This window comes from Arthrobacter sp. YAF17, from assembly GCF_052113365.1.
Lineage (GTDB): Bacteria > Actinomycetota > Actinomycetes > Actinomycetales > Micrococcaceae > Arthrobacter.
Genome location: NZ_JBFRDB010000011.1, coordinates 113,563 through 171,233, shown reverse-complemented (window position 1 = coordinate 171,233; position 57,671 = coordinate 113,563). Strand labels below are relative to the sequence as shown.

The window sequence follows — 57,671 nt, the reverse complement described above, 5'->3', positions numbered from 1 at the left end:
CGACCGGCTGGCCCCGTACCAGGAACTGCCCGCCCTGAGCACCGCCGAGCTGGTCGATGTGGGCAAGCGCCCCGGCCACCACAAGGTCAGCCAGGCCGGGATCGAGGATCTTATGGTGGAGGCTGCCCTGGCCGGGAAGAACGTGGTGCGGCTCAAGGGCGGCGACCCGTACGTGTTCGGCCGCGGCGGCGAGGAAGTGGCCTCGTGTGTGCAGGCAGGCGTTCCCGTGCGTGTGATCTCCGGTGTTACCAGTGCCATCTCCGTCCCGGCGGCAGCCGGGATCCCGGTCACGCACCGCGAGGTCAGCCACATGTTCACCGTGGTCTCGGGCCACGCCCCGCTGACCGAGAAGGAACACATGCACCTCGCGGGGCTGGGCGGGACCATCGTGGTGCTGATGGGCATCGGCACCCTGCACCAGCTCGCCGCCGGCCTGCGCCGGGCGGGGATGCGCGCGGACATGCCGATGGCCGTCGTGGAGCGCGGCTACCGCCCCGGCCAGCGGACCACCATCGCCGACCTGGGCACCATCACCACGGCTGCCGCGGACTGCAGCAACCCGGCTGTGCTGGTGATCGGCGACGTCGTCCGCGTGGCCGAGGCCAACCGGGGCTGCGCGGAGGCGGAAGCCGAACTCGACCGCCTGGCCGCTTCCCTGATGGGGGCGTGAGGACCGTGAGCGCGCTCAACGCCATCGCCCCGGCCGGGACGCCAGGCACCGGCACCACGCCGGAAACAGCGCCGGAACCCGTGACGGAGACTCTCCCGGAGACCGCGGAGCTGCCGCTGGAGGGCTTCCGGATCGGCGTGACCTCACACCGCCGCTCCCAGGACCTGATCGAAGCCCTGGAACGGCGCGGCGCCGAGGTGCTGCATGCGCCGGCACTGAAGATCGCCCCGGTGCAGGAGGACCTGAGCCTGATCGAGGACACCCGCGCCATCATCGAGGCCCGGCCGGATCTCTGCATCGCCACCACCGCCTACGGCATGCGGCGCTGGTGCGAGGCCGCGGACACCTTCGGGATCGGCGAGCAGCTGCTGGAAACCCTCGGTGCCACCCGGATGTTCGTCCGCGGGCCCAAGGCCCGCGGCGCCGTCCGTGCGGCGGGACTGGCCGACGTCGGGATCAGCAGCGACGAAACCACCGCCACGCTGGTGGACATGCTCCTTGCCGAGGGCGTGCGCGGCAAGACCGTCGCGGTGCAGCTGCACGGCTACACCGACGTCCGCCAGCTCGAACGGCTCCGGATGTCCGGGGCCACGGTCCTGACCGTCACCCCGTACCGCTGGGTCAAGCCCGACGGCGCGGACCGGCTGCCGCGGCTGATCGAGGCCGCCTGCAGCGGCAACCTGGATGTGCTGACGTTCACCAGCGCCCCTGCCGTGGACGCGATGTGGAGCACCGCGCACGAGATGGGCCTGTACAAGCAGCTGGTGGAGAGCCTCAGGACCACCGTGGCCACCGCCGTCGTCGGCCCCATCACGGCGCAGCCGCTCATCGATGCCGGCCTGCAGCCGCTGGTCCCGGACCGGTTCCGGATGGGCGCCCTGATCCGGCTCGTCGTGGAGCACCTCGCCCTGAACCACGTCCGCCGCCTGGACACGGCCTCCGGCCGTGTGGAACTCCGTGGCCGTTCGCTGCGGATCGACGGCGAGGCCGTGGAACTGGCTCCCGCCCCGTTGCTGCTGCTGCGGGCGCTGCTGGGCGCCGGCGGCGCCGTGCTGTCCCGAGAGTCGCTGTCCGAACTGCTGGAACTCCGCGGTTCCGTCCATGCCCTGGACATGACCGTCAGCCGGCTCCGCTCCGCCCTGCCGGACGGCCGGCTGGTGGAAACCGTCGTGAAGCGCGGCTACCGGATCCGGGTGTGATCCACACCATTACTGGCGGGTAAACATTGGCGAACGGGCTGCGAAAATCCTGCAACACCGGGGAAACACGCCGGAAAGATCGCCCGCCTACGCTGGGGTCATCAAGCAGTCAGGCCACACCACCGGCCACCAGCGAAAGGGCCCCACCATGTCCGCCACCTCCACCGTTTCCGCCGATTCCGCCGATTCCGCCGATTCCCAGGCCCGGCCCCGGATTGTCATCGCCGGGGCCGGACCGGCAGCGCAGGCCCTGGTCCGCCAGCTCACGCTGACCCCGTTCGCCGGCGCCATCACGGTGCTCAGCAATCGGGATGACGCGTCCGACGAACTCCTGGAGCTAGCCGCCCTGGAGCAGGTCTCAGTCCGCTTCGGCCAGCCTGCCAGCTACGTCGACCCGGACAGCCGCTACGTCACCACGGCCGACGGCCTGGAGTTCAGCTACGACCAGCTGGTCATCGCCACCGGCTCCTCCCCCGCGGCCGCGCCGCTCGCAGGGGAAGGCCGATGCCTGAACTACGCGACTATCGACGACGCCGCCAGGCTCGGCGAGGCCGTCAAGGATGTCACCCGCGTCCTTGGCCGGCGTCCGGTGGGCATCCTCGTCGGAACCGGAACGTCCGCCGGCCAGGCCGAGGCCGTGCTGCGCGCCCGGGGGGTCCGTCCCGTCCGCACGACGCAACGGCCGGCCGCCGTCGTGCCCACGCTCGCAGGCTCCCCGCTCCCCACCGCCGGAGTCGTCTTCGAGGACGGTTCCAGCATGGCTGCGGACCTGGTGGTCCTGGCCGAGGAACCGATTGCCCGGGACGCCCTTGCTGTCAGTGCGGGACTGAAGACGGCGCGCCAGGGCGGAATCGTCATCGACCGGAACTTCCGCACCTCGGTCCCGGGAATCTGGGCCGTCGGGGATGCCGCCGTCTTTGACGGCGTCCGCCTGGGACTTCTGGTGGCCGCCTCTTCCGCCGCGTCCGTCTGCGCTTCCCAGCTGCTCCAGGCCGGCCTGGCCGAAAGCCTCGCGGAAGCCGCCTGAACCCTGGCCCGAGCCCTCCGGCGGGAGGCCTGTTATGGCAAGATGGACACCTGAGAAGCCACGAAGCATGCGGTGTCTGCAGGCCCACAAGGCCTCCCAGAGGGACAACTCAGGGGACAACCCCGTCCCAGACCCGCCAGGAAAGGGACCACCATGAGCAACGAAGCCGCCGCGACCGACCGTAGCGCCTCCTCCGAAAACACCGGCGATATTGCCTCGTACATCGACCACACCCTGCTCAAGCCGGAGGCCAGCGAGGCCGAGATCCTCAAGGTATGTGCCGAGGCCGCCGAGTACCGGTTCAAGTCCGTGTGCGTGAACCCGATCTGGGTCAAGACGGTCAAGAAGGCCCTGAAGGGCTCCGGAGTGCTGACGTGCTCCGTCGTCGGCTTCCCGCTGGGTGCCACTCCGAGCGACGTCAAGGCTTTTGAGGCCCGCGGCGCCGTGCTCGACGGCGCCGAAGAGGTCGACATGGTGATCAACATCGCCGCAGCCCGCGCCAACGACAAGGGCGCCCTGGTCGATGACATCACGGCTGTCGCCGACGCCGTGCACGAAGGCGGGGCCATCCTGAAAGTCATCATCGAAACGGCGCTGCTGGATGACGCCCAGAAGGTACTGGCCTGCGAGGCCGCGGTGGAGGCCGGCGCCGATTTCGTGAAGACCTCCACGGGCTTCAACGGCGGCGGCGCAACGGCCGACGACGTCGCGCTGATGCGCCGCACCGTGGGCCCGGACCTCGGTGTCAAGGCCTCGGGCGGGGTGCGTTCGCTCGCCGACGCACAGGCTATGATTGCTGCAGGTGCAACACGTATTGGCGCCAGCTCCGGCATCGCGATCGTCAAGGGTGAACAGGGTTCCTCCGCGTACTGATCAGATCCGGCAGCAGCCACAGTTTTGAGCCCCACGGGGCCGAGGAGGAACGAATGTCCAGCAAGACCACCACCGCCACGACCCCGCAGAACGAGAACAGCCTCGGCTCCAGCATCATGATGTTCGTCCTGATGATGGTCCTCTTCCTGGCTTCCATCTACTCGCTGGGCTTCCTGACCCTGGGCAACCCGTGGCCGATGGCGGTCTGCCTCGTCCTGTTCGCCCTGGCCTTCTGGATTCCGCAGACCATCACCGGCCGCTCGGATTCCGCCGGCGAAAGCTAAAGCACCACCTGCCTTAAAGAACTGAAGCCCCGGATTTCCGGGGCTTCAGTCGTTTAACCGGGCCCTCGCCGTGCCCTGGCTTCRCCCGTCGCAGCCGGTCCGGGGACACATTGACACGGACACGCCGCCAACACCGGACCCAAGGGCAGGAATCGCGTTCAAAGGCGCCCCGGACGGCGAACGGCGCCGGCCGGAGCCGCTATGCGGCGGCAACCAGCCCGAACAGGCTTCGGACCAGCCCGGTCCCCAGTGCGACGGCGGCCGGCCAGTGCACTTCAGCCAGCGCCAGCGCCGCGCCGAACATGCCGATCATGGCATAGGCGCTGACCGGGATCAGCACGAACCATTCCCGCCGTGACCCTGCCCGGCCCAGCAGCGGAATCGAGAACGCCCCGTTGGCCTTCCAGACGCTCTTGAGCAACGGCAGTTTCCGCAGCAGCTTCGGCGGTTTGATCACGACCGGCCAGAGCAGCGGCACTCCCCCGGTGGTGATCATGTCCCCGACGATGTGGACCAGCACACCGGTCAGCATCGAGACGGGCAGCCACGTCCACTGGTGCGGCGCGAACCAGGTCACCAGCCCTGCCATGGTGAGGGCGAAGACCCAGTTGCTGATCCAGCCGTACTTCGGGAAGAGTTTCAGGGCCTTGGCTGCGATGTTGATCATGAACATGCAGAGCAGCCCCGCGCCGACCGACAGCAGCCCCCACTCTGTCTGCAGCTGGAACTGCCCTGCCAGCGCCGCGAGCAGCACAAAGAACGCAGCACCCAGCAGGGAATGGGTCCCCTGCCGGTGCCCGCCGGAGACGTTTTCGATCCCGACGGCGATCACGTTCGACAGCGGCGGCAGCGAGTGCGCCACTGTGCTGGAGCGGTGGTCCCAGTCGCAGACCAGGGCTGTGCCCGCCGTCGCCATCCCGCCGATCACAATCCCGGTGGCGTCCAGCGGGTACCAGCCCAGCGCGTAGGGCCCGGTCGAGGCAACGGCTACCCACGCCGCGGCTCCCGACGCGGCGTGGTGTCCTCCCATCATTCTTTTACTTCACCGGCTCTTTGGCAGATACGGCGGAGTCGGCGAAGATGTTGCGGATGACTCCGTTGGCCCATTCGAGGATCTCGGCGTCCTGCAGGTCGCGGCCGCCGATCCGGGCGGTCTTGGGCTTAGGGATGAGCACCGCGTCCAGGGCGGGCTTGGACTGCGCGCCGGGGTACATCCGGGTGAGCCGCATGAGCTTGGACTCCGGCAGCTGGGCCGGGGAGAACTTGATGAAGTTGCCCTGCAGGGCGACGTCGCTGAGCCCGGCCTCGCGGGCGCCCACCCGGAAGCGGGCGACGTCGATCAGGTTCTTCGCGGGCAGCGGCAGTTCGCCGTAGCGGTCCACGAGTTCGGCGAGCACTTCATCGATGGCCTCATAGGTGATGGACGCGGCGAGCTTGCGGTAGGCCTCCAGGCGCAGCCGCTCGCCGGGCACGTAGTCGTGCGGCAGGTGCGCGTTGACCGGCAGCTCGATCTTCATCTCGGCGGCCTTCTCTTCTGCCTCGCCCCGGAAATCGGCCACGGCCTCGCCGACCAGGCGGATGTAGAGGTCGAAGCCGACGCCCTGGATGTGGCCGGACTGCTCCCCGCCGAGCAGGTTTCCGGCGCCGCGGATCTCGAGGTCCTTCATGGCCAGCTGCATGCCGGCGCCGAGCTCGTTGTGCGTCGCGACGGCCTTGAGCCGTTCCAGTGCCACTTCGCCCAGCGGTTTTTCGGAGGGGTACAGGAAGTAGGCGTAGGCGCGTTCGCGGCCGCGGCCCACCCGTCCGCGCAGCTGGTGCAGCTGGGAGAGCCCGTACTTGTCCGCGCCGTCCACGATCAGGGTGTTGGCGTTGGAGATGTCCAGGCCGGTCTCGATGATGGTGGTGCAGACGAGGACGTCGAAGCGCTTTTCCCAGAAGTCAACGATGATCTGTTCGAGCCGGCTCTCGGACATCTGCCCGTGGGCCACTTCCACCCGGGCCTCCGGGACGAGCTCGCGGATCTTGGCGGCGGTGCGGTCGATGGTGGAGACCCGGTTGTGCACGAAGAATACCTGGCCTTCGCGCATGAGTTCACGGCGGATCGCGGCGGAGGTCTGCTTGTCCGTGTACGGGCCGACGTAGGTCAGCACCGGATGCCGTTCCTCCGGCGGGGTGGCCAGGGTGGAGGTCTCGCGGATACCCGTGAGCGACATTTCCAGGGTCCGGGGAATCGGGGTGGCGCTCATGGCGAGCACGTCGACGTTGGTGCGCATCTTCTTGAGCGCTTCCTTGTGTTCCACGCCGAAGCGCTGCTCCTCGTCCACGATCACGAGGCCGAGGTCCTTGAACGCGAAGTCCTTGGACAGCAGCCGGTGGGTGCCGATCACGACGTCCACGGAACCGGTTTTGACGCCTTCGGCTGTCTCCTTGGCTTCCTTGGCGGCTTGGAAGCGGGACAGCGGCTTGACCACCATCGGGAAGCCGGAGAACCGTTCGGTGAAGGTTTCGTAGTGCTGTTGGGCGAGCAGCGTGGTGGGCACCAGCACGGCGACCTGCTTGCCGTCCTGGACGGCTTTGAAGGCCGCCCGGACCGCGATTTCGGTCTTGCCGTAGCCGACGTCCCCGGAGATCAGCCGGTCCATCGGGATCTCCCGCTCCATGTCCGCCTTGACCTCGTTGATGGTGGTCAGCTGGTCGGGCGTCTCCACGTACGGGAACGCCTCCTCAAGCTCGCGCTGCCACGGGGTGTCCGGGCCGAACGCGTAGCCGCGGGACGCCATCCGGGCCGAGTAGAGCCGGATCAGTTCGCCGGCGATTTCCTTGACCGCCTTGCGGGCCTTGGACTTGGTGCTGGCCCAGTCCGCGCCGCCCATCTTGCTCAGCGCCGGGGTGTCCCCGCCCACGTAGCGGGTGACCTGGTCCAGCTGGTCGGTGGGGACAAAGAGCCGGTCGCCGGGGGCGCCGCGCTTGGACGGGGCGTACTCGAGCACGAGGTATTCGCGAACCCCGTCCCCACCGCCGGCCACCTTGCGCTGGATGAGTTCCACGAACCGGCCGATGCCGTGCTGTTCGTGCACCACGGAGTCGCCAGAGACGAGCTGCAGCGGGTCGACGGCGTTCCGCCGCTTGGACGGCATCCGGCGCATGTCCTTCGTGGACCCTGCGGAGGTGCGGCCCAGCAGGTCAGCCTCGGTGAGCAGGGCAAGTTTGAGCGGCTCCAGGACGAAACCGCGTCCGACGGCGGCCGTGGTCACCTCGATCAGCCCGGCCTGGGGTTCGTCGTCGAGGGAGTCGACCCTGGCGCACGGGATGTCGTTGTCGTGGAAGAGTTCGGCGAGGCGCTGGGCCGGGCCGGGACCTTCGGTCACGACGACGATCCGCCACTGTTCGCGGACGTGGGAGCCGATGAAGTCCATCATTTCGGCGACGTCGCCCTGGTAGCCGCGGGGTTCGCGGGCGTGCAGGTTGAGGACGTCGACGTCGGGCAGCAGTTCCTCGTCGGTGGCCAGCGACGTGATGGACCACCAGGAGACCTCATGCTCCAGGGCCGCGGAGCGGGTTTCGGTGAGCGAGCGGAAGCTGGCGGAGTGCAGGGCAGCCGACGCCGCCGAGCTCAAATCAAGGGGTGCGGTCCCGCCGTCGGACGCCGTCGACCAGGCGGCCTCAAGGAATTCCTCGTTGGTGGCGGCAAGGTCGTGGGCGCGGGTCCGGACCTTTTCAGGTTCGATCACGACCGCCATCGAGCCGGCCGGGAACTGGTCCAGGAACGGCACCATGGCGTCCACCAGCACGGGGGCCAGGGACTCCATGCCCTCGACGGTGATTCCCCCGGCGATCTTCTCCAGCATGTCCGCGGCAGCCGGCAGCTGTGATTTCAGCGTCGCGGCACGGGACATCACGGAGGGTGTGATCAGGATTTCGCGGCACGGCGGGGCGTGCAGTTCGGTGGGGTGGTGCACCCCGGGCGCGGTCAGCGAGCGCTGGTCCGCGACGGCGAACCAGCGCATCTGGTCCACCTCGTCACCAAAGAATTCGACCCGGATGGGGTGGTCCTCGGTGGGCGGGAAGACATCCAGCATCCCGCCGCGGACGGCGAACTCACCGCGCCGGGTGACCATGTCCACGCGGGCGTAGGCGGCGTCRGCGAGGCTTCTGACGACGCTGCTGAACGGGGCGTCCTGGCCGACCTTCAGCGTGACCGGAACCAGCTCGCCGAGGCCGGCGACGATCGGCTGCACGACGGCCCGGACGGGCGCCACGACGACACGCAGGGCGCCGGCGGCGGACGTTTCGGGGTGAGCGAGGCGGCGCAGGACGGACAGCCGCCTGCCCACAGTGTCAGAGCGCGGTGAAAGCCGTTCGTGCGGGAGGGTTTCCCAGCTGGGGAACTCGGCAACGGCGTCGGACGGCAGGAAAGCGCGCAGTGCTTCCGTCAGGTCCTCGGCTTCACGGCCGGTGGCGGTGATGGCCAGGACCACCGGCGCCAGGCGGTTGCCGCCGTCGTCCGCTGCGTCTTTTGCGGTACTTGCCGCTGTGTTTTCCCCTGTGTTCTCCGCTGTATCCTCCGCTAGCGCGGCCAGGCCGTCCGCCATCTCCGCGAGCAGCGCCGAGCGCAGCCCGGCGGGCGCGCTGATCTGATAGTCCTCGCTGCGGGCGGCGAAACCGCGGGATGCTTCGGCACGGACGCGGGCGTAGTTCCGGTCTTCGGCGAGGACACGGCGCAGACCGGTGAGAGAGGGGCCGTTGAGGCTCATAGCTGTTGCTCCTGAAGGGATCACGGAAACGCAGGCAACACGAATAGCCGAAATTCGTGAGAATCCCGGGCACCTCAAGCCTACCGCTCCCTGGCCGGAGGCCTTCCACTCAACAGCCGGAGACAGGAACAGACCCCGGGACAACCCGGGGTCTGTTCCTGTCTCAGTTGCAACGGCGGCTAAATTGCTCCGGTGTTCTTCCACCGGTACAGGAAGGCCGCCATCGCGTCACGCTGGATGGCCTGCCCCGGCCGATAGGTGAAGGTAAGGTTCGCCTCCTGCCAGCCGGTGGAGATTTCCTGGTCAGCGAGCCATGCCATTTCCTTGTAGAACTGCTGCCCGGAGGAAACATCCGCGAACGGGGATACCGCCGGCGCCGTGAAGGCAGGTTCACCCGCCGCCCGGTACAGGAAAGCCGCCATCGCGTCACGCTCGATGGCCTGCCCCGGCCGGTAGGTGAATGTCCCGTCTCCTTCGTCCCAGCCGGTGGAGATTTTCTGGTCAGCGAGCCATGCCATTTCCTTGTAGAACTGCTGCCCGGGGGAAACATCCGCGAACGGGGATACCGCCGGCGCCGTGAAGGCAGGTTCACCCGCCGCCCGGTACAGGAATGCCGCCATCGCGTCACGATGGATCGACAGCCCCGGCCGGTAGGTGAATACGCCGTCTCCTTCGTCCCAGCCGGTGGAGATTTTCCGGTCAGCGAGCCATGCCATCTCCTTGTAGAACTGCTGCCCGGGGGAAACATCCGCGAACGGGGATACAGCCGGCGGAACGAATACCGGAGGAACCACCGGAGCCGCCGGCGTTACGACGTTCGATGCCGCTGACCGCTCGCTGGTGCCGCCTGCGTTGACTGCCTCAACCTGGAAGTTGTAGGCGGTCCCGTTGGTCAGGCCGACCACTACAAGGCTCGTTTCCGTGGAAGCGATGCCTTCAATCGTCTTGAACACCGTATTACCGGTACGGACCACGATGTTGAGCGTCTCGGCACCCGTGGGTGCCGCGAAGCTCACCGTTGCGGTCGTGTTGCCGCCAACTGCGGTGGGCGCAGCCGGTGCGGCAGGTGCCACGACCGGGTCCGGGACAACATTGATGGTCTGGTCGGAGAACCGCAGCCTTTCGACGTTGGTGATCCGGTCGGTGCCATCTTCTGCCCTGCCGCCGACGTGCGTCACGGTGGTGACGCCGTCGACGGTGCTGATGTCGTACTCGTCCATGGCCCCGGAGAACGCGGCCGTGTCGACGTCGTTTGCTCCCGGGCTGGAGAGGATTTCCCGGACGATCTTCACATTTCCGGGATCGATCTTGCCCGCCATGATGTCAGCCTGGAGCTCGGTCAGGGTCGTGACGGTCCTGACCTCGACACCCGCAGCGTTGACAACACTGAGCCTTACGTTGAGCCACTTGTCGCCGTCGATGATGTCATCGGCGCCGTTGCCCCAGATCTCGTCACTGCCGGAGCCGCCGATGATGATGTTGCCGGCCCCGAACTCGGTGGTGCCTGGCGGCAGGAGATCCGCGAGGCCCCTGATCCGGGCAATACCTTCGGCATTCAGCACATTGGTCAGGCCTTCGACGTTGACTTCGGTGTTGGGAACCGAAGGCACCTCGTCGTCGCCGCGGAGCACGTCGTCCTTGTCCCAGCCCGACAGGGCCTCAACCAGGAGGAAGCGGTCCTTGAGGGCGTTGGGCCCGTCGACGATGATCTGGCGCATATCGGAATCGGCCGGCTCGATCGAGCGGGCGTGCGTGACCCAGTCGAAGCCGAAGACACCGTGGTTGCGTTCGATGCCGGGGCCGGCGACCATAACGTCGTCGCCGCCTTCGGCGTCGTAATCGTCTTCGCCGGAATCACCGATCAGGACGTCATGGCCCGGAGCGTTGATGTCGTCGAAGAACGGTGCGCCGCTGTCGCCCTGCAGGAGGTCGTTGGAGTTTCCGCCTTCCTGCCAGTCGTCGCCGCCGCCGCCGAAGACCGTGTCAGGGCCGTCGCCGGCGAGGACCAGGTCGTTGCCTTCGCCAGCGAACGTTTCGTTGCCGTTGAGGCCGCCGTTGGAGAAGTCGTCGCCCTCACCCGACATGATGATGTCCAAGCCGGGTCCGGCGTCGATCGCGTCGTTGCCGGGTCCGCCCTTGATGACGTCGTCGCCGTGGGAGTCAGTCACCCGGTCGTTTCCTTCACCGCCGAGGACGACGTCGGCACCATCACTGCCTTCGATGATGTCGTCACCGCCGTTGCCCCAGATGGTGTCGTTGTCGATGCCGCCCCAGATCCTGTCCCCCGCCAGTGCGGGATCCTGCAGCGGGTCTTTATCGTCCCGCCCGTTGAATGTGGACTGGGCATTGAGCCCGGCACGGTCGACGCTGTTGCTGACCCGGTACCGGATCGTACCGTCCGCCATCCGCATCAGGAGCGCGGACTCGTCGCAGGACGAGGCCGGGTCGTCGGCCACCGAGTTTCCGGTGGTTGCCGTAATGTTCTTCATCTCGAACTCGCAGTCCGCGACGCCGAACACGTCGGCCTTGAGGGCCGCGGCGTCGGTGTTGCGCATGATGAGCTCGGAGAGGGAGTTGCCTTCCAGCTGGGTCCGCAGGTTCAGGCCCGAGGTGCGGGAAAGGTAGTACATGCGGTCCCCGTCCTGGAGATCCGTCATCTGGCGTTCAAAGATGTAGTTGAACGTCGAGCCCAGCAGCCCGCCGAAGAGGTTCTGGTACTCGGCGAGCCCGCCGACCCAGAGGTCGACGTTGTTCAGGCCGGTGGGCTTCACGACCGTGGCGGTCGGGGCCCAGGCGCCCGTGCTATTGACGAACTCGAAAGAGTCCGCCGGAGTCAGGGTATCCGTCGTGTTCATGTCGAACAGCCGCTGGGCGGCCGCCCGCTTGTCAACGATCGACGTCGCGGCGGTGATTGTGTCGTGGGTGCCGTAGGCAGCCATGAAGTTCACCACGGAATCCGGGTGCTTGAGGTTCTGACCAAAATCCACCCAGCTGGTGTACGGCTTCAGCGACGACTCGCCGGTGCTCGCGTACAGCTGGGAGCGGAAGTTGTTCAGGGACGGGATGCCGGTGTCCCGGCCACGGGCCAGGTTCAGCGAGGCAAGGTCCAGGGGCAGGCCCAGGACATTGTTCCGCAGGGTGTCGGTCACGAACTCGTCGAGTTCAGCGCCGACCTGGTCCGTCATGCCCATGGCGATGGCCCCCGCGGCCTGCTTCGGGGTCAGGGGATCTCCCGCGGAGTTGGAGTAGTAGGCCGTGGGATTGAGGAACGCGTCCAGCAGCGGCATACCGATGTCGGTGCCGTTGTTGGTCTTCCGGTCAATCGTCTCGGTCAGCATCGAGTGCCCGAACCGGTACGTGGCGTGCGCGAACTCTGCCTTGATCGCAGGGTCGATTGCGGTGTCCGACTGGGTGAACGGGTTGAAGCCGTTGATACCCGGCTGGATCTTGCGGGCGAAGTCCTCGAAGACGATGTGCTGGTATTCCATCTCCGTGACGTAGCGTGCCGCCTGGAACAGGCGTTCACCGTTCCAGTCGCCGTTCGCGAGCTTCCACTCGCTCACGTCGATGTTCTGCGTCGTGACGAGGTCCTGCATGTAGGCGACCAGCCGGTTGTGCTCCGAGTGGAACACCTGGTGGATCGCCGTGAGCCCGATGTTCTCGTTGACGCGTCCGTCGCCGGCGACGAAGTGCGCCGCCAGCTGCTCGTCGTCGTAGGTTCCCGGCGCGACCGGCGCGCTGACCGGGTTGGGATCCGTGTCGCCGTCGGCAGCCAGCGGAGCACCGGTCTGCGAGTTGAACGGTGCCGCGTTGTGCGCGATGTCGTCCAGGAAGGCGATGCCGATGCGCTTGACATTTGCCGGCGGGGCCACCGGCGAGGTCAGGTTGCCTTCAACCCGGCCCGTGGCGGTCTCGTACTGCGGGAGGCCGTTGGGTCCGCGCAGGAAGCGGCCGTACTGGTCGGTGGCGATCTTCGGAATGTCGGCGACGTCGTAATCCGACAGCTGCAGGCCGAGCAGGTCGCGGGCCTGATCCTTGATGTGCTGCCAGGTGGCCATGCCCCCCGGTTCGCCCTCGATGAGTTCGCCGTTGGCAACTGGCTTGTTCCCGACCAGCACGTATTCACGCAGGAACACCTGGTGGGAGGGGTGGGAGGCGTAGGTCTGGCTCTGGTCCACCCACGGCGAATCAGTGTTGGTGGCGTCCTGGATATCGTCGGCGTTCCCCAGAATCCCGTCGGGACCGGCCTGGTTCTCAGCCCGGCTCAGCAGCATGAAGTTCGTGTGCCCGCCCGGAACATAGAGCGGGTCGTCCGTGGCCAGCGGCATCATGACGTAGTTCTTGGTCTTCTTGGTGAAATCCACGCCGTGGTCGAAGAACTGTCCGAACAACGCGAACATGCCGTTATACGGCGGCGAGAGCCCGAAGTCGGTCGTGACGTTCGGGATGTCAAGGGTCGCGCCCTCCGGCACACAGTTTTCCGGCAAGCCCGCGCCATCGCAGGGCACCGCCGTGGGGCTGTCGTTGACGGTGCGGTGTGCCTGGCCGGAAGCGGCGACGGCGGCCGGGTTGGTGGCCGTCTGGTCCACGATCACGTTGCTGATGAAGCGCGGAGTGCCGTCGGTGATGTTCTCATTCACCGACTTGTAGCCCGGGCCGGAGGCCGGCGTCCGCCACTCAGGATCAGAGAGTCGGGGGAACACCCGGCTAGCGGACCCGAAATCTTTCTGGCCCGCCACCAGGTTGTTCTCCGTGCCGTCAACTGTCCGGAGACCGTACGGCAGCAGCGGGTTGGCAATCTGGTTGGGTCCGGAACCCAGGAGAGGCTGGCCCGGCACATCGTTGCCGGCGGCGTCCTCCTTGGTGGCGTGATTTTCAGCGATTTTGATCTGCTTCAGAATGAACCGCATATCGCCTGCATTGAGCGTGAATCCCTGGCCGGTCGGCGCCGCGGAAACTGCGGGCGCCAGCACGGACGGGACAACCCCGGCGCTGAGCAGAAGGGCGAGGGCGCCGGCCGCGACTTTGCGACTGACCCCCGGTGCCTTCCCTCGCAGCGGGAGGTTGCCTTCCCTCCCTCGAATCTTGCGATGTTTCCCCATTTTGTAACCTCCATCGAGTCGCACCGGCTTCCCCCTCAATGTGGTCGCTCGGTTCACTGGATGGCCACAGCCTTGTCGTGAGGCCTTTGGAAATTCTTGGGACCCGTGAGTCAGCGGGGACCTAAGGGTGGAGGAGAGAGATTTGTTAGTCCGTGTGCATGGTGGGACTTGGGCGCGCAGAGGGGCGCAGGAGGCGGCCCGCCCCGGCGGTTGGGGCCCCGCTCATGACGATTGCTAAGCTTGCTGTCCAAGGCTGTTCACCCACCGAGGAGACTCCATGAGCGACAATCCACGAACGGTGCTCGTCACCGGTGCGACCGGCTACATCGGAGGACGGCTGGTCCCCCGGCTGCTGGAGGCCGGACACACCGTCAAGGTCCTGGTCCGGACCCCCGCCAAGATCGCCGGCGTGCCGTGGCTCGACGACGTCGAAGTTGTCCAGAGCAGTCTCGACGACGGCGACGCACTGCGCGCGGCCCTGGACGGCGTCGATGTACTTTACTATCTGGTCCATTCCATGGCAGCGGGGGCAGGATTCGAAGCCACGGAAAAGGCGATGGCCGGGACCGCGGCGCGGGCCGCAGCCGACGCCGGTGTGGGCAGGATCGTCTACCTGGGCGGCCTGCACCCATCCACCGCCAGACTTTCCACGCACATGAGGTCCAGGGAAGCCGTGGGCAAGGTCTTCCTCGACAGCCCGGTGGACGCCGTCGTCTTCCAGGCTGGCGTCGTGATCGGCTCCGGGTCGGCGTCGTTCGAGATGATCCGGCACCTCTCTGACACGCTCCCGGTGATGCCGGCCCCCAGTTGGGTGCGCAACAGGATCGAGGCGATCGCCGTGCGCGATGTGCTGCACTACCTCGTGCGCGCCGCAGCACTCGAAGGCCCGATTAACCGCACTTTTGACATCGGATCGCGCCAGGTTCTCAGTTACGCCGGGATGATGCAGGAATACGCCGCCGAGGCCGGCCTCCCCCGCCGGTGGGTCCTCGCCCTGCCCGTTCCCGCCCCCAAACTCGCCGGGCTCTGGGTGGCGCTGGTTACCCCGATTCCGTTGTCGATGTCCCTGCCGCTCGTGGAGTCCCTCCAGCACGACGCTGTCTCCCGCGAACACGACATCGATTCGTACATCCCGCTGCCCGAGGGCGGACTGACTCCGTACCGCCGCGCGGTGGCCCTTGCCCTGGGCAAAGAGCGCGACGGCCAGGTGGAGACAACCTGGTCAAACGCCGGGGCCGACGCCGATCCCCTCCCCAGCGACCCGGACTGGGCCGGGCACCGCGTGTACCTCGACGAACGCACCTACTCCAGCCCAGTGGACCCGAAGCACGTGTGGACCATCATCGAGGGGATCGGCGGCCGCAACGGCTGGTACTCGCTGCCGCTGGCGTGGCGCGTCCGCGGCTGGTTGGACAAGCTCACCGGCGGGGCGGGGCTGCTGCGCGGCCGGCGGCACCCGCACCTGCTGGCCGAAGGAGAAGTGGTGGACTGGTGGCGCGCTGAGCGGATCGAGCGCGGGCGGCTGCTCCGGCTGCGGGCTGAAATGCGGGCCCCCGGCCGGGCCTGGCTGGAGCTCTCGGTGGAGCCCGACGGAACCGGCAGCCGTTACCGCCAGCGGGCGATCTTCTTTCCGAAGGGACTCGGCGGCCGCTTGTACTGGCTGGCGGTTCTGCCGTTCCACAGCCTGATCTTCCCGGCCATGTCACGCAACATCACGGCCGCGGCGAAGGACCTCCAGGATCTCGAATCGGAGCCTGCCGGACACACCGCGTAGGATGTTTGGAGCCCGAAACGACGAGTTCCACCCCATGGAGGACCCCCAATGGCCTTGAGCGCATCCACCAACCTTCCGCACAGCGTTGACCGAGTCACCGCGGTTTTCGTTAATGAGGACTTCCTGCGCCACACGAGCGAGCTCGTCGGCGGCACCCTGGAATCCTTTGCCGTCGACGGCGACACGGCCGGCGCCTTCAGCACCACCACCGTGCGGACCATCCCGACGACCCGTATGCCGGACCTGGCCCGGAAGTTCGTCGGCGAAAGCCTCAAGGTGACGCAGCTCGAGACCTGGGACGCCCCCGCAGCGGACGGCTCCCGGCTCAGCAACATCACCCTGAAGGTCTCCGGCGCCCCGCTGGACGTCAATGCCGTCCAGCGCCTCGTCGCCGACGGCGGCAGCACCCGGATCGAGCTTGAGGGCACCGTCACTTCCTCAGTGCCCTTCCTGGGCAGCAAGATCGCAGAAGCGGCCGAACCGATGGTGGGCAAAGCCCTGAACCTCCAGTCCACCCAGGCCCAGGCCTGGCTCGAAAGCCACTAGCACATGGAGTTACCGGCCGTCCTGGCCGTCGTCCTGATCGTGGCCGGCGTATGGTCCCTGGCGGTCTGGCCGCAGTTCCTGCGCCGGGTCATGAAGGACCCAAGGTCCCGCGACGCGAACGGCAAAGCCACCCGCTTCCTCACCGTCCACGTCGTCCTGGTCAGCATCTCCCTGCTGCTCGGGGCGGCGACGGCGGCCATCGGGATCGCGGGCTTGTTCGGCTAATCGGGATCTGTCCCGGCCCGCAGGCCTTCAACAGGAACCGGCCGGAGCCCGAACAGGGCTCCGGCCGGTTTCTGTTTGGCTAAGGGGTTGGCGTGCCGGGTGCCAGTGCCTGGGCAAGGGCGTCTTCGGCGGCCACCCAGGAAATCATGGCGCACTTCACCCGGGCGGCGTATTTCGAAACGCCTTCAAAGGCTGATGCGTCACCGAGGATTTCGGGATCCGCGGCGATCTTCCCCCGGGACCGCAGGACTTCGCGGAAATTGCCGATGACCTCGGTGAGGTTGCCGACGTCCATCCCTTCGGCAAGGTCGGCAAGCACCGAGGCGGAGGCCATGGAAATCGAACAACCTTCCCCGTCCCAGCGCAACTGGGAGACCTTTCCCTCAGATACCGCCACCCGGACCGTAATCTCATCCCCGCAGACGGGATTGAGCTGGTGGGACTGCCCGGACGACGCCCCTGCCGGTACCGGCGTCTCCGCCAGTCCGCTGCCGGTCCGCAGTTTCGCGTGTTCCAGAATGATCTGCTGGTACAGCTGTTCAAGGCTCATGCGCTAAAGTCCTCAGGCTCCAAAGTAGGCTCGGACCTCGGCGACAGCCGCAAGGAACGTGTCCACATCGGACGTTGTGTTGTACAGGTAGGTGCTGGCCCGGGTACTGGCGGTCAGTCCCAGACGGCGGTGCAGCGGCTGCGCGCAGTGGTGGCCAACCCGGACGGCGATGCCCTTGCTGTCCAGGAACTGCCCGACGTCGTGCGCGTGCACGCCGGCAACGTCGAAGGACGCCAGCCCGATCCGTTCCTGTCCCGGAGCCGGGCCGAGGACACGCACGCCGGGAATGGACGCCAGCCCTTCGACCAGGCGCTGCCCGAGCAACGATTCCCAGGCGTGGACACGGTCCATCCCCGTCTCGGTGAGGTAGTTCGCCGCGGCCGCGAGAGCGATGGCCTGGGAGACTTTCTGGGTCCCGGCTTCGAACCTTTGCGGGGCAGGCAGGAACGCCGCGCGTTCCATCGTCACCGTGGTGATCATCGATCCCCCGGTGAGGAACGGCGGCAGCGCGTTCAACAATTCGGACCGGCCATACAACACGCCGATGCCGGTCGGCCCCAGCATCTTGTGTCCGGAGAGGACCGCGAAGTCGACACCGAGGTCCTGCACATCCAGCGGGAGGTGCGGCGCGGACTGGCAGGCGTCCAGCACTGTGAGGGCCCCCACCTGGCGGGCCATCGCCACGAGCTTCTTTACGGGGTTGATCGTGCCCAGCACATTTGAGGCGTGGCTGAAGGCAAGGACCCTGGTGGCCGGGCTGATGATGCCGCCGGCAGCTTCTAGGTCCAGTACGCCCGCGTCGTCGACGGGGATGTAGCGAAGGGTCGCGCCAGTCCGCTCAGCCAGCTGCTGCCACGGTATGAGGTTTGCGTGGTGCTCCATCTCGGTGACCACAATCTCGTCGCCGGCGCCCAGGGCGAACTGCGCCGCGGGCGCAGCCGCGCCAGGCAGGGAGGAGTTCAGGAACGCGTAACTGAGAAGGTTCAGGCCCTCGGTGGCGTTGGAGGTCCAGATAATCTCATCGGCCGCCGCGCCGAGGAAGGCAGCGAGCGTTTTACGGGCATTCTCGAAGGAGTCCGTGGCTTCCACCGCCAGCAGGTGGGCGCCGCGGTGAACGGCGGCGTTGCGCTGCTCGTAAAACTCCTGCTCGGCCTCAATGACGCTGAGCGGGTTCTGCGAGGTCGCCCCGGAGTCCAAATAGATCAGGGGGTGCCCGCCCATGGACCGCGAAAGCACGGGGAAGTCATTGCGGATCCGCAGCACCTCTTCGTCGGTCAGTTCAGGCGCAAGCAGGGCCTGGGACTCTGACGTGGGCACAAAAGCCACGCTGGCCTCCTCGAATCGGGTCAAATGGACTACTATCCATCATCCCACGGAACGGCACCACGGATTCTGCAGCCGGCTCAGCTCGGGCACCGCTCAGGACTTCAGGGCCGGTGGGAATCGCCTCCCGTGTCGATGAGATCGACCCGCCGACTGACGCCCAGTTTGGCGAAGACACGGTAGAGGTGTCCTTCCACGGTCCGCTGGGAGACACAGAGCTGGCTGGCGATCTCGGCATTCGAGGCACCGCCGGACACCAGGTCCAGGATTTCGGTTTCCCTGGCAGTGAGCTCCGCATCCTGCTCTGGACGGACGAGGTCAATATGGGCAGCCATCCCGGCGGCGGTCATCCGGTTCTGGATTTTGCGCTGGACGGAAAGCAGTTTTCGCTTGTCCGTGGTTTCGGCCAGGCACCGTTCCGCTTGCTGCGCAGCCTCGAGGGCAAGCAGCACATAGCCGCCACGCAGCGCCTTGTCGCTGATCCGGACCAGTTCGGCGTCGTCGGCATTCAGCACGGCGAGCGCGTAGTCGTGCAGCATTCCGGCCTCCCGCCCCTCCACCTGGAGGCTGCTGACGGCCAGGCCGTCCGCGGCCTGGGTGTCTCCGCGGCGCACCGCGAGCCGCCTGATGTCGGTCTCAATGCCCCGCAGCCCCTGCCGTTTCGCCTCAGCGGCAAGGCCTGCGAGCCTCTTGCTGACGTCGCCAGCCCCTCCGGGCGCTCCTCCGGCAGCGGTTGAGTACGCCTCGGCGAGCAGCGGAACAGCACCCGGACCGCGGTACCGGGAGAGCCGAAACGCGGCCGCATGTTCCTCCGCCTCCCGGGTGTGGCCCACGACAAAGGCCGCGTAGGCTGCCACGGAGTGGGCAAAAGGCAGCAGTTCCCAGGGATCGGCGATCCTGAGTTCCTCGACCCCCAGAACGAGTTCGGCAATGCCCTCGGGCATGCGTCCCTGGCGGACGCGGGCGAGGCCCCTCATCAAGTGCAGGATGCCACCGCTGAGCAGCAGCCTTGAAGGGTATCGGGCCTCGTACTCATCGAGTGTCTCGGCGAGCGATTCCCACTCCCCCGCCCAGTTCAGGCTCAGGCTGTAGCGCACCAGGAGGTCTTCGTAGACGAGCGGCATGGCCATGCCGGCGCTTTGCGCCCCCTGCCAGGCATCCCGTGCCAGCCCCAGACCCTCCACCGTCCTGCCCTTGGCACACAACAGCTCGGCGAGCAGCGATTCCGCCGGGAACTTGATTTCGGGCCGCTCGCCGGCGGCCACGACCAGCTGGCTCAGCCCGCCCTCACGGTCCTCATGTCCACCGTGCAGCTGGCTGCCGGCCATGCCGGCAGCGACGGCAATCGGTGCCATGTCCAACCACGATGGCCCCAGGGCGGCCTCACGCTGGAAGGCCCCCGGGCTGCCGCGCAAATGGCCGACGTCGGGTGTTCCGGCGGGAGTGCCGGCGACGGCAGGAGCGGCACCGGCCAAAGGCGGCTTTGTCCGCCCCCGCAGGCGGGCGGACAAAAGCGCCGCCAGGTAGCGGGAGGATTCGTTGGGAATGTGTTCCGCTAGCTGGAGAAATTTGGCGGACTGGTCGCCGTCGCCCAGCAGATACCGCGAATAGGCCATGTGTAAGCGGGCTTCGGGAATCACCTCGTCATCGGAGATAGCCTCCGCGGTTCTCAGCGCGGTCTGCGCGTCGAGGGCGACGTTGGCAGAGCGGGCCGCCCTGAGGAGCTGCTCCGCCGGAACGGCAGCCCCGCAGTCCAGTGCCCACCGAATCCGGTTCAGGAAGGCTTCCGGGTGCACAGAGTTCCCCGGCGGCAGCGACACGAAGCTGGCACGCAATCCGGCGCTTCTGCCCGCCGGAACCCAGCGGCGGATGATCTCACCGATCAGTGGACTCGCAGGACGGACCGTCCGGTCGGCGCCCCGTGAGACGTGGATGATGCCTGCCCTCTCCAGAGCGTCGACGGCCTTCGGTCCGCCGAATCCCAGCAGTTGCCCGAGCGAAAGCGGTCCCGCGAGTGCCACTATGGCGGCGGCGGTCCTTTCCTCCGGCGACATCGACCGCAGTTCGTGGCCGATGAGGTCAGCGACCGGGATCTCGGACAACCCGGGACGGAAGAGCAGGAACCAGATCCCGTGCCGCAGCCCCAAAGCGCCGGTGCTCCGTGCGTGTTCGATCAGGGACAGCAGCATAAACGGATTTCCGGCGGAGGCCTCGGCCAGCAGTGCGGTCGCCCAGGGCGAGACATCGGCGCGGAGCACTTGCTCGCAGAGCTGGTGCACCTCGGCCCTGGTGAGCGGTTCCAGGTCAAACTTCGCCACGATCCCGTCATCCCAGAGGGCCAGGAATTCCTCGGGGATCAGCAAACCCGGCCGGCAGGTGGCCAGCACGTTGGCAGAACCGGTGGCGACGGCCTGCGCGACGAGTTGAGTTGTCCCGCGGTCCAGGCACTGGGCGTCGTCGATCACGAAGAGCGGCTTGCTTGACTGCGATTTGATGCTGTCGGTGACGGCCTTGACCACGGCGGAGAACGAGTCCAGGTCATGTGCGGGCAGCTGGCCGAGGTAGGGCGACAGGGCGCCGAATGGCACGGCTGACAGCGCCGGTGTTGCTGCGAGTCGAATCACGGCTGTGTGCGGCCTGAGCTCCCGGATGACCGCCCTGGAAACCGCGGTCTTCCCGGCGCCCGGGTTGCCGACGATAAGGGCGCCGGACGTCCCGCCGTCGCGCAGGCATCTGAGGATGTCCTTGACGACGCCGGACCGGCCGACCAGTGTGGCGGACTCAGTCAGGCTTTCCACTAGTGGCCCTTCCTGCGGTGCGGCGCCTCCAGGCCCGCCCGGAGGAGAGGTGGCCGGGTCGGTCAGCCGAGGCGAGCGTGTTCCACTGGTCCGGCGATGACATCTTTGAGTTCCGACCTGCTCGCGACGTGCAGTTTCGCGTAGACCTGATACAGGTGTCCCTCAACCGTGCGGACAGAAACATGCATTTCGTCAGCGATTTTCCGGTTGGAGGTACCCGCGGCCGCCCTCACTGCCACCTCCGATTCCCGGGCTGTAAGTGTCGAGGTGAGCAGGGAAAGCACACCGTTTCTCGGGTTGCCGAAGCGGTCCTCGAGGGACTGCTGCGTGCGCTGGGCCATCCTCAGGGAGATGCGGTTCCCTGCGTCATTGGCGAAGCTGACCGCTTTCCTGGTCACATCCCTGGCGAAGATCGCATGGCCGGCTGCATCGGCGTCCTTGGATGTCGCCAGCAACTCCTCGCTGTCGGAATCCTTCAACCCTTCCGCGAGCCGGGAGCACAGGCCGGCGAAGTGCCCGGTGACCTGGTCGGCAAGACCGCTGAGTTTCTGGCTTGCCTGACGGTCCCCCAGCCGGGCCACCGCAGAGAGGAACTGCAGCCCGGTCGCAAGCGCGGAGGCTTCGGTGTCACTGTCGGCTTCCAGCTTCAGCGCGCGCAGGACTTCGGTCTTCTGACCGATTTCCGCTTTGGCAGACAGCTCGAAAAACCGCGTGATCCGGTTCACCAGCCAGGACGACCGGGGCTGCGGCTCCTCGACGTCCACCAACAGGGCCCCGGCCTTTTCCTCATCCCCCTGGAGTGCGTAGGCATAGGCGCAGGCTGCGGTTGCGAGTCCGGCTACAGCATCCCGATCCTGCACCCTCAGCTGCCAGACTCCGCTTTGCAGGCGCTGAACCGCCACAGTGAGATGACCGCGGTGGAGGTCGACGATCCCCTGTCCGATCTCGAACATGCCGCCCAGCCTCGCCTGCTCGTCCCAGGCTTCCGATGCGCCCGCAATGAACTCTGCGGCCTCCCGGAACCTTGCCGACAACAGCAGAAGCAGCAGGAACCGTCCCCTGATGTCGCGGATCGAACTGTCGGACAGATCCAGGAAGCCGGCGGCAAGAATGACTTGCCGGCCCAGCGCCACAGCGCCGAGAACGTCCCCCGTGACTGCCTTCGCCTCGCACAACAGGCTCGCGGCCAAAATCTTGGCTTCGCTGCCAAGGTCCGTGGGATCCGTATCCTGGAACATTTGCAGGACATCGCCATACCGGCCCTCGAAGGCGGCCAGCCCGGCATAGGCCAGTTGGACCCGCTCGGCCACCGACCCCGGTCCCGTCCCGGCGTCTCCGGAGACCGTGAGGCGCAACTCGATCTCCTGCAGCCGGGCCAGTGCACTTGCCGCCGCGGCGGGGTTGTGCCTGTCCAGCTCAGCCCACAGGAGATGCAGTGAGGCCCATTCATCCAGTGCCAGGCCGTCACCGGCCCGGTGTTCGACGTCCGTCAGAATGCGGCGGGCAGCTTCGTCATTGTGCAACGAGATAAATGCCCGGGCCGATTCGACGGCCACGTCCGCGAGCTTCTCCCGCCCGGCTATTTCCCGGGCGAACCGCAGGGCGGACTGCGGATCGGATGCCTTGTTCGCGAGTCGTGCAGCGGCCAAGGCAAGGTGGGGATCCACCTCTTCTCCGCAGTCGAGCGCCCATGCCACAGCTGTAGATCCCGTGTATTCGTCGAGGTCCAGGTCCTGCAGCACGGCGCCCAGCCGGCGGCGAAGCTCGGCGCTGCGCCCGGGCGGCACCACGCTGGCGACGATGCCCGCAGTGACCGGGTTGGCGATGCTCACCATGGGAGGGTGGTCATGACTGACGCGGATCAGGGCGCGTTCCTGGAGGGTGTCGATGTCCTGCGCCTTCGATACGTTCATCAGGGTCTGCAGGGGCAACGCTCCGGCGAGCGACAAGAGCTCAAAAACATCACGCTGGCCCGGGCTGAGCCGGTTCAGGCGGGCCTTGAGCACATCCCGGATCTCGCCTGCCAGGGCAACCGGCCTGTCTCCAAGGACCCAGGAATCCTCATGGCGGACAATGATTCCCAGTTTGATCTGCTCCCGGGCCAAGGAGTGCAGGAAGAGGGCATTGCCGCCGCTGGCGTTCCAGAGGGCGCGTGCCGCGGTATGGGAGAAGTGTCCGCCGTATTCCTGCGCGAGGCTGTCCACCGTCTCGCTGAAATCGAAGGGGCCAAGATCAACCCGGCGCAGCAGGTCATCTTTCCAGAGCCCCATGATGTCGCTGCCAAGATTGGGCAGGTCAACGCACGCGGCGAGCAGCAGAACATGCCCTCCGGCGCAGAGCTGGGCCACCATCATCGTGGATAGCTCATCGAGGTCATGGGCATTATCGACGAAGAGTACGACGTTGCGGCCCTGGGCCCGGGTGTGGAGCAGCTGGGTCAAGCCACGCAGGACCATCAGCGGGTGCTCAAGGTGGGAGGCGTCCAGTTCGTTAAGGAGCACGCTGAGTGCGCCATAGGGGAGCTTGGAGGAAATGGAACTGCCCCGGACCTGGACCACCAGGAACTCGTCACCAAGCTGTTCCAAAGCCCGCTGGGCAATAAAGGACTTTCCAGCCCCGTGTTCCCCCACAATCACTGCCCCGCAACCGGTACCCGAGGTGAGCGCGGCTACTACGTCCGCGACGGTTTTGTGCCGGGTGTAGTGATTCTGATGCCACCCCTTCCCCAGACGTTGGGCGGCTGAAATCATATCTGTTCTGCCGCTGCCCGCAGGCAGGCCGGCTTCTTGCTGAAACATGAGAGAGACCTTCGCAATCAAAGTATTGACTACCGATAGGTCCAACTTAAGGAGGTGGCGAATTTTCGGGATGCGTAAGTGCTACTCGATTCCCGGCGCGGTGCTGGGCCCTGGGCTACGCAGGTGTACTCAGAATTTGCCGGGCTCCGGGTGACAAAACCAAGTAGTCGGAAACGCGCTACGGGCCCGGTGGCAGAATGCATCTACACGCTGGGTGTATCGCTCCAGTTCAACGGCCTGCAACTTGCCGTTCCCCGGATTACTCCTCGGCATCGGCACTGAAACAGTCTTGGCACGGCCGCCCGGCCTGCGGGCGGCCGAGCCAGGACTGGGCCGATCAAAGCTAGGGAGCCGACGGCGGCTGGGGGGAGGAACCTCGGTCTCAGAAGGTTCCGACGCCGTCGGCTCCGTCAAAGGGGTTCACGCACTCGGCGGAACCATTTTGGGGAGACCATTGGAGAAAGAATTAGTGTCTATTGCACCAGAGCGGACCATCGTTCTCGACACAGGCGATCCTGGCAGCTTCATCGGAGGGCCGGGGCCGCTTCCGCAATGATGGCTCCACGTTCACAGTCCTTTGTCGGGTGCTTCAGCCGGGTGGTTCCTGGTGCTGACTACAATCTAGCGAACCGGACGGCATTGGCACACCGGTAGTCCGTACTCGAATTCGCGACGGGTTCCGAACGAACCGCAATTAAGGGTACTTGCCACGACGGCCGGCTCCCGACGCTGGCGGGGTCCGGCTACGTGGTCCCCCTACGCGGGTAGCCCGGCGCCTACTTGCCGGCTTCCCGGAGCTACGCACGCCGGAGCCGGGGCGGGGTTGTTGCCCTCACCTGCCGGCAATGTCGGACCGGACGACGGGACGGACGGCTACGGTGGGGACACTCCGGGCAACTGGTCCCGGCCTTTGACGTTGAGCTTGGCATAGCTGCGGTACAGGTGGCCTTCGACCGTCCGGATGGAAACATGCAGCTCGGCGGCAATCTGACGGTCGCTGAGACCGCGCACCGCCAGCGCCACGATGTCGCGCTCACGGCGTGTCAGCAGGCCAAGGGCGTCGGTCTCGGCTTCCTGTTCCTGCCCGGAAACACTGTCTGCCCTGTCCAGGCACCGCTTCCGCTGGGACATCGCCATGCGCTCCCGCAGCGTGTCGCCGGCCGCCCGGTAGCCGTTCGCGGCGGCGTCATACGCAAGGGCAGCGAAGCCCCACAGCTCGGCGTCTTCACAGCTCTTGCCAGCGTCCAGATGGTCCGCAGGCAAGTCCGTGCTGATCGCAGCCGCATAGTCACAGATCGCGGCGGCCCGGGGGCCCTCCAACTCCGGCTGCAGTTCGAGCAGCCGGGACGCAGCGTCCCGGTCCCCCAACGCGAGGCAGAAGGCAAGCGAGTCGAACTCCAGGCCTGGCGTGGAACCGTCGCCGTGCGGCCGGCCCAACGCCCGGAGTTCGTCAATGCCTCCAGGGTAATTGCCGAGGCGGGCCTTTCCATAGGTGACTGCCATTTGCGAGAGGATCCGCAGGTACCGTGACACCGCTGGCGGCGCAGCCTTGTAGTCGGCGAGGAAGACCGCTGCCTTGTCCTTGGCCCCGACGTCGGCGGCGGCGGCAAACGCCATCGAGGAGGTCACGGCGAAGAGCTGCTGGGGATCCGCGAGCCGCAGCGACTCCAGTGCCGCGCCAAGGGCGTTCAGTGCCTGGGCGGCCTTGCCTTGGTACAGCAGGATGATGCCGTGCGCGGCATGGACGCCCCCGCCGAACGAAATTCGGTTGGGCCCGGGGCCGGCGGCTACTCCTGCCAGAAGTGTTTCGGCCGCTTCCCAGTCGCCCCCGTGGATCACCGCAGCTGTCGCCCGCGCCACGAGGAACTCCGCGAGGAAGTACAGTTCGTCGTGTCCGGATCCCGCGGATTCCAGCGCCTCGGACACCCGTGCGAAGGCCTGGACGGCTTTCCCCTGCACCAGGAGCCGTTCCGATTCCAGGGCCAGTCTGAACGCCGCCTCAAGGGGGTTGGCGGGCGGGCCGTCCAACACGCCAGCTTCCGGGCCGGCACTTTCCGGATACTCGCCGGCGAGGGCGAAGACCATTGCGCGCATGGTGGCGAACCGCTCCCGCGTGGCTGACAGGATTTCCTCGCCGTCTTCCGGGTTCTCCCTGGCTAGCCGCTCGCCTGCCTCCAGGAGCGCTCCGGCCCGGTCCATGATGTCGGCGGGGCTGTGGCCCAGGGCGGCCTGCACGGCAGCCCACATCAGGGTTCCCGTGAGCAGGACAGCCACGCTGAGCCCCTTTGCGAAGTCAGCCTCCAGGATGTCCCGCGCGGCCGCATAGTCCGAGGTGTTGAAGTAAGTGCGGGCCGTCACAGACCTGGCCGCCACCTGAAGTTCAGGGTCTTTGACCAGGGCAGCTGCCTTGCGCGCCAGCTCGTCCTCGTAGAGCCGGCTGGCCAAAACGGCTGCGCGCAGCAGTTGGCGGTCGTCGACCTCGGCCCCGCATTCCATTGACCAGCTCACTTGGCGGAGCAGGCCTTCTGCCGACGTGGGCTCGCTGTCCATGAGCCGCAGGAGGCTCTGCCGGAGCTGGAGGCTGCGCGCCGGAGAAATGAGGTTGCGCAGCGTGTCGCCATAGATCGAGTGCCAAAGCCGCAGTTGAGGGTAGGGTGCCGGCGTGACGCGGATCATCTCGTGTTCGATAAGAACGGCAACCGGGTCCTCGCCCACCGTGGCCTCGATCAGCTCGCGGGACACGGGCTCGGCCAGGGCAACCAAGTTCAGCGCTTGGCGCTCTTGGGGCGAGCGCCGAAGCAACTGCCGGCGCACGACGTCGGTCAGGCGGTCCCCGTGACTATTAAGGGGACGCGCGAGCAGCCAGACCCCGTTGCGTTGAAGCAGCGTGCCGTCGTTCTTCGCGTCGTCGATCAGCCCGCTGAGCAGCAACGGGTTGCCCTCGGAGGCTTCCCAGAGGATTTCGGTGACGTTCGGCAGGACCTGGGCTCCCAGCGCCCGTTCCAGGATGTCAGCCGTCTGCCCTTGGGTCAGGGGGCGGAGGTCGATGCGTTCGGCAATACCTTCAAACCACAGCTGCAGCAGCGGTTCCGGCAAGCCCGGCCGGGTCGCCGAGGCCACAAGCAGCTTCGCCCACCCGGCAGCGGCCAGTTCCACCAGGATCCCCGCGGTCGCCTCGTCAAGGTCATGGGCGTCATCCACGATGAGCAGCAGTGGCTTCTGTGAGGCACGGCGCTCTTCCTCCAGCCCGGACCAGAAGGTCCTGAGCACCGCCAGTTGCGAGGTGGCCTCCTGTACCGGCAGGCCGACAATGAAAGGACCGAGCACCCCGTACGGGACGTTCGTCAGGGACGAGCTGCCATGGATACGTACGGGCGTCACCGTGGACTCCAGTTCGGCCACGACGGCGTCCAGCAGCGTGGATTTGCCGATCCCGCTGTCCCCGAGCAGCAGGACCGCGACATGCGTGCTGCCTTGGAGCGCCTCGACCGCCGACCCCAGGTCCTCCGTCCGCCCGGTCAGGGGGGTGGCTCTACCCGCCTCCTCGGGGGCGGGTGCACGGTTCCTAGATGAGTCCAAGCAGATCACTTCGCGAAGAAACTCCCAGCTTGGTGAACACCTGGTACAGGTGTCCCTCCACTGTTCTCACCGAGATGCCGATGGCCAGGGCAATGTCCTTGTTGGAGACCCCGTTGCCTGCGAGGGTGGCTATCTGCCGCTCCCGCTCTGTGAGCAGCGGACCCTTGTTTCTGGGCATGATGGGCAGGGCCGGGACGGAGTCCGCAAGGCTCTCAAGGATGGCGTGGGCGGCGCTCGCCTTCCCGCTCAGACCCGCAGCCTTGGCGAAGTCGAAAGCGAGGGCCGCGCATCTGGCCTGGACGGCGTCGAGTTCCATGGCTGCGGCCTGGCCGGCGGCTTCCAGCATGATGGTGGCGTCTTTCTTGCGGCTGCCCACGGCGATGATCCGGGACAGCTCCGCGAGCGGTCCCTGCCGCAGGGCCGCGATGTCTTCCATGAACTGGAAGTCCTTGGCGGTGCCGTTGACTGTCGCGCCAAGCATGAAGATGCCAGCCAGTGTGTACCGGCCGCTCCGGTAGTGTTCCTCGGCCGCGTGCACAAGCCGGTCCTTCGCCTCCGGATCGCCCAGCCAGCGGGAAGCCATGTCCATGCAGAACTCGGCGGAACTTCGGATCGCGAAGCGGGCGGCACCGTCCGCTGACCGTGCCCGGTCCAGGTAGACGGTGGCCTGCACGGAATTCCCGGTCTGGGCGTAGGCGAAGGCCGTAGCAGCGTACGCCTGCCGCAACGAGTGCAGGCTGGCCCGGACTTCGAGCTGCGCTATCGCCGCCAGGAGGGGGTCGAGGGCCATGTAGCCGCGGCCCGCATAGACGTAGGCCAGTCCGACAGCCAGATCGGTGGGCGCACTGCCGGAATGCAGCCCGTGGCCGGCCCGGCCGCTGGCGTCCTTGAGCATGTCGATGCTCTGGCGCCAATGTCCGGAGAGCAGTAGCACATTGAAGGACCTCCACGCGAAGTTCTCGCGGATCCGCGGGACGTTGGACCACTCCCCGAGCTGGCCGCCGATGTCGCGCAGCAGCTTGCGGGCCTCGGCTTCCTTGCCCGTCATGCAGAGGGCTTCCATCAAAATGATTGCCGATCTCAGCCGGTGCACCGGATTGATGTCATCCACTTCCGACGACGCTGCCGCGCTGAGCCTGTCCATCATGGGCCCATAGTCACCGACAAAGGAGAGGTAGTTGAATTCGCTGAGGTCCAGGGACAGACCGGCCCTGGCCAACTCCTGCCGTGTGGTTGCCGGCTGGTTCTCACCGATTTCGTGGAGCCGCAGCCTGCCTTGCCGGATCAGTTCGGGCACCTGTCCCGTCCGGTCCTCGAGCCATGACATGCAGTCCACTTTGGCTGCCACCAGCTCAGCGAACGTCTCTGCGCTGAGGGCGCTGAGGGCGCTGATCTGCGCCTCCGAGACATCGTCCAGGGCAGACATGGCCTGAAGGGGCAGCCCTAGTTGAAGATAGGCGGCGGATTTCTGCAGCTGCCCTTCCGCCCACTCCGGGTCCTCCGGGCTCAGGCTGCCGGCGCACTTGAGCGCAAACTTCGGGTCGAAGAGCTTGACGGCGGCGCCCGCCGCGGCCACGGCGTGGGCGGGTGCCAAGGGCGCGTCGCAGTCATGGGTCCACGCCGCGTAGGCCAGCAGGTCTTCCACGGTCAGCTCATTCAGCTCGTCCTGCTGGTGCCCCGGAACCTTGTCCCGCAGCTCCAGCCTGCGCTCCACACTGAGCCAGTTGCGGACGATGTCGCCCAGATAGCGGTCCCCCAGCGAAACGAGGTGCCTGTCAGTCCGGTCGACGACTATCTGCCCTGCATCTTCCATGTCGGCAATGACCCCGGGACTGTACATCCGCGCGAGCCTGGCCAGCGGCAGGGTCCGGGCGCAGGAGAGCACCTCGATGAGCTCCCGGGCCACAGGTGTTTCGCGGGCGTACCGGGCCCGCACGATATCTTCCAGTGCTGTGCGCCCGTCAAGGACCACCTCATCCACCAGAGTCCAGACAGATCCGGACAGCACCAGGTTGCCCCGTTCAATCTGCTCGGAGACCACGGCCTGCAGCAGGGTCGGGCTGCCGCCAACGAGCTGGTGCAATTGGCTCGCCAGGGCACTGGAAACTCTGTGCCCAAGCGCCGCTTTGAGCACCTCCAGGGTTTCGACTTCTGTGAGGTTGGCCAACCGGACCTCGGCCAGCTGGCCGGAAGTGATGAGCCAGTAGAAGTCCGGCGGAAGGTCCGTCGTGCGCTGGGCAGTGGCGACGAGCCGCGCCGTCCGGGTCTGCAGCAGATTGAGGAGCACGCCCGTGCTCAGTTCGTCCAGGGCCCCGGCGTTGTCCAGCAGGATGACGCATTTTCGTCCGGCGGCGTCGTCCCGGATCAGAGAGGTGATGCCGTGGAGGATGGCGGTCGGGGAGCCAAGGGAGCTTTGTGGCAGGCGGGCGAGCGTGAACGCCAAGCAACCGTAGGGTGTTGCCGAGCCCGGTCCCGAGCTGCGGAGCTGAAGGGTGTAGACGTCAGGACCGAAGCCTGCGATCGCCGTGCGTCCTACCTGGGTTTTGCCCACGCCGCGGTCGCCGGTGATCACCACGCCCATCCGGTCGTCGCCGAGCAGGGCGTTGCGAACGCGGTCGGCGTCCGCATTGCGCGCCAGACCTGACCACCTGTGCCGGTCCAGCGGACCTGCAGGTTCTTCTACGGCGGGTGCCAATGTAGTGGAAACACTCCCCCAGCCCAGTGATTGCCTCGACATCTAGTTTCCTTCGTACCGCTTTGCGGACGGCAAACCTGAGACCGTCCGCCTAGAAGTAGCGTATCCCTATCCCCCGATATGAGAGTAGAGCGATCATAACGGCATTTCAGAAACCTTGGAAGCAATTCGAGGGTCGGCGACGGTGCGTTACGCGCGGCGCCGCAGCGGAGGTCCCCCGCGGGTTCCGGCTAGGGCGTCTTCGCGGCGTGGAACTGTTGCTGGGCTTCCAGCAGGCCATCACGGACCAGCGTCTCGACGGCGTCTGCCGCTGTATCGATCAGGAAGGGCAGTTCCTTCTTTTCCGCGCCGGAAAAGTCCTTCAGCACAAAGTCTGCGGTGTCCATCCTGCCTGGCGGGCGTCCTACACCGACCCGGACCCGCAAGTAGTCCTTGGTGGCGAGGGCCTTGGAAATATCCCGCAGCCCGTTGTGGCCACCCTCGCCCCCGCCGAGCTTCAGCTTCACGGTGTCAAAGGGAATGTCGATCTCGTCGTGCACGGCGATGACCTGGCCTGGTTCGATGCCGTAGAAATTCGCCAGCGCCGCGACCGGGCCGCCGGAAACGTTCATGTAGCTCAGGGGCTTGGCCAGCACCACCCGGGGGCCGCCGATACCGAGCCGCCCTTCCAGGACATGGGCCCGGGACTTGTGCGACTTGAAGCCGCTCCCGATCCGGGAAGCGAGTTCGTCAAGGACCATCTGCCCTACGTTATGCCGGTTGTGGGCGTACTCCGCTCCCGGGTTGCCAAGGCCTACGATCAGCCAGGTGTCAGTCATGGGTGAGTCCTTCGCTAAAGGGCAGTTCCCGGCCCCGGGGACCGGCATTCCGGCCGGAGACGACGGCGGCCGGGCCCTAGAGGGACCCGGCCGCCGGAGGTTTCGCCGGAATTACTCGGCTGATGCCTCGGAAGCTTCGGCGGTAGCCCCTTCGGACGCCTCTTCCTCGGTGACTTCGGTGGCTTCGGAGATGTTGACCACGAGTGCCTCGGGGTCGGCCAGCAGGGTGGCGCCCTTCGGCAGGACGAGGTCGGAAGCGTGGATGTGCTCGCCGGCTGCGCGGCCTTCGATGCTGACCTCGATGGCGGTCGGCAGGTGGGTGGCCTCGGCCTCGAGGGAGACGGTGGTCATTTCCAGGTTGTGGACGTTGCCCGGAGCCAGTTCGCCACTGAGGTGGACGGGGACGTCCACGGTGACCTTCTCGCCGGTACGGACGGTCAACAGGTCCAGGTGCTCGATGATCTGCTTGATCGGGTTGCGCTGGATGTCCTTGACGAGGGCAAGGTGCTGTTCGCCGTTGATGTCCAGGGTCAGCAGGGCGTTGGCGGTGCGCACGGCCAGGGTGGTGGCCTTCGACGGCAGGGTGATGTGGATCGGCTCGGCGCCGTGGCCGTAGATGACGGCCGGGATCAGGTTGGCCATGCGGGCGCGGCGGGCGAAGCCCTTGCCGAATTCGGTGCGGACTTCTGCTGCGAGCTTCTGCTCAGCCATGGATATCTCCTCGTTGGATTTCAAGCTGTGGGACTAACGGTGTTCAGCAAGGGCGGAGGTCTGTTTGCGACCTTCAACGCCGGGCTGCTGTGCAGCGGCCCTTCAGAAGGAGATTCAGACCCAGTCGATAACGGATACCAGCAATCCGGCTGACCGTGCATACAACTCATGCAAGCGGTCTACCGGCGCTCTCCCTCGCCAAGGTTTCGGTTCAAGGCTACCAGTGCGGGGCCGCAATTCTGAAAACGGCCCCGCACCGGCGGGCGCTTGAGCAGGCTGGAGCAGACTCGGGCCTGCCCCAGCGGGAGGCTACGCGTTGCCGTCGAACAGGCTGGTCACCGAGCCGTCGTCGAACACTTCGCGGATGGCGCGGGCAATCAGCGGTGCGATGGACAGCACGGTGAGCTGCGGGAAGCGCTTGCTTGCTTCGATCGGCAGGGTGTTCGTGACCACGACCTCGCGGGCGCCGGACTCGGAGAGCCGCTGGGCCGCCGGGTCGGAGAAGACTGCGTGTGTTGCCGCGATGATGACGTCCTTGGCGCCGGCGTTCTTGAGCACCTGGACCGCGCCGGAAATGGTTCCGCCGGTGTCGATCATGTCGTCGATCAGCACACAGGTGCGGCCTTCGATCTGGCCGACGACCGTCTTGGAGACGGCCTGGTTCGGAACGGTGAGGTCGCGGCTCTTGTGGACGAACGCCAGCGGCGCCCCGCCGAGGCGCTCGGCCCACTGCTCGGCGACGCGGACGCGGCCGGTGTCCGGGGAAACCACGGTGATGTCGTCAGCGCCGACGCGGGTGCGGATGTAGTCCGCGAGCAGCGGGATGGCCATGAGGTGGTCCACGGGACCGTCGAAGAAGCCCTGGATCTGGGAGGTGTGCAGGTCCACGCTCATGATCCGGTCCGCGCCCGCGGTCTTGTAGAGGTCGGCAACGAGGCGCGCGGAGATCGGTTCGCGGCCGCGGCCCTTCTTGTCCTGCCGGGCGTACGGGTAGAACGGGGACACCACGGTGATGCGCTTGGCCGAGGCCCGCTTGAGCGAATCGATCATGATGAGCTGTTCCATCAGCCAGTTGTTCAGCGGGGCGGGGTGCGCCTGGATGACGAAGGCATCGGTGCCTCGCACGCTCTCCCCTGCCCGGACGTAGATCTCGCCGTTGGCGAAGTCGTAGGCATCCAGGGGCAGCAGCTCGGTGCCGAGCTCCTTGGCGATTTCCCTCGCCAGCTCGGGATGCGCGCGCCCAGCGGCTAGCACCAGCTTCTTCTCGCCGCGTGCCGTAATTTCGCTCATTTTTGCTAGCCCTCTTCTGTAGATGCCGGAGTACTGGAGGAAGTCGTGGTGGCGCCGGACGCCTCGGCCAGGGACGCGGAGAGCGAGCCAGGGCGGTTCTCCAGGACCCAACCCTCGGCGTTCTGCTGCTTGGCCAGGGACAGGACCAGGGCGCCGGGCGGCACGTCGCGGCGGATTACTGCGCCGGCGCCGCTGTAGGCGCCGTCGCCGACCTGGACGGGAGCAACAAAAACGGTGTTGGAGCCGGTGCGCACGCCGGAACCGATGACCGTGCGGTGCTTCTTCTCGCCGTCGTAGTTCGCAGTGATGTTTCCGCAGCCGATGTTGGTGTCTTCGCCGATCTCGGCGTCGCCGGCGTAGCCCAGGTGGGAAAGCTTGGAGCCTCGGCCGATGGTGACGTTCTTGGTCTCGTAGAAGGCGCCGATTTTACCGGTCGCACCGAGGACGGTGCCGGGGCGCAGGTAAGTGAACGGGCCGACGCTCGCCTTGGCGCCGATCGTGGAGCCGGAACCGTGGGTGCGGATCACTTTGGCGCCCTCCCCCACCTGGACGTCGGTGAGGGTAGAGTCCGGGCCGACGACGGCGTCGCGCGCCACCGTGGTGGTGCCGTGCAGCTGGATGTTCGGCAGCAGCCGCACGTCCTCGTCCAGGGTGACAGTGGCGTCGATCCAGGTGGTGGACGGGTCTACGACGGTGACGCCGGCACGCATCCACGCCTCGACGGTGCGCCGGTTGAGCTCGGCACCGAGGGCCGAGAGCTGGACCCGGTCGTTGGCGCCCTCGACCTGCCAGCGGTCTTCGGTGACGACGGCGGCGACGCGGCCCCCGGCGGCGCGGGCCAGGCCCAGCACGTCGGTGAGGTACTTTTCGCCCTGGGCGTTGTCGGTGGTGACGTGGCCCAGCGAGTCGCGCAGTACGGCGGCGTCGAAGGCGTAGATGCCGGAGTTGATCTCCCGGATTTCGCGTTCGGCGTCCGTGGCGTCCTTGTGCTCCCGGATGCCGGTGACCGTTCCGTCAGCGGCGCGGAGAATACGGCCGTAGCCGGTTGCGTCATCCAGGACGGCGGTGAGGACGGTGACGGCGTTGCGCCCGGCCTCGTGGCTGGCGACGAGCTCGCCGAGCAGCTGGCCGGTGAGCAGCGGGACGTCGCCGTAGGTGACCACGACCGTTCCGCTGAGCTGCGCCTGGGGGTGGAGCGCGTCGAGCGCATCGAGGGCGGCTTCGACGGCGCGGCCGGTGCCGGGCACCTCGTCCTGGTCGACAATCAGGGCGGCTGGGTCCACTGCGGCGATGTGGGCAGCCACGAGGTCGCGTTCATGCCGGACGACGAGGGCCAGTTCCTGCGGCCGGATGGTGCGGGCCGCGTGCAGCGCGTGGCCGACGAGTGAACGGCCGCCGATCTCGTGGAGGATCTTGGGGGTACGGGACTTCATCCGGGTACCGGCGCCTGCAGCTAGGACGATTACGGCGGCTGGGCCGGTATTCTCGGGGCTCACGTACGGGCTCTCCTTGCTCAGTGGCTTAGCTCATGCCGCTGTTCGGTGGATCTGGGTGGCCGGCGGCTGAGGCTTGGTGGTGCACCACGGTTGCCGGATCCGCGCGGCCCGGGCGGGCCGGAGTCCGGCCGCGGCGCCATATTCATCCTACTGGACTCGCACCGGCCCGCGTCCGCCGGGCGCCCTTTACCGGCCCCGCGACGGCCACCAGTTCCGCCCATAGGACTCGAACCTATACTCCACGGCTCCAAAGGCCGGGGTGCTGCCATTACACCAGGGCGGACCATGCCAAGGCGCTGAGCCTGTGGCACGAGAATCAATTCTGCCATACCGCGTTGCCGCCCGGTGTTGCTGCGGCGTGCAGGGTGGGGCTGGCCCCTCCCTGTGGCTGATGGGGCATGATGGTGCTGTGAGCAACAGCGCAGGGGTATCCGGAGGGGCGGAGGGCCGCAGCGGCAGGCCGGTTAGGTCCGCCGACTACGTACCCCGGATCCGGATGACGGGTCCCCAGCGCCGCAGCCAGCTGATCGGCATCGGCCGCGGACTGTTCGCGCTCCGCGGGCTGGACGGAACCACCATCGAGGAAATCGCCGCCGCCGCCGGCGTCTCCAAACCCGTGATCTATGAGCACTTCGGCTCTAAGGAAGGCCTGTACACCCAGGTCGTCGAATACGAGTTCCGGATCCTCCTGAGCTCCATCAACGACGCACTGTCCGAGGAAGCCAAGCCGCGTGTCCTGGTCGAACGGGCCGCGCTGGCGCTGCTCAGCTACATCGAGGACCGCACCGAAGGCTTCCGCATCCTCATGCGCGACGCCCCGCCGACCCAGCCCGAAGGGGCCTTTTCCACCCTGCTCTCGCGCGTCACGGCGCGTGTGGAGTACATTCTGGCCGACGAGTTCGCCCGCCGCGGCTTCACATCGGCCGACGGGGCGATGTACGCGCAAATGCTGGTCGGCATGGTGGCCATGACGGGCCAGTGGTGGCAGGACAGCCGGACCCCGGACAAACGCGAAGTAGCCGCGCACCTGGTCAACCTCGCCTGGAACGGCCTCACAGGCCTCCAAAAAGACCCCGACCTCCGCAGCGACGACTAGTCCTGGGGGCAACTTTCCGGTGTGCCCACCTTCGCGGCGCACGGGACCTTCGCCGTCGCACGTGGTCACCTTCGCGGCGCAGCGGCCCTTCGCCGTCGCACGTGCCCACCTCCGCGGCGCGGGACCCCTCCGCCGTCGCTTAGACACGACGCAAAAGGGCCCCTGCGGTCGCTGAGCGACCTCCGGAGCCCGATGCGCCGCGATGCGCGACTACGCGAAGGCCCCCCGCGCCACTTGTGCCGGCAGTTCGCCAAAGGTCCCCTACAGTGACGGTCACCGATCGCAGTTGCCGAAAGTCACGTTCGCCGAAGGTCGCCTACCGTGACGGTCACCGTTCGCAGATGCCGAAGGCCGCGCGCCGCTGGTGCGGACCGTTCCGTTCGGGGGCTGTTCCCCTCGGTAAAGGTGACGCTCGGAGCGCCGGAGGCGGTTCTTCCGAAAGGAGCGCATCGCGGCGCATCGGGACGCGGAGGTCGCCCAGCGACCGGAACGTCCCCTTTGCGTCGTAAGCGTCGTCCCGCGGGCCCCGACGCGAGCTTGCGAGTGTTGGGAAGGGACTTACGCGCTAAGCGACGCGGAAGGACCGGCTCCGGCACCCAACCCAGCCAGAAGCCAGCTGTGACACCTATTCGCCGAGGACTTCCAGGGCTCCCAGCCATTCGAGCTCGAGGGTTTCGCGTTCGACGGAGAGATCCTTGAGCTGCTTGTTGAGCCCGGCGAGCTGGCCGACGGCGGAGGGGTCGGCGGCTGCGGCGGTCATCTGGGCGTGGATCTTGTCTTCCTGCTGTTTGAGCTTGCCCAGCTGGCGGTCGATCCGGTTCTTGGCCTTACGGGCGTCCCGCTTCTCGGCTTCCGAGGGGCCGGCTACGGTAGCGGCGCCGCCGCTGGCGGCGGTGACGGGGTTGCCACCGCCGGTGATGGTGGAGCCGGCCATCGCCGCTTCGCGCAGTTCCAGGTACTGGTCGACGCCGCGGGGCAGGGCGCGGATCTTGCCGTCGCCGAGGAGCGCCATCTGGTGGTCTGTGACGCGTTCCAGCAGGTAGCGGTCGTGGCTGACGACCACGAGCGTGCCCGGCCAGCCGTCCAGGACGTCCTCGACGGCGGCGAGGGTGTCGGTGTCGAGGTCGTTGGTGGGCTCATCGAGCATCAGCACGTTGGGCTCCCCCACGAGCAGGCGCAGGAGCTGGAGCCGCCGGCGTTCGCCACCGGAGAGGTCCTTGACCGGGGTCCACTGCTTCTCGTTGGTGAAGCCGAGCTGCTCCACGAGCTGGCCGGCGGTGAATTCCTTGCCGCCGACGTTGAAGGAGCGCTTTTCGCGTTCGATCACTTCGATCACGCGCAGGTCCGAGACGTCGTCGAGCTCCTTGACCTCCTGGGTGAGGACCGCGGTGACCACCGTCTTGCCGCGTTTGACCTTGCCGGAGCTGGGCTGGATTTCGCCGTTGAGGAGCTTCAGCAGGGTGGTCTTGCCGGCGCCGTTGACGCCCACGAGGCCCAGCCGCTCACCCGGCGCAAGCCGCAGGGTGATGTTGTCGAAGAGCTTCTGCCCGGCGTCGCCACCAAGGAAGTCGAGGGAGACGTTCTCGAGGTCCAGGACGTCCTTGCCGAGCCGGGCGGTGGCCATCTTGCTCAGCGCCGTCGAGTCGCGCGGCTCGGGGACATCGGCGATCAGGGCGTTGGCCGCCTCGATCCGGAACTTGGGCTTGGCCGTGCGGGCCGGCGCGCCGCGGCGCAGCCAGGCGAGCTCCTTCTTGACGAGCTGCTGGCGCTTGCTTTCCACAACCGACGCCGAGCGGTCGCGTTCGGCGCGGGCCAGCACATAGGCGGCGTATCCGCCGTCGAACGGGTCCATGATGCCGTCGTGGATTTCCCACGTCTTGTTGCAGACTTCATCGAGGAACCAGCGGTCGTGGGTGACCACCAGGAAGGCGCCCTGGTTGGCCCGCCACCGGGTCTTCAGGTGCCGGGAAAGCCACGCGACGCCTTCGACGTCGAGGTGGTTGGTGGGCTCGTCGAGCATGATGACGTCGTGGTCCTCGATCAGCAGCTTCGCCAGCGCCACACGCCGCTTCTGCCCGCCGGAGAGCGCATGGACGTTGGCGTGCCAGTCGACGTCGGACACGAGTCCGCCCATGACTTCGCGGATCTGGGGATTGCGGGCCCATTCATAGTCAGCCTGGTCCCCCACGATTGCCGCGCCGACGGTGAGGTCGCCGTCGAGTACGTCGCTCTGGTCCAGGTAGCCGATGTTGACTTCGCTGCGCTTGGTCACCCGGCCGGAGTCCGGGGTGGAGCGCATCGCCAACAGCCGCATGAGGGTTGACTTTCCGTCGCCGTTGCGGCCCACCATGCCGATCCGGTCGCCCTCTTCAAGGCCGAGGGTGATGCCATCGAGGACGGTACGGGTTGCATACGAGACCGTGAGGTTCTCGCCGCCGAGCAGGTGTGCCACTGGGAACTGCTTTCCTAGAGAAAAATGACAAGCGAAATATCGAGCAAAAGTTGGTCAGGCCGGATCGGCCCGAGGCAAATACGTCGTGCGGAAGACGACGAACCTATTAAAGGAGCGTATCGGAGATGATGCGTGCCCCGTGAACCGGACCGTGCACCGCCATGGCGTCGAGGCCGTGGTGCCGGAGGTCTTCGGCCAGGCCCTCGGCCGCCGCGGGGCTGTGTGCCAGCAGCGCGACCGTCGGTCCGGAGCCGGAGACAATTCCGGCGATCGCCCCCAGGGATTCACCGAGCCCGAGTGTCTCCCGGAGGCTGGGCGCCAGCTCAATGGAGGCGCGTTGGAGGTCGTTGATCAGCGCCCGGCTCAGGGCGTCGGCGTCACCGCTGCGCAGGGCGTGGAGGATCATCGGGTCCACGCCCGTGGGTTCGTCGGCCAGTGCCCCCTCGGCCGCGCGCAGCCGGTCCAGGGTCCGGTAGACCTCCGGGGTGGGCAGGCCGAAGTCCGCTGACACCAGGACCCAGTCGGTCTGGGCTTTGACGAGGGCCGGCGAGAGTTCGTCGCCCAAACCGAGTCCGACAGCGGTTCCGCCGAGCAGGGAGAACGGCACGTCGGCGCCGAGTTCCGCGGCAAGGTGGGCGAGTTCGTCGCGGGACAGCCCGCTGTTCCACAGCGCGTCACAGGCGAGCAAGGTGGCTGCCGCGTCGGCTGAGCCGCCTCCCATGCCGCCGGCCACGGGCACCCGCTTCGTGATTTCGAGGTGCACGCCGGTGGAGTGCTCGGAGACGTCGGTCATGATGGCGGCGGCCTTGTAGGCCAGGTTGCGCTCATCGAGGGGAATGTCGACGCCGTCGAGGTCGAGGGTGCTAGCCGGGCTGATGCTGACGGTTATTTCCCCGGTGTCCGTGCTCGTGGCGGCAACTTCTTCGTAGAGCGAGACGGCGAGATAAACGCTGGCCACCGAGTGGTAGCCGTCCGGCCGCAGGGGGCCCACATCCAGTGAGACGTTTACCTTACCGGGAGCCTTGACCCGGACAGTCCTCGCGGCAAAGCGCCCTCTCACTGCGTTCATGGCTCCACGCTATGGCATGGCAGGGTCAGGCTCCAAGCACAGCCTCTGGGCGGGTTCTCCGTCCGGGAACTGCCGCGGCGCTCACTGAACCGGCAGTGCCCGTGCTTCGGCGATCCGGGAAAACGCCGCAATGTCGATCACTTCGCCCCGCGCCGTGGGATCGACGCCTGCGGCCCGAAGGCACCGCTCGGCCTCCGCCGCGCTGCCGGCCCATCCGGCCAGTGCGGCGCGGAGGGTCTTGCGGCGCTGGGCGAAGGCGGCATCGATGACGGCGAACACCTGTTCCCGGGTGGCAGTGGTGACGGGTGGTTCCCGGCGGGTGAACGCCACGAGGCCGGAGTGGATCTTGGGTGCTGGCCAGAAAACGTTCATGCCGATGACGCCGGCCTTGCGCATGCTGCTGTACCAGGCCGCCTTGACCGAGGGCACGCCGTAGGTTTTGGACCCGGGCCCGGCTGCGAGCCTGTCGGCAACCTCGTCCTGGACCATGACCAGTCCGTGGCGGAGGCTCGGGAAGTGCTGCAGGAGGTGCAGGACCACCGGGACGGCAACGTTGTACGGGAGGTTTGCCACGAGCGCTGTCGGCTGCACGGGGAGTTCGGTGACGCGCATGGCATCGGCCAGGACAAGGTGGAAATTCCCGGCGGCTTTCGGCCGCCACTGGGCGACGGTGGCGGGGAGCTTGCCCGCGAGGACCGGATCGATTTCGACGGCGACAACCGAGCGGGCGGCATCCAGCAGGCCCAGGGTGAGCGACCCCAGCCCCGGCCCCACCTCCAGGACGATCTCGTCCGGGTGGATGTCGGCGGCAGCGACGATCCTGCGGATAGTGTTGCCGTCAATAACAAAGTTTTGGCCGAGGGTCTTGGTGGGCCGGACCCCGATCTCCTCTGCCAGCCGGCGGATGTCCGAGGCTCCCATCAGCGGGGCGGGTGCGTTCGCTGGCGTGCCGCCGGGAGCAGTGATCGGCGTACTGCCTGGCGCGGAGGGGGTCGGTTCAGTCACCTAGGTATCCTATCCCGTTGCCCATGCCGGGCATGGCGAAGGCCGGGCCCGGAAATCCGGACCCGGCCTGTGCCGGGCGTCCGCAGCCGTGGTCAACTGCTGCGGACGCCGTGGAGAGTCAATCCCCCTCAGCCGGAGCCGGAGGGTCTGGCGTGTGCCTCTAGCGTGAGGCTGCCCAACCGCAGCCCCACGGCTGCAGGCCGCGCTGTGCGTAGACCCGGTTGGCGATGTCGATCTGCTGGGCCTTGGTGGCCAGGCTGGCGTTCGGGGCGTACGCGCCGCCACCGGAACCGAGCCAGGTCCGGATGTCGAACTGCAGGCCGCCGTAGTAGCCGTTGCCGTTGTTGATGGACCAGTTGCCGGTGGACTCGCACTGCGCGATCTTGTCCCACATGGCCTCGTTCATCATGGCGGGGGCTCCGGCGCCGGTGTTCGCGCCGGCCTGGGCTGCAGCCTTGGGCTTGGTGCCGACGGTGACCTTCTCGGTGACCGGCTGGGTGCTGACGGACTGGGCAACCAGTGTGCGGGAGGCTTCTCGGCCGTCGACGAGCACGAGCTTGAAGCTCTTGTTGATGCTCCCGGCCACACCACGCTGGGTCACTTTCTTCTCGCCCTTGGTCATCGCGGCGTCTTCCGTGGTGAGGGTTTCAAACGGGACGGCCGCGGTCTCGTCCGCCGTCTTGCTGGCGTCCACGCGGGAAACCTTGATCACCATGTCATTGACAACCGGCGCGTTGCCCGGCTGCGAGACGCGGTCGCTGGCGCCCAGCGTGATACCGGCGTCGGCGAGCAGCTGGGAGACGTCGGCGGCCGTCGTTGTGGTCTTGGCGGCCTTGCCGTCAGCAACGACGCTCACGGTCTTCGGCGTCGAGATGGAAACGAAGGAACCGGAGACGGCGAGCTGCGCTTCCTTCGGAACGGACAGTTCCGAGGCGCTGGCGACGCCGAGTTCCGTCACGAGGCCTTCGACCGTGGGGGCAGTGGTGTTGATGGTCCGTTCCGCGCCGTCCAGGCTGACCTTGACGGCCTTGGCGAGGTTGACGTTGATGACGGACCCGTCCTGGACATGGGAGTCAGCTGCAGGCGTGACCCTGTCGGCGGCCTGGAGTTCGAGGTTGGCACCCTTCACGACCTGGCCGACAGTGCCGCCGAAGGTCTGGACGGAACTCACTTTGCCGTCAACGTTGAGGGTGACTGTCTTGTTGTTGCCCACGAAGGCGACGAGTCCCAGCACGAGCGCCGCAAGAACGACGAGCTGAGTGCCGACCTTGACGAAGCTGAACTTGCCATCCGATGTAAAGAACTTGACCACGATTGCCCGTATCTTTTGGACCATCCGGGCACGGGGAAAAGCGCACAGATTCACCCGCCGCGGACAGCCTTGAGGCAGCACCGCGGGGGTGCGTTATGTCCGCGACAGCTGTGTGCACTGCCACACTCACAAACGAGAGCGCGCCCATGGTTCGTTGGCCACGATGCGCGCCCTGCAGGAGTGAAATTATCCGAAGGCCTTCCCCGACCCCGGCTAATAGTTGTCCACTGTAACCGGAGCGTTATAAAGCAACCAACAAATCGTGCATACCGGGTATCTAGCGATCCACGTTTACTTTCGTCACATCAGTCCCAGGACCCGTATGCCTGCACGGTATTTCCGGCGATTCGCGCACACAGTTCCGAGAGCTCCCATCCAGTCAATTCGGCCATCGCCCGGACGGTGTAGGGCACCATGTAGCTCGCGTTTGGCCGCCCCCGGTGGGGGTGAGGCGTGAGGAACGGGGCGTCGGTTTCAACAAGGATCCGTTCCGGCTCGGCGATGGCGAGCGCGGCACGCAGGTTGGCGGCGTTCTTGAACGTCAGTGTCCCCGCGAAGGACATGTACCAGCCCTCGCTGTTGCAGATCCGGGCCAGCTCGTCCCCGCCGGAGAAGCAGTGGAACACCACCCGTTCAGGGGCGCCTTCCTCCCGCAGAACCTGGACGACGTCGTCGTGGGCGTCACGGTCGTGGATCTGCAGCGTCAGCCCGAGGCGCTTGGCAATATCGATGTGCCGGCGGAAGGAATAGCGCTGGTGGGCCAGCCCCTCGCCCTCCGTTCGGAAGAAATCCAGTCCGGTCTCGCCGATGGCCCGGATCCGCGGGTGTGCCGCGAGGGCTTCGATCTCGGCCAAGGCCGCCTCGAGTTCGCCGCGGGCGGCGTACTCCGGAGCGTCATTGGGGTGCAGCGCGACGGCACCCAGGAGCCGTGTATCCAGCTCGACCGCCTGCACCGTAAACCTGGACGATTCGAGGTCGCACCCCACCTGCACGGCACCCCGGACCCCGACGGCCTCGGCGGCATCCAGGGCGTCGCCAATGCCGACCTTCAGTCCCTCCGTGGGGAAATCCAGGTGTGTGTGGTTGTCCATGACCGCAACCGGAAGCGGCTCCGGCGCCGGCGGGTAGCCCTGCCTGCCGGCGCCGTCACTGCCGGGCGCGCGGAACGGGACGGGAGTCAGCGGATTGCACATCTTTCTACCCTATCGGCGGTCCTCCGGCCGGCTGTACCCGGCCCGCGGGGCGGAGTTAACCTGCCCGCGCCATTTCCCGAGCCGTTACCCGCACCGCTTCCCTGTGGGGGCCGGCAGATATTTCACCGGAACTCTCTGTCAGGCCCGGCAGTTATGTTAGTACTCTGTTATAAACACTGGCTATTACAACGGATGTAAACAATGGTCAGAGAACAGACGGCTAGGAACACAGACGGTCAGGAACACAGGCAACCACCCGACGAGTGGGCCGGCACGCTCCATGCCGATCCGTCCCGGGAAACCACCAGGGCTGAAAGGCTACCGATGGACTACCACCGCATCTCCCTAGACGAAGCCCTCCCTGAGGGCCAGGGCCTCAGGGAAGATTCAGCCGTGACCTCACGCCCGGGTACCCGGCGTCCGGCCCAGCCGCCGGCGGCCATGGATGCGGAGGCGTTCAGCTCCGCCAGCGAGCGCATCCTGACCGCAATTAACACCGTGATCGATGGCAAGGCGGAAGCGGCCAAACTGGCCCTGACCGTGCTGCTGGCACAGGGCCATCTGCTCCTTGAGGACGTCCCGGGCGTCGGCAAGACGCTGCTGGCGAAGACACTGGCCCGCACGATCGACTGTTCCGTGAGCCGCATCCAGTTCACCCCCGACCTGCTGCCCTCCGATGTCACGGGCGTGTCCATCTACAACCAGGCCTCCCGGTCCTTCGAGTTCCGGCCCGGAGCGGTGTTCGCGAACATCGTCATCGGAGACGAAATCAACCGTGCGTCGGCCAAGACGCAGTCCGCGCTCCTGGAATGCATGGAGGAACACCAGGTCACCGTGGACGGCAAGTCCTACAAGCTCGATGAGCCCTTCATGGTGGTGGCCACCCAGAACCCGATTGAGATGGAGGGCACCTACCCGCTCCCGGAGGCGCAGCGGGACCGTTTTATGGCACGGATCTCCATGGGGTACCCGGACAAGGACGCCGAGATGGAAATGCTGGAAACCCACCAGTCGACGTCCCCGCTGACCAAGGTCACCGCCGTCGTCACCGCCGGCGAGGTCGCGTCCATGATCGCGACGGTGCGGCAGGTCTATGTCTCCCAGTCGATCAAGGAATACACCGTGTCCCTGGGCCGCGCGACGAGGGACAGCGGGATGCTCCGGCTCGGCGCCAGCCCCCGGTCCATGCTCCAGCTGCTGCGCGCGGCGAAGGCCACCGCGGCCCTGGAGGGCCGGGACTTTGTGCTGCCGGACGACGTCGTCAGCGTTGCCGAATCCGTCCTGGCCCACCGGATCATTTTGGACCGCAAAGCTGCGAGCACCGGCGAGACCGCGCAGAGCGTGATCCGTGCCGTGCTGGCGAAGCTCCCGGTCAGCCCGGAGATGGCGGCGGCGGCGCCCGCATCCGCCGGCCGTGCCGCCCGTGACAAGGCTGCCGCCATGGCGGCCGCCCCGGCGGCCACACTGCCGAACAGCCGCTAGGTGGCCTTGCCGTGGCGCTGATCGACCGGTTCCCGAGGCACATCTTCACATCCCGCGGCTGGGGCCTGCTGGGCGCGGGCGCGGTTTTCCTGCTCGCGGCCCAGGTGATGGGACGCCGGGACCTGCTGGCGCTGGCTGTCCTGCTGTTTGCCCTGCCGGTGCTTTCGCTGGCAGGAACCCGGGTACTCAAGCCGAATTTCCAGGTCTACCGGGAATTCAACCCCGCCAGTGTGGAAACTGCGGCCACGACGACGGTCCGACTGGCCGTCGCCCGCACCGGATTTGGTTCCGGCCACGCCCTCATGGAGGAACACCTGCCTCCCCGGTTCGGCGAATCCCCGGTATTCCGGTTCCCGGCGCGGTCGTCCACGGGCGGGGCCAGCCGGTATGAATACCATTTGCGGTCCGGCAAACGCGGCCAGTTCGTTATCGGGCCCGTCACGGCCGAGTTCAGCGACCCTTTCGGGCTGTCCCTGCACCGCCACGCCATCGACGCCGGCGACATCCTCACCGTGACGCCCGCCGCCGTCGAACTGCCCGTGACCGGGCTGGCCGGCGCCCGGGGGCACGACGGCGTCACCGCCACCCGCGTCCGGGCCAACCCGAGCGACGACGACGTCATGACCCGGGAATACCGTCACGGCGATCCCATGCGCCGCGTGCATTGGGCCGCGACGGCACGGCACGGGGAGCTGATGGTCCGCCAGGAGGAGTCCGTCACGACTCCCGAGGCAACCATCATCCTCGACCAGCGGTTCCCGGCCTTCACCCGAGGCGCATTTTCTGCCGGCTCGAATTCACATCCCCGCCTCCCCTTCGGCGCCGGCCCGCGAGGGACCGGTTCCCGCGTACCCGATCAGCTTGGCGCTGGAGTCCCGGACGGCCACGACCTCATCACCAGCGACTCCTTCGAGTGGGCCGTGACGGCCGCGATGTCCATCGGCGCCCATCTGTCCGAGCGGAGCTACGCGCTGCGTTTCCTCGACGCCGCCGGCGAGCCCGCATTCCAGCATTCGCCGTCAGCACCCGAGCCGGAGGCCGAGGAGTTCATCGGCGCTTCCGGGCTGCAGTCCGTCGCCGAGAGCCTCGCAGCGATCCAGCTGACCGGGTCCCACCACCGCAGGGACGCCAGGGACGCAGGCTCCCCCCGGGCGCGCGGCCGCCACCCCCTGGGGGCGGAGGCCGGCCCGCAGCCGTTCGACGACCGGCTCATGGACAAACTGGCGGCCCACCGGATGCGGGGGCCGGTGCTGGCGATCCTGGGAAACCTCACGCCGGCCGAGGCCCGCGCGTTGTCCCCGGCTGCCGGCTTTGCCGCTAACGCGTTCGCCCTGGTCGTCACGGAGGGGTCCCGGGAACTCGACGACGTGCTCGAAACCCTCCGGCTCGGCGGTTGGCGGGCGGTCGCCGTGACCCCCTCGGCGTCCCTGCCCGCGGCGTGGGCGGCCTTCGACGAGGGCGGGGCCGAGACGCTGTCGGCTGCAACCGATGTGCGGCGCGGCGCGGGGGTCCGGCCATGACACTGACACCACAACGCAGCGCGCACTCCGGCCAGCCCGGAGTGTCCGCCGGCGGCGGCGCCCCTCCGGGGCCGGGTTCCTTCCCGGGGACCCGGAGAGCCCGGACGAAGGTCGGCGCACAGCCCTGGCTCATGGCCCTCGCCGTGGCAGTCGCCGTCGGAGGTGCGGCGCTGAGCCTGAACGGCGTGCTGCGGGGATGGGCCTGGTACTCCCCCGTCCTCTCGACGGTCCTCACGGTGGCGTTCACCCTGGCCGGCCTCCGCGCGCTCCGGTGGCGCAGCGTGTTCGTGATGGCCGGTGCGCTGGGGGCGCTTGCGCTGATCCTGACGTTCACCTTTTTCCGCCCGCAAAGCATCCTTGGCTTCATTCCCTCGGGCGCCACCATGACGCAGCTGGGACGGTACGTTCGCCGGGCCAGTGAGACGGTGCTCGGGGAAAGCGCGCCGGTGGCCCCGAATGCCGGGATCGTCCTGCTGGTCTGCGCCGCCCTGGGGCTGCTGGTGATCCTGGTCGATGCCCTCGCCTATCCCCTGGCGATGCCGGCCACGAGCGGCCTCGGGATCCTCGCCATCCTGATCGTTCCCGCGATGATCAAGCCGCAGAGCGTCGGCGCGCTGGGCTTCGCCGCGGCCGCCGCCGGCTACCTCCTGATCCTCGGCTGCAGCCACTGGTTCGCGCCCGACCCGCGGACCGGCGCCGACACCGCGCGAAATCCTGGCCAGTTCCGGCGCGGGGCCGTGATAGGCGCCGTGGCGCTGACGGTCACCCTGCTGCTCCAGCTGGTGGTCCCGGGGTTCGACCAGGGGACGTTCCCGCAAGGCTCGCGGCTGAACCCCTTCGGCAGCGCCTCGGGGCTCAACCCGATGATCAGCCTTGGCAACAGCCTGCGCAGCCCCACCGGCGACGGCCGCATCACCTTTGCCACGAACGCGCCCAGCACCCCTTACTTGCGTTCCGTGACCGTGGACAATTTCAACGGCGACAACTGGGCACCGGATGACCGCGACGATACGCGCCGGATGGGCACGGGGCGGATGGACCCGGGCTTCGAGTCCATCGCCACGGAGGTCCGGGTGGTCACCGCGGTCAACACCGGCCAGTTCACCAGTCCCTACCTGCCGGCGCCCTACGCCCCGGAGGCAGTCAACGGCCTCAGCGGCCGCTGGAGCTGGGATCCGGCCACCCTGAGCATCAAGGGGGTCGACGCCAACACCCGTGACCAGCAGTATGTGGTGCTCTCGGTCGCCCCGCAGCTCACCCCGGACCTGCTGGCCCAGGCCACGGGCCCGGCGCAGGGAGTCCCTGAGCAGTTCATCCGGACGCCGGACAACGTCCCCGAGATCGTGCGCACCACCGCCGATGCCGTGACCGCCGGAAGCACCACTGCGTACGCACGGGCCATGGCCATCCAGCGTTACCTGCGCTCCGTCGATTTCACGTATTCCCTGCAGTCCCCGGTGCAGGGCGGCTATGACGGCAACGGACTGTCCGTACTGGCGGACTTCCTGACCCAAAAGAGCGGATACTGCATCCATTTCGCTTCGGCCATGGCCGTGATGGCCAGGCTGGAAGGCATCCCCAGCCGCATCGCCGTGGGCTATGCCCCCGGGCGGTCAACGGGCGCCACAGTCTCTATCGGCGGCCAGGGTGCCCTGCCGGAATATGAGGTCGATGCCCGGGATGCCCATGCGTGGCCGGAACTGTACTTCCAAGGATTGGGCTGGGTCCCCTTCGAGCCGACCCCTTCGCGCGGAGTGGTCCCGTCCTATGCCACGGAAGCCCAGGCGCCCAGCGGCGCCAGCACGAACGAAAACAACGATGGCCTCCTCCCGGGCAACTCCGCCAACCCCACGCCGCTGCCCAACGTGGCGCCGCTGCCGCTCCCGGGCTCGGCCCCGCAGGCGGACCCGGTTAGCGTGATGTTGCCCGTGCTCTACTCCGCCGGGGCACTGCTGTTCCTCGGCCTGGTGCTGGCGTCGCCGCACCTGGCGCGGACGGCACTCCGCCGCCGCCGGCTCAACGGTGCCCGGGGACACGGCGCAGCAGCGTTGCAGGCCTGGGCGGAGCTGCGTGACCTCGCCATGGATTACGGTGTGGCGCCACAGACCAGTGAGACTCCGCGTCATTTCTCCGAACGGCTGCGCGCTGCGGGGGCCCTCGGAGAGCCCGGAGGCGTGGACGCGGACAGCCACCAGGCCGTCAAATCCCTCACGGTGGACTTCGAACGCCGGCAATACGGACGCCCGCCGTCCGGGCCCGACGGCGACGCCACCCCGGAACCGTCGGGGGCCCACCGGATCGCAGCGGTCAGCGCCGCGCTGCGCTCCCATGCCGGTCCGCTGGTGCGGTTCCGTGCGGCGTGGCTTCCGCCCTCCATCATGGCCGCCTGGCGGCGGGCCGCCACGGCGCCGTTCCGCGCCGCGCGCCGCACAGCACAGAGCACCCGGCGCGGCCTGGCACGGGCCTGGTCAAGGACCCGCGGGGCGGTGCGCCGGGTGCGCTGGCTGCGCCGGAGCTGAAAAGGCTTGCCGGCAGCCGGGGTTCTTAGCCGGCGTAGGGGTCGGCGATGCCGATGTACTGGGTGTAGAGGTATTCCTCGATGCCCTCGAGGCCGCCTTCGCGGCCCAGGCCGGACTGCTTGACCCCGCCAAAGGGTGCCGCGGCGTTCGAGACCACGCCGGCGTTCAGGCCCAGCATGCCGGTCTCGAGGCGTTCACCCATCCGGATCCCGCGGTTCAGGTCCCGCGTGAAGACGTAGGCCACCAGGCCGTACTCGGTGTTGTTCGCGAGCCGGATGGCCTCGTCCTCGGAGTCGAAGGTGATGATCGGCGCGACCGGCCCGAAGATCTCCTCGGACAGGATCCGGGTGCCCTCGGTGACGCCCTTGAGGATCGTGGGCTGGTAGAAGTAGCCCGGACCCTCGACCGCGGCGCCGCCGATCACGGCCACCGCACCGGCGGACACGGCATCGGAGACGAGCTCGTGGACCTTGTCCCGGCTCTTGGCATCGATCAGCGGGCCGACCTTGGACTCCGCCTCGGTGCCGCGGGCGGTGGTCATGCCGGCCATCTTCGCGGCGAACTTCTCCGCGAACTCATCCGCGACGGACTCGTGCACGATGAACCGGTTGGCCGCGGTGCAGGCCTCGCCCATGTTCCGCAGCTTCGCCAGCATCGCCCCCGCGACGGCGGCGTCGACGTCGGCGTCCTCGAACACCACGAACGGGGCGTTCCCGCCGAGCTCCATCGACGTCCGCAGGACCGTCTCCGAGGCGTCCGAGAGCAGCCGGCGGCCGACCTCGGTGGACCCGGTGAAGGACAGCTTCCGGAGCCGGGAGTCCTTGATCAGCGGCCCCGTGGTGGCGCCGGCCGTGGAGGTCGGGATGACATTGAGCACGCCCGCGGGCAGCCCGGCCTCCAGCATCACGGCGGCGAACAGCTGGGACGTCAGCGGAGTCAGGTTCGCGGACTTCAGCACCATCGTGCAGCCCGCGGCGACCGCGGGGGCGACCTTGCGGGTGGCCATGGCCAGCGGGAAGTTCCACGGCGTGATGAGCAGGCACGGGCCCACCGGCTTCTTCGTCACCAGCAGCCGGGACTTCCCGTCCGGGGACACCGAATACCGGCCGAAGGCGCGCACGGCCTCCTCGGAGAACCAGCGCAGGAACTCCGCGCCGTAGGTGACCTCGCCGCGGGCCTCGGCCAGCGGCTTGCCCATCTCCAGCGTCATCAGCAGCGCGAAGTCCTCGGCCCGTTCAGTGACGAGTTCGAAGGCGCCGCGCAGGATCTCCCCGCGCTCCCGCGGGGGAACCTTCGCCCAGGATTCCTGCGCGGCGGCCGCGGCATCCAGCGCCGCCGCCCCGTCTTCCGGGCCGGCGTCGGCGAGGCTCAGCAGGACCTTGCCGGTCGAGGGATCCTCCACGTCGAAGGTCTTCCCGGACGCGGCCGGGCGCCACCGGCCGTCGATCAGCAGACCTGTGGGAACAGTGGCCAGCAGGGCGCTCTCGCGCTCGGCGGTAACAATGGGCTGGGCAGTTACAGTCACGGTTGACTCCCTCGTCAGCGGTTGGGTGAATGGGTTGGGATTCAGCACTGTCCGAATGACCATTCGGATGCACTGGATTTACTGCCACGGTACTGCCGGATTCTCCGGGCTGTCTACGCATCCCCGCACTACGTCGCGCGGGGTTCGCTGTGCAGGTGCACAGCAGGCGTTCCGGCCGCGGGCCGGCCCGGCTACCGGGCTGCGAGCACGGCGGAGTAGAGTTCCCGCTTGCTGACCCGGGCATCCTCGGCCACGGCCGCGACAGCCTCCTTGAGCCGGATTCCCTGCGCAATCAGCGCGTTGACGTCCGCCACGTGGTCTTCCGCTTTGCCCGGCTCCCGCTCAGGGGCGCCGCCCACGACTACGGCGATCTCGCCGCGCACCTCGCTGGATTCGGCCCACTCCAGCAGTTCGCGCAGGGTGCCGCGGATGACCTCTTCGTAGGTCTTGGTCAGTTCCCGGCAGACGGCGGCACTCCGGTCCGCGCCGAACCGTTCACGCAGCGCACGGAGCATGGGTTCCAGCCGGTGCGGTGCCTCGAAAAAGACCATGGTGCGGCGCTCGGCGTCGAGATCGGCGAGGCGGGAGGACCGTTCTCCGGCCTTGCGGGGCAGGAACCCCTCGAAACAGAAGCGGTCGGTCGGCAGGCCGGAGAGCGCGAGGGCGGTGAGCACCGCCGACGGTCCGGGAGCCGCTGTGACCGTCAACCCCGCGGCCACGGCACCCTCGACCAGGCGGAAGCCGGGGTCCGAGACAGACGGCATGCCGGCGTCGGTCACCATCACCAGGGTCTTGCCGGCGCGCACCTGGTCCAGCAGGTCGCCGGTCTTGGCGGCCTCGTTGTGCTCGTGGTAGCTGATGATCCTGCCCGCCACGGTGATGCCGAGGTTCTGGACCAGGCGGTGCAGCCGCCGGGTGTCTTCGGCGGCGACGATGTCCGCCGTCGTCAGCAGCTCGACCAGCCGGTACGTGGCGTCGCCGACGTTGCCGATCGGGGTCGCGGCCAGCACAATCCGCCCGGGACCGCCGCTTTGGGCCGCCGGCGCCGTCAGGGGGCTTTCACCGGGACCGGCGCCATCCTCGACGTCGTCGGGCAGCCCCGGGGCGTCGCCGGAAAGATTTGGGGAGGTGCTGAGTTGAGGGTCCACACGACCAGCCTACTGCCGGCACCTCACGCAGGCCGACGGACCCGGGTGGTGAACCTGGCTGACGAACCGGGCGAACGGCACGGCCGGAGACCACAGCCGCAAAAGGTAGCATGGGCATCGTGACGCAGACCCCCACGCGGCCTGTCGACGCCGGTTCCACCGGATCGGCGCCCTCAGCCACCAGCCCCGGACGCAACCTGGAGGGGCACCGCTGGATCAGCCGCCCGGCGGAAGCATTCACGCCCGAGGCCCTGAAGGGCCGCCTGATCGGCAACATCCGGAGCTGGCGGGACTATCCGCCCCCGCTCCGGCTGTGGTTCTGGCTCATACCGGTCATCACCGCGGCCCTCGGCGGAATCCTGCGCTTCGTCCGGCTGGATTCGCCCCGAAACCTGGTCTTCGATGAAACCTACTACGTCAAGGACGGCTACTCGTTCCTGGTCAGCGGCTACGAACGGGCATGGCCGGACAAGGCCAATGACGCCTTCATCGCGGGCAATCCCGGTGTACTGCTGCCCGGCCCCGAGTACGTGGTCCACCCGCCGGTCGGGAAATGGATGATCGCCGCCGGCATGTGGCTGTTCGGCGCGGACAATCCCTTCGGCTGGCGGTTCGGGGCGGCCCTGACAGGCACCCTGTCCATTTTCCTGCTGGCCCTGATTGCCCAGAAGCTCTTCCGCTCGCTGACCCTCGGGGCGGTGGCCGGTGTGCTGCTGGCCGTGGACGGCCACCATCTGGTGATGTCCCGGACCTCCCTGCTGGATATCTTCCTGATGTTCTGGGTTCTCGCCGCGTTTGGCGCCCTGCTGATGGACCGCGACGACGGCCGCCGCCGGCTTGCAAGGCGGCTGGGCCGGCAGGCCGCAGCTTCGCCGGACGGGCGGCCCGGCCTGCTCCAACTGGCGTCTGGCCCCTGGCTGGGCATCCGCTGGTGGCGCCTGGCGGCCGGGGTGTGCCTCGGACTGGCTGTCGGCACAAAATGGTCGGCGCTGTTCTTCCTGGCCGGATTCGGGCTGCTGACGGTTTTCTGGGACCTGAGCGCGCGCCGGATCGCTGGAATCCATGGCTGGATCAGCGGCGGGATCCTCAAGGACGGCATTCCGGCCTTTCTCAGCATCGTCCCGGTGGCCGCGCTGGTGTACGCCGCCAGCTGGACCGGCTGGTTCCGCTCCAAGGACGCTTACTTCCGGAACTGGGCCGAGACGGTTCCCTCGGCGGAATGGGGCTGGCTGCCCAACGCCGTCCGGTCCCTCGCGCACTACCATCTGGAAGCCTACAAGTTCCACCAGGGGCTCAGCTCGGACCACCCGTACGAGGCCAGCGCCTGGAGCTGGCTGGTGCTTGGCCGGCCCACGTCGTTCTTCTACGAATCCCCCAAGCAGGGCAGCCCGGGGTGCGATACCGCCAGCTGCACAACGGCGATCCTGTCCGTCGGCAACCCCGTCATCTGGTGGAGTGCCGCCGTCTGCCTGGGCGTGCTGCTCTTCTGGTGGGCCGGGCGCCGCGACTGGCGTGCGGGCGCCGTCCTCGCGGCCGTGGCCGCAGGTTACCTGCCCTGGTTCCTGTACCCGGAACGCACCATGTTCTTCTTCTACGCCGTGTCCTTTGAGCCCTTCCTGATCCTGGCCCTCGCCTACGGGCTGGGCCTTGTCCTGGGACAGCGCACGGACCCGCCGTGGCGCCGGCGTTCCGGACTCCTCCTCGTGACCCTCTTTGTGGTCACGGCCGTGGTCGTCTCGGCCTTCTTCTATCCGGTGTGGACCGCCGAGACCATCACCTACCAGGATTGGCGGTTCCGGATGTGGATGCCGTCCTGGATCTAGGGCAGGATTGCAGGGGACGTCCGCCGGCACGAGGCGGACCCGGAATGGAGAAACGGCTGTGAGAGAAGCAAGCACCGGACTGCTCGTCGAGCTCGATCCGGGCAGCAACGTAACGGACCTGCTCCTGGAGCAGCACGCCAAGGACCCGGTGCACGCCCTCTACTCCCGCAAAGGACCGGCCGGCTGGGCCGATGTCACCGCACAGCAGTTCCTGGACCAGGTGCGGGCACTCGCCAAGGGCCTGATTGCAGGCGGCATCACCCCCGGGGAAACCGTGGCGGTAATGTCAGCCACCCGGTATGAGTGGACCGTGGTGGACTTTGCCATCTGGTTCGCCGGCGGCGTCGCCGTTCCCATCTATGAAACGTCCTCGGCCAGCCAGATCGAATGGATCCTGCACGACTCGGCGGCGCGGCGCATCTTCGCGCAGGACGAGGCAAAGGCCGGCCTGGTCCAGGGGGTACTGGACAGCTCCGGGCTGCTGGGCGACACCATTCTCCCCGTCGTGCGGATGGACTACGACGGCGACGCCCCCAACCTCGCCAGCCTGGCCGCGGCCGGCACCGGAGTCGGCGACGCCGAACTGGAGCGGCACCGGTCCGCGGCCGGGCTCGCGGACGTTGCCTCACTCGTTTACACGTCCGGAACCACGGGCCGGCCCAAGGGCTGCGAAGTCACGCACGGGAACTTCGCCCTGGTCGCGAGGAACATTGTGCTGTTCCTTCCGGAGATCCTGCTGCAGCCCCGCACCCGGACCCTGATGTTTCTCCCGCTGGCCCACGTCCTGGCCCGCGCTGTCCAGGTGATCTGCCTGAGCGCCGGGACAACTGTGGGCCACACCGCCACCGCCAAGGAACTGCTGGAGGACCTGGCCAGCTTCAAGCCATCGTTCCTGCTGGTGGTGCCCCGGATCTTCGAGAAGGTCTACGCCGGCGCCGCCCACAAGGCGGCCCTCGCGGGGAAGGAACGCCTGTTCGAGGCGGCCGCCGCCGTCGCCATCGACTACTCCAGGGCCCTCGACGCTGCCGCGCGCGGCGACGGCGCCGGCCCCGGACTGGTGACCCGGGCCAAGCATGCCCTCTTCGACCGGCTGCTGTACCCCAAGCTGCGCCAGGCTTTCGGCGGCCAGCTCCACTACACCGTTTCGGGGGCAAGCCCGCTGAGCCCCCACGACGCGCACTTCTTCCGCGGCGCCGGCATCCCCGTCCTCGAAGGCTACGGCCTCACCGAAACCACGGCACCGTGCACGGCCAACACGCCGACGCGGTCCAAGGTGGGCACTGTCGGCATCCCGGTGCCCGGAACCACCATCCGGGTCGCCGAGGACGGCGAGATCCTGGTCAAGGGCATCGGCGTCTTCAAGGGCTACCACAACAACGCCGCGGCCAATGCGGAGGCGTTTGTGGACGGGTTCTTCCGGACCGGCGACCTCGGGTCGCTGGACCAGGACGGCTTCCTGACGATCACCGGCCGGAAGAAGGACCTGCTGGTCACGGCCGGCGGCAAGAACGTCGCCCCCGGGCCTCTTGAGGAGAAGATCCGCGAACACGAACTGGTTCTGCAGGCTGTGGTAGTCGGCGACGGCAGGCCCTTCGTGTCGGCCCTGATCAACCTGGACCCGGACGGACTGGAAAACTGGTGCGCCGTGCACAAAGTGCCCGTGATGAGCCCCGCCGAGGCCAAGGGCAACGACCTGGTCCGCGTGGCCCTGCAGCGCGCCGTGGACGAGGCCAACGCCCTTGTCTCCCAGGCCGAATCCATCCGCAGCTTCGTTGTGCTGGACGCCGACTTCACCGAGGAGTCGGGGCACCTGACCCCTTCGCTGAAACTCAAGCGCGCCGCCGTCGTCCGTGACTTCGCGGCACAGATCAATGCCTGCCGGGTGTGGGTTCCTGCGCCTAGACGGTGCTGGAGTGACCCCGCATCGGCGTGCCGCGCGTCCCGGAGTCCGGGCTCCCCGAATCCCCGGTCCCCGAGGAGGCTGTGCCGGGGCGGTTCACTGCCGACGCCGCCGTGGCGGTGTTTCCGGCGGCCGGATCCACAGTTTCATCCACCGTTTCTTCAGTGGCGGACGCGTCCGCGGTGGCTCCGCCGCCGGCGGTGGATCCTCCGGACTTGCCTGTCCTTTCCCGGCGGAAGCGGGACCGCTTGGCGGGGACAGCGGCTTCGGGGTCGGCTTCAGTCGGTTCGTCCCCCGCCGGATCCGTTTCCACGTCCGCGGCACCCTTTTTCGGCAGCCCGCGGCGCTTGCGCGTCGGCCAGGTGAGGACGAGCGTGACGAGTGAGGCGATCAGCACCAGGCCGGCGACTACGATCCCGCCGTCTACCCAGAACTGGCCCGGGAAGAGCCGGATCAGGGTGTCCTGCAGCGCGAACGTCCAGGTGCCGCTGGCGAAGAAGACGCTGTGGAACTGGGCGAAGAACTGTTCCCAGCCAAGCGCGGCCAGCACGCCCAGGCTGATGATGATGACGAGGGTGATGATGGACCCTGCGAAAAGCCCGCGCCGGACTCCCCCGGGGCTGCGGCGCCGCAAGTAAATCACGGCGATCAGGCTGAGCAGGATCAGCACGGCTCCGGCGCCGAAGGCGGACAGGATGACGACCTTGACGTCGGCCATGTGGCTGACTTCGCCTTCCCCGAACAGCTTGTCGCCGCTGCGGTTGACGAGTTCGCCAAGGTACCGCGGTCCAGACCAGTTGCTGAGGTAGTCCACGGCATACGAGCCGTACGTCATGCGGTCGTCGCTGCTGAAGCCATAGCCGTCGCCCGGAAAACCCGGACGGTTGTATTCCACCCAGAGGAACAGGGGGCTGGCGACGGCGCGGACTGCCAGCACCAGCAGGATGACCGGGAAGCACACGGCCAGCAGGACCTGCATCACGCGCGGGACTACCGGCTTGGCGTTCGCCGCGTGTTCCCGTTCGGCGTTCCGGCGTTGAACTTCCTCCTCCGGCGGGCGGACCTGCAGCGCGGAGGTGGGCAGCGGCTCACTGAAGTGCGCGCCRTTGCCCCTGGGAGCCGGTTCGACGGCGGCTTCCGCGGCTTTGCGGTCCGCGCGGCTGCCGGCCTGGCGGCCGCCCGCCGTCGTGGTGGAGGGCGTGGTTGGGGACGGCGTGGACAGGGACGGCGCCGTTGCCGCCGGCGCGGCCGCGGTGTCCGGAGCGTTGCCGGCATCCGTACCTGCTGCGCCGGCAGAAGACGCGGCGGGGCGCTTGTCCGCGGAGCTCGGCTTCATCCAGTCGAACGCGGGTTCGTCAGCGTCATCAGCCGGATCCAGTTGCGGATCCTGCCGATTCGGAGGGGTGGGACTTGAGTCAGTCACTGCAGCTTCGCTTCCGTAGGCGTCCGCGCCACCGGCCGGGGCCCGGCAACGCTACATATCTGCTTCCGAGCCTACCTCCACAGCCTCGCCGTGGGCGAGGTGCCACCCCGTGGAGGACGGGGATTCAGTTGCCGGTTTCGGCGAAACCGGCCCCCTGCCCACCGGGGCAGCCGGTTAGGTTCCGGGGAGCGTCCCCGCGGTCAGCGTTTGGCGTACTGCGCCCAGGGGATGTTCCAGTCGCCGAAGCCTTCGAGCGGCTCCACAACCGGAGCCCCGGTGTTGAGGGTCTGGACCACGTCACCGGTCTTCATGTTGTTGAAGAACCAGGCGGCGTCCGCCGGGAGCAGCCCGACGCAGCCGTGCGAGACGTTGAACCTGCCCACCGCACCCCAGGCCGATTCGAGGGCCTGGTGGACGTAGACGCCGGAGCTGGTGAGGCGGTTGGCGTATTCCACCGTCAGGGGCGGGTAGTACCCCTTGTCGCCGGGCTTCAACCCGATGCTGCCGGCGTTGAACTTGGAGTTGCGCTCCTGCTCCATGATGACGGCGAAGCCGGTTGGTGAGAGCCACTCTTTGTCTCCCAGCGTGACCGGCGCTGTCTTGACCAGTTGGCCGTCGAAGTACACCTTCATGGTCTTGGTGATGTCATCAACGACGGCGAGCCGCTGCGGCCCGACCTTGAACGCGACCTTGGTGTCGGAGTTGCCGATCATCTTGTTGCCGAAGTCCACGCCGAAGAGCTTCAGGTCCACGGTGATCTCGCTGTTGGCAGCCCAGAACGCCTCGGGCCTGATCCGGACGCGGCGGTCCGAATACCAGCGCCAGGCCACGGGCTGGCCGGAGGATGCCGTGACGGTGACGGCCTTTTCCATGGCCTCCTTGTTCAGCACGGGCTCGCTGAAGACGATTTCGATGGGCTGGCCGGAGCCTACGGTGGTGCCGTTGAGCGGGTACACCGCGGCATCCGCCTCGTTGGCCTTGGCCACGGTGGCGAAGTTCTGTGCCTTTTTCGTTTCCCGTCCGGCCTGGTCCACGATAGTGAAGCTGTACTTGTACTTCGTGTCGAATTCCAACGGATCCTCGGCGGTCCAGGTCGAGCCGTCCGGGCTCGTGGTCCCCGGGACGCGGTCTCCCCCGGCTGCCGGTACCAGGACGACGTCCTTCACGATGCCGTTGACGGCCTTGACCGAGGGCGTGGCGGCCGGGTTGACGGCCTTGGCGCCGTCGGTGGGGGTGACGCCGAGTTCCACCAGCTTCACGACAGGTGCGGCGAGGCCGGACACGTTCCGCATCGGAGCCGATGACTCTGAAGGCATTTCCGCTTCGGCCCGCCCCGGAGCCGTTGCGATGCCGATCCCGCCGGCTCCGACCGCGGCGCAGAGTGCCAGCACAGCCAGCATCTTTCCGCTTTTCCTGCGGCTCTGGCCGGCTGGTCGGTGCTCGCCGGCTGCGGAATCGCCGCGTCTTGGCCGCATGCCAGGTTCCGTCGTTAACTCGTCCATGTAAGGTCCCCCAATAGTGTCTTTCCGCCGTTCGCTGACCTGCAGCGGGCCATGTCAGTTTGCGTACTGCGCCCAGGGGATATTCCAGTCCCCGAAGCCGTCGTCCACGGCGGCGAAGTCGCCGTCGGTGTTGACAACCTGGACCACGTCGCCGGTTGTCATGTGCTCGAAGACCCACTGCGCGCCGTCC

The 57,671-nt window shown here is 67.5% G+C and carries 36 protein-coding genes, 1 tRNA gene and 1 pseudogene (2 of these 38 only partly in view); 14 read left to right on the top strand and 24 right to left on the bottom strand.

Translation table 11 applies throughout. The features are described 5' to 3' along the window. The 5 genes from cobA to AB4Y67_RS11140 all read left to right on the top strand — a co-directional run. Window positions 1–670: the 3' portion of a uroporphyrinogen-III C-methyltransferase gene (gene cobA / locus AB4Y67_RS11160; RefSeq protein WP_441405830.1), read on the top strand. It extends 365 nt beyond the left edge of the window; 670 of the gene's 1,035 nt are visible here — the last part of the coding sequence; its start codon lies off the left edge, out of view; its stop codon occupies window positions 668–670. Between the two features lie 5 nt (window positions 671–675). Beyond that, on the top strand, window positions 676–1,869 hold the full coding sequence (locus AB4Y67_RS11155; protein WP_441405829.1) for a uroporphyrinogen-III synthase: 1,194 nt from the start codon (window positions 676–678) through the stop codon (window positions 1,867–1,869). 148 nt (window positions 1,870–2,017) lie between these two features. Continuing rightward, window positions 2,018–2,896, top strand: a complete 879-nt coding sequence (locus tag AB4Y67_RS11150; RefSeq protein WP_441405828.1) for an FAD-dependent oxidoreductase — start codon at window positions 2,018–2,020, stop codon at window positions 2,894–2,896. Window positions 2,897–3,049: 153 nt separating this feature from the next. Beyond that, window positions 3,050–3,769 carry a deoxyribose-phosphate aldolase gene (gene deoC, locus AB4Y67_RS11145; RefSeq protein ID WP_441405827.1) on the top strand — a complete coding sequence of 240 codons (720 nt, stop codon included), beginning with the start codon at window positions 3,050–3,052 and terminating at the stop codon, window positions 3,767–3,769. A 53-nt stretch (window positions 3,770–3,822) separates the two neighbouring features. Further along, window positions 3,823–4,053, top strand: a complete 231-nt coding sequence (locus tag AB4Y67_RS11140) for a hypothetical protein (protein WP_441405826.1) — start codon at window positions 3,823–3,825, stop codon at window positions 4,051–4,053. 199 nt (window positions 4,054–4,252) lie between these two features. Here AB4Y67_RS11140 and AB4Y67_RS11135 read toward each other — a convergent pair whose 3' ends face one another. The 3 genes from AB4Y67_RS11135 to AB4Y67_RS11125 all read right to left on the bottom strand — a co-directional run bounded on the left by AB4Y67_RS11135 (window position 4,253) and on the right by AB4Y67_RS11125 (window position 13,909). Then, the gene (locus tag AB4Y67_RS11135) at window positions 4,253–5,086 is read right to left on the bottom strand and encodes a metal-dependent hydrolase (RefSeq protein WP_441405825.1); all 834 of its coding nucleotides are present in this window, start codon (window positions 5,084–5,086) and stop codon (window positions 4,253–4,255) included. Between the two features lie 4 nt (window positions 5,087–5,090). Then, a complete protein-coding gene (gene mfd, locus AB4Y67_RS11130) occupies window positions 5,091–8,807 on the bottom strand; it encodes a transcription-repair coupling factor (protein ID WP_441405824.1) in 3,717 nt (1,238 codons plus the stop codon). A 179-nt stretch (window positions 8,808–8,986) separates the two neighbouring features. Further along, window positions 8,987–13,909 carry a peroxidase family protein gene (locus AB4Y67_RS11125; protein WP_441405823.1) on the bottom strand — a complete coding sequence of 1,641 codons (4,923 nt, stop codon included), beginning with the start codon at window positions 13,907–13,909 and terminating at the stop codon, window positions 8,987–8,989. A 277-nt stretch (window positions 13,910–14,186) separates the two neighbouring features. Here AB4Y67_RS11125 and AB4Y67_RS11120 point away from each other — a divergent pair, with 277 nt between their 5' ends. Genes AB4Y67_RS11120 through AB4Y67_RS11110 form a run of 3 tightly spaced genes read left to right on the top strand, consistent with a single transcriptional unit; the run spans window position 14,187 to window position 16,454 of the window. Continuing rightward, window positions 14,187–15,683: an SDR family oxidoreductase gene (locus AB4Y67_RS11120; protein ID WP_441405822.1), complete on the top strand. Its 1,497-nt coding sequence runs from the start codon at window positions 14,187–14,189 to the stop codon at window positions 15,681–15,683. Between the two features lie 48 nt (window positions 15,684–15,731). Further along, entirely contained in the window at window positions 15,732–16,229 is a 498-nt protein-coding gene (locus tag AB4Y67_RS11115; RefSeq protein WP_441405821.1) for a DUF2505 domain-containing protein, read from the top strand. A gap of 3 nt (window positions 16,230–16,232) precedes the next feature. Continuing rightward, the gene (locus AB4Y67_RS11110; protein WP_441405820.1) at window positions 16,233–16,454 is read left to right on the top strand and encodes an SCO4848 family membrane protein; all 222 of its coding nucleotides are present in this window, start codon (window positions 16,233–16,235) and stop codon (window positions 16,452–16,454) included. 79 nt (window positions 16,455–16,533) lie between these two features. Here the strand turns inward: AB4Y67_RS11110 and sufU are convergent, their stop codons facing one another. From sufU to AB4Y67_RS11055, 11 genes are all read right to left on the bottom strand, one after another. After that, window positions 16,534–17,004, bottom strand: a complete 471-nt coding sequence (sufU, locus tag AB4Y67_RS11105; protein WP_441405819.1) for a Fe-S cluster assembly sulfur transfer protein SufU — start codon at window positions 17,002–17,004, stop codon at window positions 16,534–16,536. Between the two features lie 12 nt (window positions 17,005–17,016). Next, on the bottom strand, window positions 17,017–18,330 hold the full coding sequence (locus tag AB4Y67_RS11100; RefSeq protein WP_441405818.1) for a SufS family cysteine desulfurase: 1,314 nt from the start codon (window positions 18,328–18,330) through the stop codon (window positions 17,017–17,019). Window positions 18,331–18,431: 101 nt separating this feature from the next. Continuing rightward, window positions 18,432–21,125, bottom strand: coding sequence for a LuxR C-terminal-related transcriptional regulator (locus AB4Y67_RS11095; RefSeq protein WP_441405817.1), 2,694 nt, complete (start codon window positions 21,123–21,125; stop codon window positions 18,432–18,434). Between the two features lie 62 nt (window positions 21,126–21,187). Beyond that, window positions 21,188–23,875: a LuxR C-terminal-related transcriptional regulator gene (locus tag AB4Y67_RS11090; protein WP_441405853.1), complete on the bottom strand. Its 2,688-nt coding sequence runs from the start codon at window positions 23,873–23,875 to the stop codon at window positions 21,188–21,190. Between the two features lie 921 nt (window positions 23,876–24,796). Further along, the gene (locus AB4Y67_RS11085; protein WP_441405816.1) at window positions 24,797–27,502 is read right to left on the bottom strand and encodes a LuxR C-terminal-related transcriptional regulator; all 2,706 of its coding nucleotides are present in this window, start codon (window positions 27,500–27,502) and stop codon (window positions 24,797–24,799) included. Further along, window positions 27,489–30,239, bottom strand: coding sequence for a LuxR C-terminal-related transcriptional regulator (locus AB4Y67_RS11080; RefSeq protein WP_441405815.1), 2,751 nt, complete (start codon window positions 30,237–30,239; stop codon window positions 27,489–27,491). The genes AB4Y67_RS11085 and AB4Y67_RS11080 overlap by 14 nt, the downstream gene beginning before the upstream one ends. Before the next feature lie 188 nt (window positions 30,240–30,427). After that, on the bottom strand, window positions 30,428–31,015 hold the full coding sequence (pth, locus tag AB4Y67_RS11075) for an aminoacyl-tRNA hydrolase (RefSeq protein WP_441405814.1): 588 nt from the start codon (window positions 31,013–31,015) through the stop codon (window positions 30,428–30,430). Between the two features lie 111 nt (window positions 31,016–31,126). After that, complete coding sequence (locus AB4Y67_RS11070; protein WP_441405813.1) at window positions 31,127–31,726, bottom strand: 50S ribosomal protein L25/general stress protein Ctc; 600 nt, start codon at window positions 31,724–31,726, stop codon at window positions 31,127–31,129. A gap of 309 nt (window positions 31,727–32,035) precedes the next feature. Further along, a complete protein-coding gene (locus tag AB4Y67_RS11065) occupies window positions 32,036–33,016 on the bottom strand; it encodes a ribose-phosphate diphosphokinase (RefSeq protein WP_441405812.1) in 981 nt (326 codons plus the stop codon). Window positions 33,017–33,021: 5 nt separating this feature from the next. Then, a complete protein-coding gene (gene glmU / locus AB4Y67_RS11060) occupies window positions 33,022–34,512 on the bottom strand; it encodes a bifunctional UDP-N-acetylglucosamine diphosphorylase/glucosamine-1-phosphate N-acetyltransferase GlmU (protein ID WP_441405811.1) in 1,491 nt (496 codons plus the stop codon). Window positions 34,513–34,723: 211 nt separating this feature from the next. Further along, a tRNA-Gln gene (locus tag AB4Y67_RS11055) sits at window positions 34,724–34,795 on the bottom strand. A gap of 213 nt (window positions 34,796–35,008) precedes the next feature. Here AB4Y67_RS11055 and AB4Y67_RS11050 point away from each other — a divergent pair. Continuing rightward, window positions 35,009–35,608 (top strand): TetR/AcrR family transcriptional regulator, encoded by a 600-nt coding sequence (locus AB4Y67_RS11050; RefSeq protein WP_441405852.1) that lies wholly within the window; start codon window positions 35,009–35,011, stop codon window positions 35,606–35,608. A 625-nt stretch (window positions 35,609–36,233) separates the two neighbouring features. Here the strand turns inward: AB4Y67_RS11050 and AB4Y67_RS11045 are convergent. The 5 genes from AB4Y67_RS11045 to AB4Y67_RS11025 form a co-directional block, all read right to left on the bottom strand. After that, window positions 36,234–38,060 carry an ABC-F family ATP-binding cassette domain-containing protein gene (locus tag AB4Y67_RS11045; protein WP_441405810.1) on the bottom strand — a complete coding sequence of 609 codons (1,827 nt, stop codon included), beginning with the start codon at window positions 38,058–38,060 and terminating at the stop codon, window positions 36,234–36,236. Between the two features lie 106 nt (window positions 38,061–38,166). After that, entirely contained in the window at window positions 38,167–39,129 is a 963-nt protein-coding gene (locus AB4Y67_RS11040) for a 4-(cytidine 5'-diphospho)-2-C-methyl-D-erythritol kinase (protein ID WP_441405809.1), read from the bottom strand. A gap of 81 nt (window positions 39,130–39,210) precedes the next feature. Further along, on the bottom strand, window positions 39,211–40,050 hold the full coding sequence (gene rsmA / locus AB4Y67_RS11035) for a 16S rRNA (adenine(1518)-N(6)/adenine(1519)-N(6))-dimethyltransferase RsmA (RefSeq protein ID WP_441405851.1): 840 nt from the start codon (window positions 40,048–40,050) through the stop codon (window positions 39,211–39,213). 244 nt (window positions 40,051–40,294) lie between these two features. Continuing rightward, window positions 40,295–41,470 (bottom strand): ubiquitin-like domain-containing protein, encoded by a 1,176-nt coding sequence (locus AB4Y67_RS11030; protein WP_441405808.1) that lies wholly within the window; start codon window positions 41,468–41,470, stop codon window positions 40,295–40,297. Window positions 41,471–41,751: 281 nt separating this feature from the next. After that, window positions 41,752–42,639 carry a TatD family hydrolase gene (locus tag AB4Y67_RS11025; protein WP_441405807.1) on the bottom strand — a complete coding sequence of 296 codons (888 nt, stop codon included), beginning with the start codon at window positions 42,637–42,639 and terminating at the stop codon, window positions 41,752–41,754. A gap of 441 nt (window positions 42,640–43,080) precedes the next feature. Here AB4Y67_RS11025 and AB4Y67_RS11020 point away from each other — a divergent pair, with 441 nt between their 5' ends. From AB4Y67_RS11020 to AB4Y67_RS11010, 3 genes are read left to right on the top strand one after another with little or no spacing between them, the layout of a single operon-like run. Beyond that, window positions 43,081–44,121 (top strand): AAA family ATPase, encoded by a 1,041-nt coding sequence (locus AB4Y67_RS11020; protein ID WP_441405850.1) that lies wholly within the window; start codon window positions 43,081–43,083, stop codon window positions 44,119–44,121. Window positions 44,122–44,132: 11 nt separating this feature from the next. Then, window positions 44,133–45,641, top strand: coding sequence for a DUF58 domain-containing protein (locus AB4Y67_RS11015; protein WP_441405806.1), 1,509 nt, complete (start codon window positions 44,133–44,135; stop codon window positions 45,639–45,641). Next, window positions 45,638–48,160 carry a transglutaminase family protein gene (locus tag AB4Y67_RS11010; protein WP_441405805.1) on the top strand — a complete coding sequence of 841 codons (2,523 nt, stop codon included), beginning with the start codon at window positions 45,638–45,640 and terminating at the stop codon, window positions 48,158–48,160. Before AB4Y67_RS11015 ends, AB4Y67_RS11010 begins: the two co-directional genes overlap by 4 nt. 25 nt (window positions 48,161–48,185) lie before the next feature. On the opposite strand, the gene AB4Y67_RS11005 is transcribed toward AB4Y67_RS11010, so the two are convergent. Together AB4Y67_RS11005 and rsmI are read right to left on the bottom strand one after the other, a co-directional pair. Beyond that, complete coding sequence (locus AB4Y67_RS11005; RefSeq protein WP_441405804.1) at window positions 48,186–49,685, bottom strand: NAD-dependent succinate-semialdehyde dehydrogenase; 1,500 nt, start codon at window positions 49,683–49,685, stop codon at window positions 48,186–48,188. 191 nt (window positions 49,686–49,876) lie between these two features. Continuing rightward, window positions 49,877–50,737, bottom strand: coding sequence for a 16S rRNA (cytidine(1402)-2'-O)-methyltransferase (gene rsmI, locus AB4Y67_RS11000; protein WP_441405849.1), 861 nt, complete (start codon window positions 50,735–50,737; stop codon window positions 49,877–49,879). A 206-nt stretch (window positions 50,738–50,943) separates the two neighbouring features. On the opposite strand from rsmI, the gene AB4Y67_RS10995 reads away from it, so the two are divergent. Both AB4Y67_RS10995 and AB4Y67_RS10990 read left to right on the top strand, forming a co-directional pair. Continuing rightward, window positions 50,944–52,656: a dolichyl-phosphate-mannose--protein mannosyltransferase gene (locus AB4Y67_RS10995; protein ID WP_441405803.1), complete on the top strand. Its 1,713-nt coding sequence runs from the start codon at window positions 50,944–50,946 to the stop codon at window positions 52,654–52,656. A gap of 58 nt (window positions 52,657–52,714) precedes the next feature. Beyond that, window positions 52,715–54,526, top strand: a pseudogene (locus AB4Y67_RS10990) (AMP-dependent synthetase/ligase); the annotation flags it as partial. A 28-nt stretch (window positions 54,527–54,554) separates the two neighbouring features. Here the strand turns inward: AB4Y67_RS10990 and AB4Y67_RS10985 are convergent. From AB4Y67_RS10985 to AB4Y67_RS10975, 3 genes are all read right to left on the bottom strand, one after another. Next, window positions 54,555–55,979, bottom strand: coding sequence for a TIGR01906 family membrane protein (locus AB4Y67_RS10985; RefSeq protein ID WP_441405802.1), 1,425 nt, complete (start codon window positions 55,977–55,979; stop codon window positions 54,555–54,557). A 200-nt stretch (window positions 55,980–56,179) separates the two neighbouring features. Continuing rightward, on the bottom strand, window positions 56,180–57,379 hold the full coding sequence (locus AB4Y67_RS10980; protein ID WP_441405801.1) for an Ig-like domain-containing protein: 1,200 nt from the start codon (window positions 57,377–57,379) through the stop codon (window positions 56,180–56,182). Window positions 57,380–57,535: 156 nt separating this feature from the next. Beyond that, a protein-coding gene (locus AB4Y67_RS10975; protein WP_441405848.1) for a L,D-transpeptidase crosses the window boundary here: on the bottom strand, window positions 57,536–57,671 show its 3' end. The gene runs 1,097 nt beyond the window's last position; only the last 136 of its 1,233 coding nucleotides appear in the window; its start codon lies off the right edge, out of view — the gene reads right to left on this strand; it ends in the stop codon at window positions 57,536–57,538.

Excerpts from the sequence above, each read along its gene's own strand:
- AB4Y67_RS11150 (WP_441405828.1), top strand. The coding sequence starts at position 2,018 with ATGTCCGCCACCTCCACCGTTTCCGCCGATTCCGCCGATTCCGCCGAT.
- deoC (WP_441405827.1), top strand. The coding sequence starts at position 3,050 with ATGAGCAACGAAGCCGCCGCGACCGACCGTAGCGCCTCCTCCGAAAAC.
- AB4Y67_RS11140 (WP_441405826.1), top strand. The coding sequence starts at position 3,823 with ATGTCCAGCAAGACCACCACCGCCACGACCCCGCAGAACGAGAACAGC.
- AB4Y67_RS11135 (WP_441405825.1), bottom strand. The coding sequence starts at position 5,086 with ATGATGGGAGGACACCACGCCGCGTCGGGAGCCGCGGCGTGGGTAGCC.
- AB4Y67_RS11125 (WP_441405823.1), bottom strand. The coding sequence starts at position 13,909 with ATGGGGAAACATCGCAAGATTCGAGGGAGGGAAGGCAACCTCCCGCTG.
- AB4Y67_RS11120 (WP_441405822.1), top strand. The coding sequence starts at position 14,187 with ATGAGCGACAATCCACGAACGGTGCTCGTCACCGGTGCGACCGGCTAC.
- AB4Y67_RS11115 (WP_441405821.1), top strand. The coding sequence starts at position 15,732 with ATGGCCTTGAGCGCATCCACCAACCTTCCGCACAGCGTTGACCGAGTC.
- AB4Y67_RS11110 (WP_441405820.1), top strand. The coding sequence starts at position 16,233 with ATGGAGTTACCGGCCGTCCTGGCCGTCGTCCTGATCGTGGCCGGCGTA.
- sufU (WP_441405819.1), bottom strand. The coding sequence starts at position 17,004 with ATGAGCCTTGAACAGCTGTACCAGCAGATCATTCTGGAACACGCGAAA.
- AB4Y67_RS11090 (WP_441405853.1), bottom strand. The coding sequence starts at position 23,875 with ATGATTTCAGCCGCCCAACGTCTGGGGAAGGGGTGGCATCAGAATCAC.
- AB4Y67_RS11080 (WP_441405815.1), bottom strand. The coding sequence starts at position 30,239 with ATGTCGAGGCAATCACTGGGCTGGGGGAGTGTTTCCACTACATTGGCA.
- pth (WP_441405814.1), bottom strand. The coding sequence starts at position 31,015 with ATGACTGACACCTGGCTGATCGTAGGCCTTGGCAACCCGGGAGCGGAG.
- AB4Y67_RS11070 (WP_441405813.1), bottom strand. The coding sequence starts at position 31,726 with ATGGCTGAGCAGAAGCTCGCAGCAGAAGTCCGCACCGAATTCGGCAAG.
- AB4Y67_RS11065 (WP_441405812.1), bottom strand. The coding sequence starts at position 33,016 with ATGAGCGAAATTACGGCACGCGGCGAGAAGAAGCTGGTGCTAGCCGCT.
- AB4Y67_RS11050 (WP_441405852.1), top strand. The coding sequence starts at position 35,009 with ATGACGGGTCCCCAGCGCCGCAGCCAGCTGATCGGCATCGGCCGCGGA.
- AB4Y67_RS11040 (WP_441405809.1), bottom strand. The coding sequence starts at position 39,129 with ATGAACGCAGTGAGAGGGCGCTTTGCCGCGAGGACTGTCCGGGTCAAG.
- rsmA (WP_441405851.1), bottom strand. The coding sequence starts at position 40,050 with ATGGGAGCCTCGGACATCCGCCGGCTGGCAGAGGAGATCGGGGTCCGG.
- AB4Y67_RS11030 (WP_441405808.1), bottom strand. The coding sequence starts at position 41,470 with ATGGTCCAAAAGATACGGGCAATCGTGGTCAAGTTCTTTACATCGGAT.
- AB4Y67_RS11025 (WP_441405807.1), bottom strand. The coding sequence starts at position 42,639 with ATGTGCAATCCGCTGACTCCCGTCCCGTTCCGCGCGCCCGGCAGTGAC.
- AB4Y67_RS11020 (WP_441405850.1), top strand. The coding sequence starts at position 43,081 with ATGGATGCGGAGGCGTTCAGCTCCGCCAGCGAGCGCATCCTGACCGCA.
- AB4Y67_RS11010 (WP_441405805.1), top strand. The coding sequence starts at position 45,638 with ATGACACTGACACCACAACGCAGCGCGCACTCCGGCCAGCCCGGAGTG.
- AB4Y67_RS10995 (WP_441405803.1), top strand. The coding sequence starts at position 50,944 with ATGGGCATCGTGACGCAGACCCCCACGCGGCCTGTCGACGCCGGTTCC.
- AB4Y67_RS10980 (WP_441405801.1), bottom strand. The coding sequence starts at position 57,379 with ATGCTGGCTGTGCTGGCACTCTGCGCCGCGGTCGGAGCCGGCGGGATC.